This window comes from Peribacillus simplex (assembly GCF_900156045.1).
Taxonomy (GTDB): Bacteria; Bacillota; Bacilli; order Bacillales; family DSM-1321; genus Peribacillus; species Peribacillus simplex_D.
Genome location: NZ_FTMX01000002.1, coordinates 749,730 through 807,400, shown reverse-complemented (window position 1 = coordinate 807,400; position 57,671 = coordinate 749,730). Strand labels below are relative to the sequence as shown.

58 protein-coding genes and 2 pseudogenes (2 of these 60 cut by a window edge) are annotated in these 57,671 nt (G+C 38.8%); 33 read left to right on the top strand and 27 right to left on the bottom strand.

Going from position 1 to position 57,671, the window contains the following annotated elements; translation table 11 throughout:
• Nucleotides 1-558: the 3' portion of a pyrroline-5-carboxylate reductase gene (proC, locus tag BW986_RS10470; RefSeq protein ID WP_076367643.1), read on the top strand. 249 nt of this gene lie to the left of the window's left edge; the window shows 558 of its 807 coding nt (coding positions 250-807); the start codon falls outside the window, past its left edge; it ends in the stop codon at nucleotides 556-558.
• 83 nt (nucleotides 559-641) lie between these two features.
• The gene (locus BW986_RS10465; protein ID WP_076367641.1) at nucleotides 642-2,009 is read left to right on the top strand and encodes an FAD-binding oxidoreductase; all 1,368 of its coding nucleotides are present in this window, start codon (nucleotides 642-644) and stop codon (nucleotides 2,007-2,009) included.
• Nucleotides 2,010-2,135: 126 nt separating this feature from the next.
• Here BW986_RS10465 and ald read toward each other — a convergent pair whose 3' ends face one another.
• The 6 genes from ald to BW986_RS10435 all read right to left on the bottom strand — a co-directional run bounded on the left by ald (nucleotide 2,136) and on the right by BW986_RS10435 (nucleotide 8,569).
• On the bottom strand, nucleotides 2,136-3,269 hold the full coding sequence (ald, locus tag BW986_RS10460; protein WP_076367639.1) for an alanine dehydrogenase: 1,134 nt from the start codon (nucleotides 3,267-3,269) through the stop codon (nucleotides 2,136-2,138).
• Between the two features lie 177 nt (nucleotides 3,270-3,446).
• Nucleotides 3,447-4,262: an EcsC family protein gene (locus BW986_RS10455; protein ID WP_076368014.1), complete on the bottom strand. Its 816-nt coding sequence runs from the start codon at nucleotides 4,260-4,262 to the stop codon at nucleotides 3,447-3,449.
• Between the two features lie 49 nt (nucleotides 4,263-4,311).
• A complete protein-coding gene (locus BW986_RS10450; protein WP_076368012.1) occupies nucleotides 4,312-5,568 on the bottom strand; it encodes a PucR family transcriptional regulator in 1,257 nt (418 codons plus the stop codon).
• A 129-nt stretch (nucleotides 5,569-5,697) separates the two neighbouring features.
• Nucleotides 5,698-6,696: an inorganic phosphate transporter gene (locus BW986_RS10445; protein ID WP_076367637.1), complete on the bottom strand. Its 999-nt coding sequence runs from the start codon at nucleotides 6,694-6,696 to the stop codon at nucleotides 5,698-5,700.
• A 15-nt stretch (nucleotides 6,697-6,711) separates the two neighbouring features.
• Complete coding sequence (locus BW986_RS10440) at nucleotides 6,712-7,332, bottom strand: DUF47 domain-containing protein (protein ID WP_076367635.1); 621 nt, start codon at nucleotides 7,330-7,332, stop codon at nucleotides 6,712-6,714.
• A 238-nt stretch (nucleotides 7,333-7,570) separates the two neighbouring features.
• Nucleotides 7,571-8,569 carry an inorganic phosphate transporter gene (locus BW986_RS10435; RefSeq protein WP_076367633.1) on the bottom strand — a complete coding sequence of 333 codons (999 nt, stop codon included), beginning with the start codon at nucleotides 8,567-8,569 and terminating at the stop codon, nucleotides 7,571-7,573.
• A 394-nt stretch (nucleotides 8,570-8,963) separates the two neighbouring features.
• Between BW986_RS10435 and BW986_RS10430 the strand changes: the two genes are divergently transcribed.
• Nucleotides 8,964-9,794 carry an aldo/keto reductase gene (locus tag BW986_RS10430; RefSeq protein ID WP_076367631.1) on the top strand — a complete coding sequence of 277 codons (831 nt, stop codon included), beginning with the start codon at nucleotides 8,964-8,966 and terminating at the stop codon, nucleotides 9,792-9,794.
• A 471-nt stretch (nucleotides 9,795-10,265) separates the two neighbouring features.
• Complete coding sequence (locus tag BW986_RS10425; RefSeq protein ID WP_179086047.1) at nucleotides 10,266-10,520, top strand: GlsB/YeaQ/YmgE family stress response membrane protein; 255 nt, start codon at nucleotides 10,266-10,268, stop codon at nucleotides 10,518-10,520.
• A gap of 183 nt (nucleotides 10,521-10,703) precedes the next feature.
• On the opposite strand, the gene BW986_RS10420 is transcribed toward BW986_RS10425, so the two are convergent.
• Nucleotides 10,704-11,615, bottom strand: a complete 912-nt coding sequence (locus tag BW986_RS10420; protein WP_311316543.1) for an RluA family pseudouridine synthase — start codon at nucleotides 11,613-11,615, stop codon at nucleotides 10,704-10,706.
• Nucleotides 11,616-11,847: 232 nt separating this feature from the next.
• Between BW986_RS10420 and BW986_RS10415 the strand changes: the two genes are divergently transcribed.
• Complete coding sequence (locus tag BW986_RS10415) at nucleotides 11,848-12,267, top strand: DUF5365 family protein (RefSeq protein WP_076367627.1); 420 nt, start codon at nucleotides 11,848-11,850, stop codon at nucleotides 12,265-12,267.
• 68 nt (nucleotides 12,268-12,335) lie between these two features.
• Here the strand turns inward: BW986_RS10415 and BW986_RS10410 are convergent, their stop codons facing one another.
• On the bottom strand, nucleotides 12,336-12,806 hold the full coding sequence (locus BW986_RS10410; protein ID WP_076367625.1) for a thioredoxin family protein: 471 nt from the start codon (nucleotides 12,804-12,806) through the stop codon (nucleotides 12,336-12,338).
• Nucleotides 12,807-12,903: 97 nt separating this feature from the next.
• Complete coding sequence (locus BW986_RS10405; protein WP_260320812.1) at nucleotides 12,904-13,245, bottom strand: disulfide oxidoreductase; 342 nt, start codon at nucleotides 13,243-13,245, stop codon at nucleotides 12,904-12,906.
• 183 nt (nucleotides 13,246-13,428) lie between these two features.
• Here BW986_RS10405 and BW986_RS10400 point away from each other — a divergent pair, with 183 nt between their 5' ends.
• From BW986_RS10400 to BW986_RS10390, 3 genes are all read left to right on the top strand, one after another.
• Entirely contained in the window at nucleotides 13,429-14,976 is a 1,548-nt protein-coding gene (locus BW986_RS10400) for a carbon-nitrogen hydrolase family protein (RefSeq protein WP_076367623.1), read from the top strand.
• Between the two features lie 154 nt (nucleotides 14,977-15,130).
• Entirely contained in the window at nucleotides 15,131-16,861 is a 1,731-nt protein-coding gene (locus BW986_RS10395; protein ID WP_076367621.1) for a phospho-sugar mutase, read from the top strand.
• Between the two features lie 167 nt (nucleotides 16,862-17,028).
• The gene (locus BW986_RS10390) at nucleotides 17,029-17,556 is read left to right on the top strand and encodes an NADPH-dependent FMN reductase (protein WP_076367619.1); all 528 of its coding nucleotides are present in this window, start codon (nucleotides 17,029-17,031) and stop codon (nucleotides 17,554-17,556) included.
• A 131-nt stretch (nucleotides 17,557-17,687) separates the two neighbouring features.
• On the opposite strand, the gene BW986_RS10385 is transcribed toward BW986_RS10390, so the two are convergent.
• Nucleotides 17,688-17,930: a YhdB family protein gene (locus tag BW986_RS10385; RefSeq protein ID WP_076367617.1), complete on the bottom strand. Its 243-nt coding sequence runs from the start codon at nucleotides 17,928-17,930 to the stop codon at nucleotides 17,688-17,690.
• Between the two features lie 132 nt (nucleotides 17,931-18,062).
• On the opposite strand from BW986_RS10385, the gene BW986_RS10380 reads away from it, so the two are divergent.
• The 8 genes from BW986_RS10380 to BW986_RS10345 all read left to right on the top strand — a co-directional run bounded on the left by BW986_RS10380 (nucleotide 18,063) and on the right by BW986_RS10345 (nucleotide 25,685).
• Nucleotides 18,063-19,031: a M14 family zinc carboxypeptidase gene (locus tag BW986_RS10380; RefSeq protein WP_076367615.1), complete on the top strand. Its 969-nt coding sequence runs from the start codon at nucleotides 18,063-18,065 to the stop codon at nucleotides 19,029-19,031.
• Nucleotides 19,032-19,080: 49 nt separating this feature from the next.
• Nucleotides 19,081-19,401 (top strand): DUF3889 domain-containing protein, encoded by a 321-nt coding sequence (locus BW986_RS10375; RefSeq protein WP_076367613.1) that lies wholly within the window; start codon nucleotides 19,081-19,083, stop codon nucleotides 19,399-19,401.
• A 239-nt stretch (nucleotides 19,402-19,640) separates the two neighbouring features.
• On the top strand, nucleotides 19,641-20,522 hold the full coding sequence (locus BW986_RS10370) for a radical SAM/SPASM domain-containing protein (RefSeq protein WP_076367611.1): 882 nt from the start codon (nucleotides 19,641-19,643) through the stop codon (nucleotides 20,520-20,522).
• 160 nt (nucleotides 20,523-20,682) lie between these two features.
• The gene (locus tag BW986_RS10365; RefSeq protein WP_311316551.1) at nucleotides 20,683-21,570 is read left to right on the top strand and encodes a MurR/RpiR family transcriptional regulator; all 888 of its coding nucleotides are present in this window, start codon (nucleotides 20,683-20,685) and stop codon (nucleotides 21,568-21,570) included.
• 62 nt (nucleotides 21,571-21,632) lie between these two features.
• On the top strand, nucleotides 21,633-22,787 hold the full coding sequence (locus BW986_RS10360) for a M20 peptidase aminoacylase family protein (protein ID WP_179086046.1): 1,155 nt from the start codon (nucleotides 21,633-21,635) through the stop codon (nucleotides 22,785-22,787).
• The gene (locus tag BW986_RS10355; RefSeq protein WP_076367607.1) at nucleotides 22,780-23,574 is read left to right on the top strand and encodes a GNAT family N-acetyltransferase; all 795 of its coding nucleotides are present in this window, start codon (nucleotides 22,780-22,782) and stop codon (nucleotides 23,572-23,574) included. Before BW986_RS10360 ends, BW986_RS10355 begins: the two co-directional genes overlap by 8 nt.
• Nucleotides 23,575-23,587: 13 nt before the next feature.
• Nucleotides 23,588-24,109: a hypothetical protein gene (locus tag BW986_RS10350; RefSeq protein ID WP_179086045.1), complete on the top strand. Its 522-nt coding sequence runs from the start codon at nucleotides 23,588-23,590 to the stop codon at nucleotides 24,107-24,109.
• A gap of 160 nt (nucleotides 24,110-24,269) precedes the next feature.
• Nucleotides 24,270-25,685: a SpoVR family protein gene (locus tag BW986_RS10345; protein WP_076367605.1), complete on the top strand. Its 1,416-nt coding sequence runs from the start codon at nucleotides 24,270-24,272 to the stop codon at nucleotides 25,683-25,685.
• Between the two features lie 114 nt (nucleotides 25,686-25,799).
• Here BW986_RS10345 and BW986_RS10340 read toward each other — a convergent pair whose 3' ends face one another.
• Nucleotides 25,800-26,894 (bottom strand): NADH:flavin oxidoreductase, encoded by a 1,095-nt coding sequence (locus BW986_RS10340; protein WP_076367603.1) that lies wholly within the window; start codon nucleotides 26,892-26,894, stop codon nucleotides 25,800-25,802.
• A 155-nt stretch (nucleotides 26,895-27,049) separates the two neighbouring features.
• Between BW986_RS10340 and BW986_RS10335 the strand changes: the two genes are divergently transcribed.
• From BW986_RS10335 to arsC, 3 genes and pseudogenes are all read left to right on the top strand, one after another.
• A complete protein-coding gene (locus BW986_RS10335; protein ID WP_076367601.1) occupies nucleotides 27,050-27,901 on the top strand; it encodes a LysR family transcriptional regulator in 852 nt (283 codons plus the stop codon).
• 389 nt (nucleotides 27,902-28,290) lie between these two features.
• Entirely contained in the window at nucleotides 28,291-29,589 is a 1,299-nt protein-coding gene (locus BW986_RS10330) for an arsenic transporter (RefSeq protein ID WP_076367599.1), read from the top strand.
• Nucleotides 29,590-29,629: 40 nt separating this feature from the next.
• A pseudogene (gene arsC, locus BW986_RS10325) lies at nucleotides 29,630-30,023 on the top strand (arsenate reductase (thioredoxin)); the annotation flags it as partial.
• Nucleotides 30,024-30,110: 87 nt separating this feature from the next.
• Here arsC and BW986_RS10320 read toward each other — a convergent pair.
• Nucleotides 30,111-30,887 (bottom strand): SurA N-terminal domain-containing protein, encoded by a 777-nt coding sequence (locus tag BW986_RS10320; protein WP_076367597.1) that lies wholly within the window; start codon nucleotides 30,885-30,887, stop codon nucleotides 30,111-30,113.
• Between the two features lie 528 nt (nucleotides 30,888-31,415).
• On the opposite strand from BW986_RS10320, the gene BW986_RS10315 reads away from it, so the two are divergent.
• Nucleotides 31,416-32,219 carry an HD-GYP domain-containing protein gene (locus BW986_RS10315; RefSeq protein WP_311316550.1) on the top strand — a complete coding sequence of 268 codons (804 nt, stop codon included), beginning with the start codon at nucleotides 31,416-31,418 and terminating at the stop codon, nucleotides 32,217-32,219.
• 337 nt (nucleotides 32,220-32,556) lie between these two features.
• Here the strand turns inward: BW986_RS10315 and BW986_RS10310 are convergent, their stop codons facing one another.
• Genes BW986_RS10310 through BW986_RS10300 form a run of 3 tightly spaced genes read right to left on the bottom strand, consistent with a single transcriptional unit; the run spans nucleotide 32,557 to nucleotide 35,090 of the window.
• Nucleotides 32,557-33,108, bottom strand: a complete 552-nt coding sequence (locus tag BW986_RS10310; RefSeq protein WP_076367593.1) for a TVP38/TMEM64 family protein — start codon at nucleotides 33,106-33,108, stop codon at nucleotides 32,557-32,559.
• A 1-nt stretch (nucleotide 33,109) separates the two neighbouring features.
• Nucleotides 33,110-33,787 (bottom strand): response regulator transcription factor, encoded by a 678-nt coding sequence (locus BW986_RS10305; RefSeq protein ID WP_076367591.1) that lies wholly within the window; start codon nucleotides 33,785-33,787, stop codon nucleotides 33,110-33,112.
• Nucleotides 33,765-35,090, bottom strand: coding sequence for a HAMP domain-containing sensor histidine kinase (locus BW986_RS10300; RefSeq protein WP_260320811.1), 1,326 nt, complete (start codon nucleotides 35,088-35,090; stop codon nucleotides 33,765-33,767). The genes BW986_RS10305 and BW986_RS10300 overlap by 23 nt, the downstream gene beginning before the upstream one ends.
• Before the next feature lie 458 nt (nucleotides 35,091-35,548).
• Here BW986_RS10300 and BW986_RS30650 point away from each other — a divergent pair, with 458 nt between their 5' ends.
• Both BW986_RS30650 and BW986_RS10295 read left to right on the top strand, forming a co-directional pair.
• Nucleotides 35,549-35,671, top strand: a complete 123-nt coding sequence (locus BW986_RS30650; RefSeq protein ID WP_260284425.1) for a hypothetical protein — start codon at nucleotides 35,549-35,551, stop codon at nucleotides 35,669-35,671.
• Between the two features lie 416 nt (nucleotides 35,672-36,087).
• Nucleotides 36,088-36,564: a chromate efflux transcriptional regulator ChrS gene (locus BW986_RS10295; RefSeq protein ID WP_034315019.1), complete on the top strand. Its 477-nt coding sequence runs from the start codon at nucleotides 36,088-36,090 to the stop codon at nucleotides 36,562-36,564.
• A 37-nt stretch (nucleotides 36,565-36,601) separates the two neighbouring features.
• Here the strand turns inward: BW986_RS10295 and BW986_RS10290 are convergent, their stop codons facing one another.
• From BW986_RS10290 to BW986_RS10265, 6 genes and pseudogenes are all read right to left on the bottom strand, one after another.
• Nucleotides 36,602-37,153, bottom strand: coding sequence for a chromate efflux transporter ChrA (locus tag BW986_RS10290; protein ID WP_076367587.1), 552 nt, complete (start codon nucleotides 37,151-37,153; stop codon nucleotides 36,602-36,604).
• Nucleotides 37,153-37,740 carry a chromate efflux transporter ChrB gene (locus BW986_RS10285; RefSeq protein ID WP_076367585.1) on the bottom strand — a complete coding sequence of 196 codons (588 nt, stop codon included), beginning with the start codon at nucleotides 37,738-37,740 and terminating at the stop codon, nucleotides 37,153-37,155. Before BW986_RS10285 ends, BW986_RS10290 begins: the two co-directional genes overlap by 1 nt.
• A gap of 543 nt (nucleotides 37,741-38,283) precedes the next feature.
• Nucleotides 38,284-38,421 (bottom strand): annotated as a pseudogene (locus tag BW986_RS10275) (EamA family transporter); the annotation flags it as partial.
• 303 nt (nucleotides 38,422-38,724) lie between these two features.
• Complete coding sequence (locus tag BW986_RS10270) at nucleotides 38,725-38,937, bottom strand: hypothetical protein (protein WP_061461893.1); 213 nt, start codon at nucleotides 38,935-38,937, stop codon at nucleotides 38,725-38,727.
• Nucleotides 38,938-39,391: 454 nt separating this feature from the next.
• Entirely contained in the window at nucleotides 39,392-39,550 is a 159-nt protein-coding gene (locus BW986_RS30160) for a hypothetical protein (protein ID WP_179086044.1), read from the bottom strand.
• A complete protein-coding gene (locus tag BW986_RS10265) occupies nucleotides 39,547-40,293 on the bottom strand; it encodes an ABC transporter ATP-binding protein (protein WP_311316542.1) in 747 nt (248 codons plus the stop codon). The genes BW986_RS30160 and BW986_RS10265 overlap by 4 nt, the downstream gene beginning before the upstream one ends.
• Before the next feature lie 356 nt (nucleotides 40,294-40,649).
• On the opposite strand from BW986_RS10265, the gene BW986_RS10260 reads away from it, so the two are divergent.
• A complete protein-coding gene (locus BW986_RS10260; RefSeq protein ID WP_076367579.1) occupies nucleotides 40,650-41,012 on the top strand; it encodes a group I truncated hemoglobin in 363 nt (120 codons plus the stop codon).
• 424 nt (nucleotides 41,013-41,436) lie between these two features.
• On the opposite strand, the gene BW986_RS30155 is transcribed toward BW986_RS10260, so the two are convergent.
• Nucleotides 41,437-41,595, bottom strand: coding sequence for a hypothetical protein (locus BW986_RS30155; protein WP_179086043.1), 159 nt, complete (start codon nucleotides 41,593-41,595; stop codon nucleotides 41,437-41,439).
• A 352-nt stretch (nucleotides 41,596-41,947) separates the two neighbouring features.
• On the opposite strand from BW986_RS30155, the gene BW986_RS10255 reads away from it, so the two are divergent.
• From BW986_RS10255 to BW986_RS10240, 3 genes are all read left to right on the top strand, one after another.
• The gene (locus BW986_RS10255; protein WP_076367577.1) at nucleotides 41,948-43,171 is read left to right on the top strand and encodes an MFS transporter; all 1,224 of its coding nucleotides are present in this window, start codon (nucleotides 41,948-41,950) and stop codon (nucleotides 43,169-43,171) included.
• 516 nt (nucleotides 43,172-43,687) lie between these two features.
• On the top strand, nucleotides 43,688-44,170 hold the full coding sequence (locus tag BW986_RS10245) for a DinB family protein (protein WP_076367573.1): 483 nt from the start codon (nucleotides 43,688-43,690) through the stop codon (nucleotides 44,168-44,170).
• A 441-nt stretch (nucleotides 44,171-44,611) separates the two neighbouring features.
• Nucleotides 44,612-45,157 (top strand): hypothetical protein, encoded by a 546-nt coding sequence (locus BW986_RS10240; RefSeq protein WP_076367572.1) that lies wholly within the window; start codon nucleotides 44,612-44,614, stop codon nucleotides 45,155-45,157.
• A 764-nt stretch (nucleotides 45,158-45,921) separates the two neighbouring features.
• Here BW986_RS10240 and BW986_RS10235 read toward each other — a convergent pair.
• Nucleotides 45,922-46,797 (bottom strand): DMT family transporter, encoded by an 876-nt coding sequence (locus BW986_RS10235; protein WP_260320833.1) that lies wholly within the window; start codon nucleotides 46,795-46,797, stop codon nucleotides 45,922-45,924.
• A gap of 355 nt (nucleotides 46,798-47,152) precedes the next feature.
• Between BW986_RS10235 and BW986_RS10230 the strand changes: the two genes are divergently transcribed.
• Entirely contained in the window at nucleotides 47,153-48,055 is a 903-nt protein-coding gene (locus BW986_RS10230; RefSeq protein ID WP_076367568.1) for a LysR family transcriptional regulator, read from the top strand.
• Nucleotides 48,056-48,596: 541 nt separating this feature from the next.
• Here the strand turns inward: BW986_RS10230 and pcp are convergent.
• The 3 genes from pcp to BW986_RS10215 are packed head-to-tail and all read right to left on the bottom strand — an operon-like array spanning nucleotide 48,597 to nucleotide 50,928.
• A complete protein-coding gene (gene pcp / locus BW986_RS10225) occupies nucleotides 48,597-49,244 on the bottom strand; it encodes a pyroglutamyl-peptidase I (RefSeq protein ID WP_076367566.1) in 648 nt (215 codons plus the stop codon).
• An 11-nt stretch (nucleotides 49,245-49,255) separates the two neighbouring features.
• Nucleotides 49,256-50,218: a DUF979 domain-containing protein gene (locus tag BW986_RS10220; protein ID WP_076367564.1), complete on the bottom strand. Its 963-nt coding sequence runs from the start codon at nucleotides 50,216-50,218 to the stop codon at nucleotides 49,256-49,258.
• Between the two features lie 32 nt (nucleotides 50,219-50,250).
• Nucleotides 50,251-50,928: a DUF969 domain-containing protein gene (locus BW986_RS10215; protein WP_076367562.1), complete on the bottom strand. Its 678-nt coding sequence runs from the start codon at nucleotides 50,926-50,928 to the stop codon at nucleotides 50,251-50,253.
• A gap of 374 nt (nucleotides 50,929-51,302) precedes the next feature.
• On the opposite strand from BW986_RS10215, the gene BW986_RS10210 reads away from it, so the two are divergent.
• Complete coding sequence (locus BW986_RS10210) at nucleotides 51,303-51,818, top strand: VOC family protein (protein ID WP_311316541.1); 516 nt, start codon at nucleotides 51,303-51,305, stop codon at nucleotides 51,816-51,818.
• 104 nt (nucleotides 51,819-51,922) lie between these two features.
• Nucleotides 51,923-52,270: a VOC family protein gene (locus tag BW986_RS10205; protein WP_076367560.1), complete on the top strand. Its 348-nt coding sequence runs from the start codon at nucleotides 51,923-51,925 to the stop codon at nucleotides 52,268-52,270.
• 381 nt (nucleotides 52,271-52,651) lie between these two features.
• Here BW986_RS10205 and BW986_RS10200 read toward each other — a convergent pair whose 3' ends face one another.
• Complete coding sequence (locus BW986_RS10200; protein WP_076367558.1) at nucleotides 52,652-52,849, bottom strand: IDEAL domain-containing protein; 198 nt, start codon at nucleotides 52,847-52,849, stop codon at nucleotides 52,652-52,654.
• Nucleotides 52,850-53,762: 913 nt separating this feature from the next.
• On the opposite strand from BW986_RS10200, the gene BW986_RS10195 reads away from it, so the two are divergent.
• The 4 genes from BW986_RS10195 to BW986_RS10180 all read left to right on the top strand — a co-directional run.
• Complete coding sequence (locus BW986_RS10195) at nucleotides 53,763-55,016, top strand: cytochrome P450 family protein (RefSeq protein ID WP_076367556.1); 1,254 nt, start codon at nucleotides 53,763-53,765, stop codon at nucleotides 55,014-55,016.
• 340 nt (nucleotides 55,017-55,356) lie between these two features.
• Nucleotides 55,357-55,557 carry a cyclase gene (locus tag BW986_RS10190; protein ID WP_076367554.1) on the top strand — a complete coding sequence of 67 codons (201 nt, stop codon included), beginning with the start codon at nucleotides 55,357-55,359 and terminating at the stop codon, nucleotides 55,555-55,557.
• A gap of 252 nt (nucleotides 55,558-55,809) precedes the next feature.
• Nucleotides 55,810-56,544: a polysaccharide deacetylase family protein gene (locus BW986_RS10185; protein ID WP_076367552.1), complete on the top strand. Its 735-nt coding sequence runs from the start codon at nucleotides 55,810-55,812 to the stop codon at nucleotides 56,542-56,544.
• 432 nt (nucleotides 56,545-56,976) lie between these two features.
• Nucleotides 56,977-57,671: the beginning of a GMC family oxidoreductase gene (locus BW986_RS10180; RefSeq protein WP_076367550.1), read on the top strand. It continues 1,069 nt past the right edge of the window; the window shows 695 of its 1,764 coding nt (coding positions 1-695); its start codon is at nucleotides 56,977-56,979; its stop codon lies beyond the right edge, outside the window.

Below are 57,671 nucleotides of genomic sequence, written 5' to 3'. Positions count from 1 at the left end.
AAGAATCATGTGAAAGAAGACGCTGTGATTATCACTATGGCAGCGGGGATCACTATATCTTTAGTTGAGAGCAGCTTCGGAAAAAAAGTGAAGGTTGTCCGGACGATGCCAAACACTCCTTCGCTTGTCGGTGAAGGCATGACGGCCATGAGCATCAATGATCAAATTACCGATGCTGATATAGAGGAAGTGACTGCACTGCTGGATAGTTTCGGTAAAACGGAAATCCTGCATGAAGATTTGATGGACGCAGTACCGGCCATCAGCGGTTCGTCGCCTGCTTATGTATACATGTTCATCGAGGCTTTGGCCGATGGAGGGGTCCGTGATGGCATTCCAAGAAAACAAGCATACCGAATGGCAGCACAAGCTGTAATGGGTGCTGCTAAAATGGTGCTCGAAACGGAAAGACATCCTGCTGCTTTAAAGGATGATGTCTGCACACCTGGCGGTTCAACGATAGCTGCGGTAGCGTCTTTAGAAGAGAATCAGCTAAGATCCAGCATTCTGCAGGCAATGAAGGCCTGCACGGATAAAACGAAAGGTTTCAGTAAGTGAAGCAAGATGGATTGCCTATTAGCGGGCAATCTCATTATGTGTGATATTTTCAGAATGTTTGGTAAAAAAGAGGAGGCAGCATAATGAATGGTTATATAGAAGAATTAAAGAAGATTCTGACGGAAGAACAAGTAACGGTGAATGGAACATTATTGGAACAGCACAGCCATGATGAATCATATCATACTCCGCATTTACCGGATATGGTCATTTATCCAAGGGATACTGCGGAAGTCAGTGCAGTCATGCGGTATGCGAATAAGCATGAAATACCAGTCATTCCTTTTGGATTAGGATCAAGTTTGGAGGGGCATGTCGTTCCAGTCAAAGGGGGCATTTCCCTGGATTTGTCCTTGATGAATCAAATATTGGACATCAGGGAAAATGATTTCCTTGTGAAGGTCCAACCAGGTGTGACAAGGACGCAACTCAATAAAGAATTAAAAAAATACGGTTTGTTCTTTTCCGTCGATCCTGGCGCCGATGCTACATTGGGAGGGATGGCAGCTACGAATGCAAGTGGGACGACCTCGGTCAAATATGGGATAATGCGCGATCAAGTCAGGGATTTGGAAGTGGTTTTAGCAAATGGTGAAGTAATTCATTCCGGAAGTTTAGCGACAAAATCATCTTCAGGCATTCACTTGAATGGCTTGTTTGTCGGCTCTGAAGGTACGCTAGGTGTATTTACTGAACTGACTTTAAAGGTATATGGCATTCCTGAAGTCACCATGGCTGGGAGAGCTTCATTTCCAACCGTCGAACAGGCAGTATCTGCGGTTAATGGGATCATGCTTGCTGGAATCCCGATTGCACGAATCGAATTGGTCGATGCCGAGTCCATAAAAAAAGTTAATCATTTCATGGACAAATCCTATGATGTCCAGCCAACTTTATTCCTCGAATTTCATGGGAATTTTGCCGGACTGGAACAGGACGTCAAATTTGCCAAGGAAATCGTAAGTGATTTTGGCTGTGGCGATATTCAGTTTGAAACCGATTCAAAAGCACGGAATGCCTTATGGGAAGCGCGCCATAACCTCGCATACGCATTCATTCACAGCGCACCTGGAAAGAAGCTGATGGTGACCGACGTAAGTGTGCCCCTTCATGAATTATCGAATGCCATACTGGATACAAGGAAGAAAGTCGAACAATCCAAAGTGGAGGGTGCGATTGTAGGACATGTAGGTGACGGGAATTATCACGTATTGTTCATGATTGATCTGAAAAATCCTGAAGAAGTTAAAGAAGCGAAGAGGTTAAATGAAGAAATCGTCGAATATGCATTAACAAAAGGCGGTACATGTACGGGTGAACATGGGGTAGGACTTGGAAAATCGAAGTATCAGCGAAGGGAGCATGGAGGAGCTTACGAAGTGATGAAAACGATCAAACAGGCATTGGATCCGAAAGGGATAATGAATCCTGGAAAGATCTTCATAGATTAAGAGGAATATTCTATTTGTAGATTAGTAATAACATCAAACAGACTTGACCCCATATACAGCTTCAATGAGATTCTCGTCCAAAAAATAAGACTCCAGACAAGATTATGTCTGGAGTCTTATTTTTTATTAAGCGTTAATGTTATTTGAGTTTAATGCATTTTCAACACTTACATAGTTGTAACCAAGGTCTGTGGCAACTGCTTCGAACGTGATTTCACCGTTCGCTACATTGACGCCTTTTGCTAGTGCATCATTTTCAAGGATCGCTTTGATGGCACCTTTGTTTGCAATTTGAAGTGCAAAAGGTACTGTTACGTTAGTTAATGCAACTGTAGAAGTTTGAGGCACTGCTCCTGGCATATTCGCCACTGCATAATGCACTACTCCATGTTTAACATAAGTAGGGTTATCATGTGTCGTTATGTGGTCGACCGTTTCAAAGATACCGCCTTGGTCGATTGCGACATCGACAATGACTGAACCAGGAGACATCGATTTAACCATTTCTTCAGTAACGAGCTTAGGAGCTTTAGCACCTGGAATCAATACAGCACCGATCACTAAATCGGCATCTTTGACTGCTTCCGCAATATTATAAGGGTTGGAGATAAGTGTAGTCAGTTCATTTCCGAAAATATCATCAAGTTGACGAAGGCGGTCAGGGCTTAAGTCAAGAATGGTAACATCTGCGCCTAATCCAATAGCGATTTTAGCAGCATTCGTTCCAACCATACCTCCGCCGACAACAGCGACTTTACCACGTTTAACTCCAGGAACTCCGCTTAAGAGTATTCCTTTGCCGCCGTTATTTTTTTCAAGGAACTGAGCACCGATTTGTGCAGCCATACGTCCTGCAACTTCACTCATTGGTGTCAATAAAGGAAGTGTGCGGTTTACTGCAACCGTTTCATAAGCAATGGCCAAGACACCGCTTTCTTTTAGGGCCTGAGCTAGTGCCGGTTCAGCCGCAAGATGTAAATATGTGAAAAGGATTAAATCCTTTCGGAAATATTTATATTCAGATGAGATAGGTTCTTTTACCTTCATGATCATTTCTGTGCTTGACCAAACGCTAGCAGCGTCCTCGACTATAACAGCACCAGCTTCTTGATATGATTCATTTGTAAAACTGCTTCCTAGACCTGCGTTCATTTCGATTAATACTTCGTGACCTGCATTGACTAATGCTACAACCCCAGCTGGAGTGATAGCTACACGGTTTTCATTGTTTTTAATCTCTTTTGGAATTCCTATTCTCATCTTAATCCCTCCAATAATATGTTTTACTATTTGTATCACAAGTATAGTTGGAAAAAGAAATAGTTAGTATGTGGAAATCAGAAAATTAAAAAAGGTGTATTTGTGGAATTCCACAAACGCAGTGTCAAAAAATATGGGCTCGCCAGGAACAAGACCTTTTTAAAGCTGAATTCAATTCTATGCAATAGGTTCTTGAATGCGCTCTAAAATCCTTCTTTTCTTATATAGCATGATTCCCGTATCGGCTATATCGGCAATCATTGAACGATTTGTAAGGGCGCCAAAGATTATTCCGGCAACAGGAACCATTTGCAAAAGCTTTTTCCAGCCAAACTGATCACGGTATGTATAAACGACTTCCCGCCAACCTTGCAGTTCGGAGGCTATTTCCCTTTTTGATTGGGAATCGGTCTGGTTCATCTTCGACAATTCATTTAATAGAGCCTTTTTGCCGACAACATCCGATGTTGTGAATTGCAGGCATTTGACGATGAAAATACGTTCTTGGCGGTCTCTAGGATTGAAGCCATATGTGATGGCGATATCCTGAAGGGTTTTGATTGACATGCCGAGAAGAAGGGGGATGTCGATGGCCAAGGTGAAGATTCCGCCAATCCCTGTAGTGGCGCCTTGAACCGTTGCCAATTTGCTGCCTGAATTTTTAATATCCTGACTCACGTTATCCATGATATGGAGGGGGATGCTTGAAACGTCTTCCAGGGCTGTAATATCCAACTCGGGAACTTGGGCTTGCAGCTGACTTAGAATATGAGCTTCTTTCGTCAAATATTTTCCGCCATTCTGAATGTAGCTGCCGATTTCATCAAGCATGACACCCAATTTTTTCTGAATGAAATCCGGTGTCAATTTATCCAATAGCTTGAAGGGGATCCGCCCGAGCCGTTCCCAAAACCATAGTCCTTTCTGATCTTTCTCCCATTTTTCAATGATTGTTAATTCCTTTTCAAGCTCTTCTTTTGTTTCAAGTTTCATATGATCAACCTTTCCACACATCTAGTATCCCATATCAGGGAATATATCATTAATTTTTCTTGTGAAATTCATCATATTGATTAAGTTTAATGTTAAGAAAGAGGGACATTTTTTGAATCGGGTCTTTTAGCCGAATATTTCCCACTTCAGAGATTCTTTTTAATCGGTAATTCAATGTATTCACATGGATATGAAGATTACTTGAAGCTTCATTTGGGTTGCAGTCTTTTTCTAGATATACAGTGAGTGTTTGCAGCAATTCCGTCTGGTTTTTCATGTCGTATGCTTTTAGCTTAAGGATGGAAGGATGAACACGACGCTGTGTGTTGCTTGCGAGTGTTTCAATCATTTGAAACATGCCAAGTTCTTCATAATGTAAAATGAGTTTCATGTCATCCGGGAAAATATTCTTCATCTTAAGGGTGTATTGAGCTTCTTCATAACTTGATTTAACATCCATTAAGTTTTTATACATATTGCCAGCCGTTCCAAGGATGTGCTCAACTCCGAAACGCCGTTTCATCTCCAGAATGAAAAAAGGAATGAACTCATAAATCGATGCAGTGAAAGAAGGGCTGTTTTCCTGATTGCCTCCCGCGAAAAGAATGAGCTTGTTATGGTCAATGGCAAATAAGGAACTGTTTATCTTTTGAGTGGTCGTTAACATGTATGAAATGTAGCGCTCCACTTCGCGATTGATCTCTTTAGGAAATTCGAATACCAATATGGAAAAAACCACTGGGACGTGGATGGAAAATTTCTTGTAATTTTCAATTATTTCCGATTCTTCTTGGTAATGCCCGGTCAACATGCGCCAAAGGAACTCTTGATGACCTGCTTCTTTCCTTTTCTTTTTCAATTGCAATTGCTGTAACTGGTTCTTCGCCTCCTTGGCAGCGAATTGCAGAAATTTCATATCTTCTTCGGAGAAAGGTTCATTTACTTCCAAAGCCCAAATGAATCCAAGTACTTCATTATTTTTCCGGATGGAAACCGCAACCCTGTTACCGAGACCGACATCATTGATGGCCCCGATTTTGATGGGGGCATCTCCTTTCAATAACGCAGGGATGAAGCCATCTTTCCATAAACTGTTGATGACCTTTTCAGGGACACGCCTTCCGATTATGGTCATGATACGAGCCTGATCCGTAGTATCATCGTGCGTGCTATAAGCAAGTAAGCGATGGTTACCGTCCTCGATCGTAATGGGACAACCCAAAACAGAACTGATTCTATCGGCAAACTCCATCATATCTCCATAAAGGTCTTTAAAAATATCTCTATTTTTTTCGAATTCCTTCATTTTTATTTTGCCCCTCGCTAAAAAAATTCCTTCTCCTTGAATTTTAAACGATTTCCTATTAATAAGCATAGATAAATCCTTTATTAAAACAGAAAATCCCTACCGATGGAAACCGGAAGGGATTTTATTTTAGAATAAGAAGTTAATTAAAAGATAAAGCAAACCAGCTAATGTTGCCGAGATGGGAATGGTAATGAACCAAGTGATGATCATTCTTTTTGCCGTTCCCCATTTTACGCCCTTTACACGATGCGCAGATCCAACACCAAGGATTGAAGACGAAATAACATGGGTTGTACTGACTGGCATGTGTATTACTGTCGCGCCGAAAATGATGAAAGCCCCGGTTAAATCCGCTGCAACACCATTGACCGGACGGATTTTCATGATTTTGCCGCCAACGGTTTTAATGATTTTCCATCCGCCGACGGAAGTTCCAAGTCCCATTGCTAACGCACAGGAGAATTGAACCCAGAAGGGGATATCGGTACTTGTTGCATAACCATTTGCAATAAGGGCCATCGTGATGATACCCATCGCTTTTTGAGCGTCGTTCGTTCCGTGGGTATACGATTGAAGTGCTGCAGTAGCAATCTGTATAGTACGGAATTTTTGGTTTGTTTTTGTCAGGTTATTGTTTTTAAAGACCACTTTAAAAATGCTGTATACGATAAACCCGATTGCAAAAGCAATTAGCGGGGAGAAGATCAAAGCTTGAAGAATTTTCATGAACCCTTCCCATTTAATGCCAGCGAAGCCTGCTGCAGCAATGGCGGCCCCTGCAATCGAACCAATCAATGCATGGGAGGAACTGCTTGGTATTCCGTAATACCATGTAAGAAGGTTCCATATGATAGCGGCAAGAAGAGCAGCCAGAATTACATATGAACCATTCGGAAGCGTGAACGGGTCCACAATATCCTTCGTTATGGTCTTCGCCACTCCAGTAAACGTCATGGCTCCGACGAAATTCATGACGGCTGCCATGATGATGGCATGCCTAGGCTTCATGGCCTTAGTTGAAACAGCAGTCGCTATTGCATTGGCTGTATCATGAAAACCATTGATGAAGTCAAATGCTAAAGCAAAGAAAACGATCAATATTGTTAAAATTAATAAAGTATCCATTTATTGGGGTACTCCTTAGGCGTTTTTCATTATGATTGTTTCAAGTGTATTGGCCACCGCTTGACAGTGATCTGCGATATCTTCAAGGCTTTCGTAAATTTCTTTATATTGAATGATCCTGATTGGATCTTTTTCAACTGTAAACAAGTTTTTGATTGATTGACGTTGGATTCCGTCACAAACGGATTCAAGATCTTTAATTTTGATTGCATTTTCACGGATCATTGGCAATTTTTTAGTGGATAGTGTATCGACAGCATTTTCAATCTCATACGTACACTGTTTGATTGCATCCACAAACTTAAGCATATACTCATCTGCATTGACAATTGAGTACATTTCGAATAATGCCGCACAGTGTTCCAAACCGTCAATGACATCATCCATTCTCATGGTCAATTCAAGGATATCCTCCCGTTCGATAGGAGTGATGAAGGCATTGTTCAGCTCTTTGATCACATTATGGACCATTGAATCGCCTTTATGTTCATAGTCTTTCATCGTATCTGAAAATACTTTTAGATCGGAGATGTTTTTGAGTTTATAATCCGCGAAATAGTCAGCACCTTCTTTAAGGTTTTGAGCGATGTTAAAAAGCATTACCGCGAATTTGTCTTTTTTTGATTTAAAAGCCATGTTAAAGCCTCCCAATTAGTCATGCAAATTTACGCACTTTAGTCGTACGCTTAGTATTAACAAATTGATTGTAACGAATTCACGTAGTATCCGGGAAGGTTTTTCGACGAAAATTTACAAAATCTTAATAAAACTTTATATAAAATCACAAGCAAAATTAAAAAATGGGAAAAACCCTGCAATCATAAGGGGGAATCTGTAAAAAAAAAGCCTTTCCAATCTGGAAAGGCAAGAGTTTCTATAAAAATAAAGCAATTAAATAGTAAATGATTCCAGCTAAGGAAGCGGAAATTGGCAATGTAATGAACCAAGTGATCAACATGTTTTTTGCTGTTCCCCACTTTACCCCTTTGATGCGGTGTGCAGAACCGACCCCAAGTATTGAAGAAGAAATGACATGTGTCGTGCTGACCGGCATATGCAGGAAGGTTGCACCGAAAATGATGGCTGCCCCAGTCATATCGGCAGCCACACCGTTAACCGGGCGGATTTTCATGATTTTACCGCCAACAGTTTTGATGATCTTCCAACCCCCGATTGATGTACCAAGCGCCATGGCTATTGCGCAGGATAGTTGTACCCAGAAAGGAACTTCAGAGGTAGAGGCATATCCGTTAGCGATCAAAGCCATCGTGATGATACCCATGGATTTTTGAGCATCATTCGTTCCATGTGTATAAGATTGGATGGCCGCCGTGAGAATTTGTATTCTCCTGAATCGCTTATTGGTTTTTCCTAAATTATTATTTTTGAATACCACCTTGAAGAAACTGTATACAATGAATCCAAGCGTGAAGGCAAGGATAGGGGATAGAATCAATGCTTGTACAATTTTAGTGAATCCACTCCATTTAATCGCATCGAATCCACTAGCCACGATGGCAGCTCCCGCTATTGAACCAATGATCGCATGGGAGGAACTGCTTGGAATGCCAAAATACCAAGTGATTAAATTCCATATAATTGCCGAAAGCAAGGCGGCAAGGATTACATAAGAACCATTGTTCAATGTGAAAGGATCAACGATATCCTTCGTAATGGTATGCGCTACACCGGTAAAGGTCAGTGCTCCTAATAAATTCATGACCGCAGCCATGATGATTGCATGACGTGGTTTAAGCGCCTTGGTTGATACTGCTGTAGCGATGGCGTTAGCCGTATCATGGAAACCATTGATAAAGTCAAAGACCAAAGCAAAAATAATAATTAGCGCGGTTAAGATGAGTATGCTATTCATACATGGAGGACTCCCTTAATTTCAAGTATGTAAAGTGTATATGGATTGTCGCCAATGAATGGGCAGGACAGTTTGCAACTCCTCAATATTTAGAATGGGAGTTTTACTTTTGATTATTCTTAAAATTTGGCACCTTCTTTTTTACTTGGTTTTAAGTCGGACTATTCAATTGTAACGAATTTCATACCTATAAGGATAGATGTTTCGTCATTTTTTTACAAAATATTTATCTTAGTGAATGATTAAAAAGATAAAATGTTCCCTTTAATATATTTAAAAGGTATTTAAGGGTGTGTTTTCGATTAAGGGGCTCTATAAATCCCGAGGCTTATGGTTAGAAATAGAAGGTAGAGAGATGTATAATTGGTAAATAAAAGTAAGGGGGAATGAGGGAATGATTTCAAATATTGGGGAAACGATCACCTTACATAATGGAGTTAAAATGCCACAGTTGGGTTTCGGTGTATTTAAAGTGAAAAACGGCAATGAAACGGTTGAGTCCGTCAAGAAAGCGATCGAAGTTGGTTATCGTGCGATTGATACGGCGGCCATTTATGAAAATGAAGAAGGTGTTGGTCAGGCGATTCGGGAATGCGGTGTGTCTCGTGAAGAATTGTTCATTACATCTAAAGTGTGGAATACAGAGCAAGGATACGAAACGACGCTCCAAGCATTTGATGATAGTTTAAATCGCCTTGGTTTGGAATACTTGGATTTATACCTGATCCATTGGCCGGGAAAAGATAAATATCTGGAAACCTGGAGGGCATTGGAAAAGCTTTATAAGGATGGAAAGGTGAAATCAATCGGTGTAAGTAATTTCCATGTTCATCATTTGGAGAATCTGCTTGCAAACAGTGAAGTGAAACCGGTCGTCAATCAAATTGAATTGCATCCACTTTTGACTCAAGTCGAAATTCGTGATTACTGTGCAAAACATGAAATAAAGGTAGAATCTTGGAGCCCGCTAGGCAGAGGGAACCTATTGGAAGAGCCGACAATCAATCATATAGCGAAGAAGCACGGGAAAAGTTCAGCACAAGTGTTGATTAGATGGCATCTACAACATGATCTAGTTGTAATACCTAAATCGATTACGCCGTCCCGTATCGAGGAAAATGCTGACGTATTTGACTTTTCATTAAGCCTGAATGAAATGAATCAAATAGATGCCTTGAACAAAAATGAACGGTTCGGCAGCAATCCCGATGAACTTTTGTTCTAAAAAGAATAATGCAAATGATAGTAGGGTGTCCTGAATGGGGCATCCTTTTTCTTTTTCTTCATGAACATAATTGAGACAGTTATTGCTTATACTAACTATGTGACAAAGTTAAGCCTATGGTATACCCGTTTAATATGTCTAATAATCCTGTTTTCGTTGCCAAATATTTTAAAAAAAAATTAGGTTTTAGATTTATTAAACGGGGAAAATAATGAGTACAGCGGCAAACAAAAAGAAAAAATTCACTAACATGAGATTGTCCAATCAGTTACTCAGGGGCTATAGCTAGCTAACTCTACCCAATAACTAAAACATTCACATTCATTAGTTATTGTGCGTAATCGGCATCATACCATTTGAATGTAAAAGGTTAAAATAACTGAAAAAGGCATGACAATATGGAAGTGATTTGATTTCTTGGAGTCTGCTGCAGGATTGAAAAAATAACTAATTTTAAGGAGGAAATATATTATGGGATTTTTATGGTCATTAATTATCGGAGGTATCATTGGTTGGTTAGCAGGTATGATCGTTGGACGTGACGTACCATTTGGAATTATCGGTAACATTATCGCTGGTTTTGTTGGTGCATGGTTAGGTTCATTGATTCTTGGGAACTGGGGACCTTCAGTAGCAGATTTCGCTATAATTCCAGCATTGATTGGTGCTATCGTATTTGTCTTCGTCTTAAGCCTTATCTTAAAAGGCATGAGAAAAGCTTCATAAATGCAAAAATTAAGCTGGCCCAAGTGGCCAGCTATTTTTTATGCCAATATGAACGGATTTCGTTCCAACATGCTTTTAAACCAATTAAATCCAAATACAGAAAATCCTTCCGATGGTCAATAATTTCATATTAATGGAAGAAATGAATACACCGTTCCCGAAATGGGACGGTGTTTATTCAGTTTAATTGGTGACATCGAATATTTCAGGTTTATCAATGAAAGGAGCTTCAATGCTCATTTTTTTTTCTGAAATGGGGTGGACGAATTCGATTTTCCTTGCATGCAGGGCTTGCCGTGGAAATGTCTTTTTTCCGCCATACAAGGTATCTCCGGCCAAGGGGTGATTCAAATGACTGAAATGCACCCTGATTTGATGGGTTCGGCCGCTTTCCAGTGTACAGCTGATGAGCGTCAAGTTTTTCTTGGGATCATGATTAATTACCTGATAATGGGTGACTGCCGTCTGGCCTGTAGGGGAAACCCTTCGTCTCGTGGCATGGTGTCGGTCGCGGCCAATTTTTTCTTTGATTTCGCCTTTATTCTTTTTAATGTTTCCTTCGACTAAAGCTAGATATGTCCGTTTGATTTCCCTTTCTTCCAACATTCTATCCAGCATGGAGCCAATGAGGCGGTTTTTGGCAAAAAGGACCGCCCCGGTGGTATCTTTATCAAGTCTATGAATATGCTTGATCATACAGGACTGGCCGGTTTTTTGAAGATGGTGCGCCACTCCGTTGATGAGGGATTGTGCTTCACCCGGTTGAGAAGGGTGAGTATCCATTCCAGCCGGTTTATTGGCTATCAACAACACATCATCTTCATATATGATGGAAATTCCTAAGTCTGCCGCTTTAACTGTTTCATTTTCAGAGTGATCCAATAAAGGGATGCCGATCGAATCTCCTTCATTAAGAATAGTTGACCATGTGACGGAATTCCCGTTCACTGTCACTTCTTTACTCATCCTCCATTCATGGACTAATTTTTTGGGGGCCATCCACCGCTCCCTAAAAAGCTTTTCCAATGTTAATCCATTCCAACTTTGGAGAACATTAATTATTAAATGTTGGTTGTTTATTTTAAAATTATCCAATTAAACTCCTACTTTCGACTACTTTGGTTTTAATTAAATGAAAAAAATATATAATAATTAAAGATGATTCATGAAAAAAGTAACCTTAGACCTATTGCTGAAATTCCCGTGGTGGAAATTACCACATATTTTTTACAAAATTTATGTTATTCTATTGGGAAAGAAATCGCTTGTCCTAGAATATACATATAATAGATAGGTCTAACGGATCTGAAAAAAGGTGGTTTTTTTAGTGAAGACGGTCTTTTCTTCAACTGAAGAACAAGAGCAAGAAATAGCGAGTCTCGTTTCTCGTTTCTACGAATCTGTATTTCCAAAATACTTTACGGAAAGTGAAATCCTTCATTTTCGCGAGATTGGCGTTTTAAAGCCCAATCAAAGTTCTGTTACTTACTTGGCAACATTAAGAGACGCATTTCAAGTAATGACATGTCTTCAAGTCCTTTTGTCGATATTAGACAAACAGAAGAGAGAAGATTTTATAATGATGGAATCTAAATCTGAAGAACTGTTCCAACATAACATCACTCTATTGAATGAATGCGGAATATTCTTCCCCTTTTATTATGACCATTTTTCAAGTATTAACCATGAAGCGAATAATGATATGCAGATGATGGACATTCAAGTGGCGAATCAATATTTAGTATAAGGCAAAAAAAATGAGCCGGCTATAACGGGAGAAGCATTTCCGTTAGGGCCGGCTCATTTTTTCCATCCTTAATTAATATCGTGGTCCTCGAACCATTTCTCGAACGTTACTTCATCTTTAAAGCCGACAATTCGTTCTTGTTCTTCACCATTTTTATAGTGGACGATGGTCGGGGTCTTTTTGATGCCATAGTCGCTCCATCCTTGTTCAAACTCCAAAAGATTGAATTGAACAAGATCAATACCCAATTTCTCTGCCAAAGGTGCCACGACTGGTGTGGTTTTTTTACTGATTGAATTCGTAGGACTATAGAAATAAACGGTCACGTCTTTACTATCTTGGAGGTCCTGCTCCAACTCTACGGGAAGGATCAAATTTTGATAATTGGGGTCATCCAGCTGATCGACAGTGGCAGGTTTAAGCTTATCCTTGCCGTATGGATTTCCTTTTGATTTTTCTTCTTTTTTCATGTTTGTAAAAACGCCCATCAGGACAAAAAGGGCGACGATTATCACTAAAAATATAGCCATTTTTTTCATTAAGCTGCAACCTCCTTGGATCTTGTCCATACGATGTAAAAAATAATGACGAATGCAGTCAAGGCTAGAACGTGATGGTGATGAAACCAATACGTTTTTATATTGTCCTGTACATGGAACCCTTCCTCATGCAAGGGTGTGGTTGGGAAAGAATGAAACCTTTGCTAAATAATGATATGGAAATGTATGCACCGATGGCTGTTACTATCATGGTATAAAAGCAAATCCAATGATCTTTTCGAATGATTGCAATTCCTAAAATGATTGTAAAAGGATACGTGGTGATCCGCTGATACCAACAGAGCGCAAACAGTTCATTTTGCTTAATTCCAGAGAAATGAAAGCTTCCAAACATAGCAATGGTGGAGCAGCCAAGGCCACAGTAAATAAGTTTTCCCCATTGCAAATAGTCTTGTTCATGGTTCCTCTTCCCCATCACTTTTTGCTCTCATGAAAAGTATAGTATGTATGGACGGGGTCTGTAAAATATATATTCTTTTTAACGGTCATTAAGAATGTATTTATCAATGCAATTTTTGAAATCCATGGGTAGGTTCAGTTGTTTTAATTTTTGAATAAGGGGTATAATTCTTATGGAAGAGATTAAAGGAGTCTGAGGAAAATGCCTAATTTGGACCTGCATAAATATGAAAAAATAATGGAAATACGTAATATGAGGCTAGGAGACATAGATGAAATAATTGCTTTGCAGTCGAGTTGCTTTCCTGGAATGGTTCCCTGGAAGCGAGATCAGCTTGAGAGCCATCTGGCCATTTTTCCGGAAGGACAGTTTGTGGCTGAATATGATGGAAAAGTGATTGGATCATGTTCCAGCCTCATTATTAATTTTGACGAATATGATGACCGGCATACATGGGATGATGTAACAGATAATGGATACATCACGAATCATAATCCGGACGGTTATAACTTATATGGGATCGAGGTCATGGTCCATCCTAAATTCCGCAGGATGAAAATTGGTCAAAGACTATATGATTCAAGGAAAGAACTTGTTGCTCATTTGAATTTAAAAAGCATCATTATCGGCGGCAGGATCCCCAATTACCATAAACATGCGGATGAACTGTTACCAAGGGAATATGTGAAAGAAGTGCAATTGCATAAAATATATGATCCGGTTCTTTCGTTCCAGCTTTTAAATGGGTTCACGCTTATGAGGATCAATCCGAATTATTTGCCGGATGATCTGCAATCGAATAAGTATGCTACGCTCATGGAGTGGAATAACGTCGATTATCAACCGAAAACAAAACGTTATTATAAAACATCAGAACCGGTAAGGATCTGCGTCGTGCAATACATGCTGCGTAAAATCGATTCATTCGAAGATTTCGCTAACCAAGTCGAGTATTTCACCGACGTTGCTTCGGATGCTAATGCGGATTTCGCCGTGTTCCCGGAATTATTCACCACCCAGCTGATGTCTTTCTTGAATGAAAGATCACCAAGCTTGGCTGTACGGAAACTGTCGGATTTCACGGAGCAGTACATTGAATTGTTTACCACTTTAGCTGTAAGGTATAACATCAATATCATCGGCGGTTCCCATTTCGTAAAAGAAGATGATGACAATATCTATAATATCGCTTATTTATTCCGTCGCGATGGGACGATTGAAAAGCAATATAAAATTCATATCACACCAAATGAAAGAAAATGGTGGGGCATTAACGCAGGTGACCGTGTTCGAGTCTTTGATACGGACTGTGGAAAAATCGCCATACAAATTTGTTATGATATTGAGTTTCCGGAACTCGCCCGGATCGCTACCGACATGGGAGCCAAAATCATATTCACTCCATTTTGTACGGAAGACAGGCAAGGGTACCTGCGCGTTCGTTACTGTGCCCAGGCCCGTGCCGTGGAAAACCAAATTTATACCGTCATTTCCGGAACGGTCGGTAATCTTCCGCAAACGGAAAATATGGATATTCAGTATGCCCAATCGGGAATCTTCGCTCCATCGGATTTCGAATTTGCGCGTGACGGCATAGTCGGGGAAACCAGCCCGAACCTTGAGATGGTCCTGATTGGCGATGTTGATTTGGAGATCTTAAGGCGGGAGCGTCAGTCTGGTACTGTAAGGCAATTGAAAGATCGACGCCATGATGTTTACAATCTACATTACAAAGATGGCGAAAAATAAAGAGGTAAAAGAGCTCGTGATGTGAAGAACGCAAGATTTGGTTCTTTTCATTACGAGCCTTTACTTCATTTATTGGAATAAATATGATAATTTTGTATATGTAAGGCAGATACATAATAATTACTAATAAGGCGTTTGGGAGGAGATGTTGGAGATGAACTGGAAATCTTTATACACCACTTGGGCAGGGTACCAGAATTTAAATGGGGAATTACGTGTCCTCCTTGAGGAAATGCAGCGGGATGAAGCAAAACTCGAAGATGCCTTTTATAAAAATTTAGAATTTGGAACTGGCGGAATGCGTGGGGAAATCGGAGCGGGAACGAACCGGATGAATCTTTACACTGTAAGGAAGGCTACGGTTGGGTTGGCTCAATATATCTCTTCGTTTGGGGAAGAAGCTAAAGGAAGAGGCGCTGTGATCGCTTATGATTCGAGACATAAGTCCCCGGAATTTGCACTCGAAGCAGCTAAGACCTTGGCTACATTTGGGGTGAAGGCTTATTTATTCGATGAACTGCGTCCGACTCCGGAATTGTCATTTGCGGTTCGCGAGCTGAATGCTTTTGCTGGAATCGTCATCACGGCAAGCCACAATCCGCCTGAATATAATGGATACAAGGTTTATGGACCGGATGGGGCACAATTGCCACCTGAAGCGGCCGATCAAGTGATCAGCTACGTGAATGCCATTGAAAATGAGCTTGAAATTCAGATTGAAGAAGCTGAAGTCCTTAAAGCGAAGGGCCTCATCGAAATGGTCGGGGAGAAATTGGATGCGGCATATAATCGTGAGTTGCTCACAGTTCCCGAGAATCCGCAGCTTGCCGAGGAAATAGATGTGTCAATCGTTTTTACACCGCTTCATGGAACGGCCAATAAATCCGTCAGACGGGCACTGCAAAGCTTAGGGTATCAAAATTTGCATATCGTTAAGGAGCAGGAATTGCCAGATCCGGATTTTTCGACAGTTAAGTCACCAAATCCGGAGGAACCAGCTGCATTTGAAATGGCGATCGAACTTGGAAACAAAGTGGAAGCGGACTTATTGATTGCAACGGACCCAGATGCCGATCGGCTTGGAATTGCCGTGAAAAACGAGGTAGGTCAATATGTTGTCCTGACAGGAAATCAAACAGGTGCACTTTTCCTGGACTATTTACTGTCCCAGAAAAAAGAAAAAGGGAAGATTCCTCAAAATGGAGTCGTCTTAAAAACCATCGTCACTTCGGAAATCGGGCGGGCGATTGCCGAGTCATATAGCTTGAAGACGGTTGATGTACTTACCGGGTTTAAGTTCATCGCCGAGAAAATAAATCAGTATCATCAAAGCGGGGAAAATAGCTTTTTGTTCGGATATGAAGAAAGCTATGGTTACCTGATTAAAGACTTTGCACGTGATAAGGATGCCATTCAAGCAGCAGTGCTGGCTGTTGAAGTCTGTGCTCATTATAAAAAGCAGGGATTGACACTATATGAAGGGTTACTGAATGTGTTTGAAAAATACGGTTTTTACTTGGAAGGATTGCGTTCATTGACTTTAAAGGGCATTGAGGGAGCGAAACAGATATCTGGAATATTGAATCAATTCCGTCAAAATCCTCCTTCCCGAATAGCTGGCATTCCGGTCGTTGCTGAAGAAGATTATCAACGCAGCAAAAAGCGTACATTACTTTCAAATAATGAAGAATTGATCGAGCTTCCGAAGTCAAATGTATTGAAGTATTTCCTTGAAGATGGTACATGGGTTTGCCTCCGTCCTTCTGGTACTGAACCGAAAATTAAATTTTATTTCGGTGTTCAAGGTAAATCAATGCCAGAAGCTGAATCCAAGTTATCGGAAGTCATGGAAGATTTCATGAGCAAGATTGAGGCGTTAGTTTAAATGCATGAAAGCTAAACGAAAGACCTTCTTCGGTCTTTCGTTTTTTTATGATTGCAAATTTTTAGCAGCATGAATAATCAAAATTCTAGGAAATTCCGTTTCCGTTTTGGTATACTGTATTGGCGACTGATCTCGGAAAACATCGGGAATAATGGAGGTATAAATTCATGAAATTAGTAATCATTAATGGTTCACCACGTAAACAAGGACGTACGGGGATAGCCTCACGCTACATATCCAAGAAATACGGAGCGGAACTTATCGACTTAAGCAATAGTGAAATCCCTTTATATTCAGGTGAAGGTGAGCAATATCAATTGGATGTGATTCAAGGTCTTCGGAAAAGCATCGAGGAAGCTGATGGCGTAATTCTGACCACTCCGGAATATCATGGTTCCATGAGCGGAGCCTTGAAAAATGCCTTGGATTTTCTAAGCAGTGAGCAATTCACGCATAAACCAGTTGCACTATTGGCTGTTTCCGGCGGAGGTAAAGGCGGAATCAATGCCTTGAATTCCATGAGGACAGTGGGCCGAAGCCTTTATGCAAATGTGATCGCAAAACAATTGGTTCTGGATCCACATTGCTTTGATTACGAAAATGATGGTTTATTTGAAGAGTCTGCCGTACTTGTAGAGGGTATGATTGAAGAGCTTAAAATGTATGCAACTGCATATACTGCAATGAAAAAATAATGAAATGGGGGTCAGGTATTTAAATACCTGACCCTTCCTTGTTAATATAGGGTTTCACCAGCCAAAGTTATATCCCCGATAATTAATCCTCTTGTATAAATTTTCCCATTTTGCAAAAACTATAGTTGATTTTAGCTTGGAAGTTCACTTAAATAATCACTTGTTTGTTCTGCCGCATGATCCAGATAGCGAAGCAGTGCATACAGTTGGGATTGAACGATTTGATAATCATGCTCAAACCTGTAAGCGTGCAAAAAATGTTCTATTTTTTTCGAAAGAAAGTGATCTTTCGTTCGAACCATCAATACTAACAAGCTGTCCCAATCAGAACGGTGTGTGTGAAACAATGCCTGATCATAATCCGCAATCCTCATGTTCTTCTCCCCCTTAATAAGGAGCTATTTGTATTTTGTTCAGATATGACAGAACATTTCCTTACAATAAGTGGCGATGTATTTGGACCGCGGTTGTTGCTTTTTTCCTGAATAAAAATAAAAGGTGAGTACATGAGAAAAATAATGGTAATTGGAATATTGGTGCTGCTTTTTTTCCCTGAACCAGCTCTGGCGGCAGACGTGTATTCCCCTGAACAGATGGAAATGGATCTGCAAGGAATCCAAAAGCAGTATGAATTGGACGTTAAAATAATCGGGCAAACTGAAAAAGGGAAAAATATAAAGGCAGTCAAATTAGGAAAAGGAAAAAGATCGATTTTGCTGGTGGGATCACATCATGGACGGGAATGGCTCAGTTCCATACTCTTAATGCGCATGCTTGAAGAGTATGCCGCCGCCTATCGAGCGGGCAAACCTGTTGGAGAATACCGGACGGAATCATTGGATGAAGTGAGCATCTGGTTCATCCCGATGCTGAATCCAGATGGAGTTAGCATCCAGCAAGGAGATCTCTCCAACTTAAATGTTTTTGAAAAGGCTGCAGTTTGGAAAATGAACCGATTTAGCAGGGATTGGTCCCGGTGGAAAGCCAACGCCAAAGGCATTGATTTGAATAGGCAGTATCCGGCTGGATGGAAAGAAGTCATGAGTGATGAAACAGAACCAACGTATCAATTTTATAAAGGCCGAAAACCATTAGAAGCAGCTGAAGTAAAAGCGCTTACGGATTTCACGAAGGATATCGATCCCCTTATTGCTGTTTCCTACCATACGTCAGGAAGGGAAATCTTTTGGCATTACAAAAATAAACGGAAAAATATGGCGAGGGATTATGGGATTGCCAAAAAGACTGCCGAATTGACTGGATATGAAATTACCTTTCCGGAAAGAGAAGCGGTAGGAAGCGGATTTACGGATTGGTTCATAACTGAATTCCGCCGCCCGGGAATGACGATCGAACTTAGTTATTTAGTGGATGAAACAAATCCGCCGTTGACTGTGTTTCCTGAGGAATGGGAGAGGAATCGATTGGTTGGAATCATGCTTGTAAAAGAAGCGAACCAGCTGCATAACAACTGAACAATTTTACATAATAATACTAAGCGGAAAGTATGAGGAGGAAAAGATTTTGAAAAAAGTCATCGTGATGCTAATGGGGATTTTTTTGATCATACAAGCAGGGGCCATTTCAGCACAGGCACAAAAACCCGATTACGAAAAATACGGAAAGATTGCGATATCAGTTGTACAGGCAGATTATCCTGAATTAAAGATTAACGATTACGAATATAAGGGAAGAAAAACTGTATCGAAAAATCTCGTCGAAGACGATTTCAGATTTTTGGTCGATGATAAAGGTCAGCAGTTCAATGTCATCGTGACCGTACAACATGATTTGAAAAATGAAAAATTACTTAGTTTGAAGGTCACGGAGCAAAAAGGAAAGTGAGCTCAGAACAAGCGGGAAATTAAGGTATGCATCTTACCGGACATCTTCACCTCGAGAAGATGTTTTTTTCTGATTTCTTTTAGGTTGTCCGGAAAATGGTGGATACCGGTTTGGTTGCCAATGGAAAGTGATTCACATCCGTTCAGTTGCCATGAAGTTTTCATTGCATTTATGAGCAGCTAACCAGTATAGTTAGTATCAGATTGAAACAATAAGCTTGATTGTAGGGGTATTAGAAAATGAGAAAGTTTAAGAAAGTTTATGTGGAAATTACGAATATATGTAATTTGAAGTGTAATTTTTGTCCAAGTTCCAGCTTGCAAAGGACCCTGAAATTCATGGATCCTGAAGGATTTACGGATGTAATCAAGAAAATCAAACCACACACCGATCATATTTATTTTCATCTGATGGGTGAACCATTTTTAAATAAAAATTTGGGTACATTCCTGGATATCAGTGCTGAAAATGACCTGAAGGTTAATATTACAACGAACGGAACTTTGATTCAAAAGGTCAAAGACAAGCTCCTCTCCAAAAAAGCCCTTCGGCAGGTGAATATTTCACTTCATAGCTTTGAGGCAAACGATACGAGCAATAGTCTTGATTCTTATGTCAGTAATATTGCCGATTTCATAAATGAAGCAAATGAAAAAAGTGAAGTGATTTGTGCCATCCGTTTATGGAATATGGATACGGCTGAATTAAAAGCGAGTAATGGCCTGAACGACGATATTCTTAGCATGCTGGAGGAGAAGCTTTCATTGGACATCCGCTTAAGTGAAGCTCTTCAGCAAAAGAATAATATTAAGCTGAAGGACCGCGTTTATATAAACATGGCCGAAAAATTCGAGTGGCCGGAATTGGACCGTGACATTATCGATGAAAATATTTTCTGCTATGCACTTAGAGATCAGTTAGGCATCTTGGTGGATGGTACAGTAGTCCCTTGTTGCTTGGATAGTGAAGGGAAAATACCGCTTGGAAATATATTCGAAACATCACTTGAAGACATTTTAAATGGTGAACGGGCGAAAAATATGTACGATGGTTTTTCAAGAAGATGTGCAGTTGAAGAATTATGTAAACGCTGTGGCTATGCAAAGCGTCATAAAAAATAAGATTAAGAAAAACCACGGAGTCCATCTTCGTGGTTTTTTTTGCGTGATGAATGATTTTGCCTCTTCTTTTTTATCAAAAATTCAGAATATTATTGTTTTATTAAAAGTACCGTGATAAATACTCTCTATTATTGATGAAGTTAAAACTTCATATTTTCATATAAAAAGTATTGGATTCATATCTTGCTTCAGAGGGGATGTTTTATGGGATTTACAGCAAAAAGTTAAAGAAGTATTCCCTGGTTTATCCACTGGTCAAAAAAAGGTAGCAAAATACTTGTTAGTGCATTCACATACATTTGCAGTCACTTCAGCTCAAAAGCTCGGAAAAGAAATAGGAGTGAGTGAAACGACCATCATCCGCTTTTGTTATTCATTGGGGTTAAGTGGATATGCGGAACTTCAAAAACTTATTCGCAATCAGTTGATATACGAGAGCAGCAGTCTGAATGAATATCATTCTTCAAAACTTGAAGCCGCGAATCAGCCAAACTTCATGGCTCAGGTGATGGGGCAAGATATCATCAGCATTGAAAAGACAATGAATAATTTATCAAATGAAGATTTCTCCAGAACAGTTGATAAATTGGCGGCAGCTGACAATGTTTTGATATCCGGACACCGGTTATCATTTTCGGCAGCACATTGGTTAACCTTTACGCTAAGGCTTGTTAGGGAAGAGTTCCATTTATATAGGCCTGATACAGGTGATATTTTCTTACTATTGAATAAAATGACTGAAAATTCCGTTTTTGTAGCCATTTCTTTTCACCGCTATGTTAAAGAGACAGTGAAAATCACGGAAATGGCCAAAAAAGCGGGTGCATTTGTAATTGGTGTTACGGATTCTGAACTGGCTCCTATTGCTGAATATGCTGACATATTATTGCCCATTTCAACACCAAGGACTTCCACTATCGATACGGCACCGGTGTTATTCTCATTATTGAATAGTTTAGTAGCTGGTGTATCGATTAAGGACGAACAGGGTTTCAAAGAAAGAAAAGCTATATATGATGCGTTCAATCAAGATGAATTTTTCTTTTGAGATTAAATTTCCATCAGTTCGGTGAACAAGCCGATTAACCGGGATACAAGGGGGAGACAGAAATGGATATCACACAAACTATCGAAAAATTAAGGCCTCGTATACTCGATATCTTTGACCATTTACACGCACATCCTGAAACGAGTTGGAATGAAGTGAATACGACAGCTTTCATTTCGAATATTTTAACGGAAAATCAGTGTACGGTGAAAACATTCAAGGACTGTACAGGAGTGATTGGGGAAATCGGGGATGGGAATTTCACGGTAGGGTTACGATCGGATATCGATGCACTTTGGCAGGAGGTACATGGGACGTTTCAAGCCAACCATTCCTGTGGACACGATGGGCATATGACCTTGGCACTTGGAGTATTCCTGGTATTGAAAGAAATGGACTTCCGCCCAAGAGGCAAACTTAAATTCATTTTTCAGCCTGCTGAAGAAAAAGGTACGGGCGCCTTGAAGATGATTGAAGAAAAAGTATTGGATGATGTCGATTTCCTTTATGGGGTTCACTTAAGACCGGTTGAGGAAGTGAAGAATGGGCAAGCGGCACCAGCCATTGTCCATGGTGCCGCCCAGTTCATTAAAGGAGAAATAGCGGGGACTGATGCACATGGAGCCAGACCGCATCAAGGACAAAATGCCATCGAGATAGGAGCGGCATTCATCACTTTGTTAAATGGTATCCATCTCAATCCATCCATCCCTTATTCGGCAAAAATGACGCAGTTTTTTGCTGGCGGCGAAAGCTCCAATATTATCCCTGGGAGAGCCACTTTCACATTGGATTTACGGGCACAGGATAATGCAATGATGGAGGAGCTCACCAAAAAGGTGGAAAAGGTTGCAGAATCTTTGGCCATTGTCCATGGAGTCGAAGTGAAGCTCGAACCGGGAACCAATGTTGCTGCAGCAACCGTGAACGATCAAGCCCAGCAAATAATGTCTGAAGCGATAGTAGATACACTCGGGGAAGAAAATCTGGTGGCGCCTGTCATTACGACAGGAGGAGAGGATTTTCATTTTTATACGTTGAAAAGACCTGAACTCAAAGCGACAATGCTTGGATTGGGCTGTGATTTGGCACCAGGGCTCCATCATCCGGACATGACGTTCAACAAAGATGCTTTGTTATCGGGGATTGAAATCCTGACCAAAGCCATCATACTGACTTTCGAGAAATCTGGGGAGGGGGGACATTTACATGACTGATGAATTAATCATTAAATCCCTATCAACACTTGAGGATTTACAAGAAGTACAGCGACTGGAAGTTCTTGTATGGGGCATGGATTGCGTTCCCATCCATCAGACGATTACGGCTGTCAAAAACGGCGGGCTTGTTTTAGGCGGATACATCAATGGTCAGTTAGTCGGGTTTCAATACAGTTTCCCGGGATTTAAGGATGGAAGGGCATACCTTTGTTCACATATGTTAGCAATCCATCCTTCCCATCAAAAGAAGGGCTACGGCAGATTACTTAAACTTGCACAAAAAGAAGAAGCACTCAAAAAAGGTTACGACTTGATCACATGGACGTATGATCCATTGGAAAGCGTGAATGCAAACTTGAATATCGGTAAGCTAAAAGCTGTTTGCTCTACATATATGGATGATTGTTATGGAAATATGAAGGATACCCTCAATGAAGGATTGTCCACTGATCGATTCATGGTGGAATGGAATATACGGCAGGAAGCAAAGGAAGAGACTCCGCTTCCAGATAAAGCCATACACATCGTAACGACAGGAATGAATGACCAAGGCTTTCCTTACATCAAGGATTATCACTTTGAAACCAATGCAGAGGTGATCGCCATACCCATTCCGACGGATATTCAACAAATCAAAAAACCTGATCTCCGCCTTGCTATTGATTGGCGGTTAAAAACCGGAGAATTATTCAAAACGCTTTTTGCCAAAGGATATGTTGCAGCCGGGATTGAACGGGAACAAGGTGAAAATATTCAAAACTATTTATTAAAAAAACAAGAATAAGAGGGGAATCGGGATGAAAATAACAGAAATGCATAATATGACTGCCGGAATTGCCATGCTAGCCGTAATGGGAGGGACCTTCAAGAATAAGAAAGAGGCTGGTATGGGAGGAATTCTAGGCGGTATCGGATTGGGGATCTTGCTATTCTTGATCAATTTGGGGATGATGTCCGACTTGAAGGGCATAGAAGGCTCAGGTATGCCTACCCTTCAATTAGCGAATCAGATTTCTCCATGGTTGGGATATATCCTATCAATCATCCTTTTAGGAATGATTTATAATACTTCTGTCGGGATGCTGTATGCATTCACAGCCAGGTTGGTTCCTGCCGAAACGAAACGTTTTAAAATATCCGTGATTATGGTCGGGATCCTCGCTTTCCTTGCAAGTTTCGTTGGCTTTATTAAATTGGTTGGTACGGTATACCCAGTCACAGGATACTTAGGTTTTGTAATCATTGGAGCGCTCATCATTTCCTGGATCCGTTCAAAAATGAAAAAAGAGGCTGTGAATACGGAATTAGTGAAATTTTAATATCAATAGGATTGTGTGTGAACTCCATGAACCTTTGGTATGACATCTTCTTCTTGGAGGTGTTTTTTTCTGTTAGCGAGGACCTTTACTCATGATCACGGCATTTTTCCTCCTTTTTTTCATACATTAGTTTAAAGGCGGAAGACAAGGGGGATATCCGATGAATGAAGCGGAGCAAAAGGCTCTGGAATATGCCATTAGTGAAATTACAGAAATAGCAACTGGGTTCGGGTTGGATTTTTACCCGATGCGTTATGAAATTTGCCCTTCAGAAATCATTTATACATTTGGTGCCTATGGGATGCCGACACGTTTTTCTCATTGGAGCTTTGGGAAGCAATTTCATAAAATGAAGCTGCAGTACGACTTTGGTTTAAGTAAGATCTATGAACTGGTCATTAACTCTGATCCTTGTTACGCTTTTCTGCTGGACTCCAATTCACTTGTGCAAAATAAATTGATTGTTGCCCACGTTTTGGCGCATTGTGATTTCTTTAAGAATAATATCCGTTTCAATAATACGAAGAGAGATATGGTAGAAAGTATGTCGGCAACGGCAGAAAGAATCCGTGAATATGAAATCCTGCATGGCAAAAAGGAAGTGGAAACCTTCCTTGATGCACTTTTAGCCATTGAAGAACATATCGATCCGTCGCTGATGAGACCGAAACTTGCCTGGACGATGGAAGATGAGGAAGAAGAAGAGGAAATAAAACCGGCAGCCACACAATACGATGATTTATGGAACCTTGATAATAAGGATAAACCGAAGAAATCCAACATTAAAAAAAGAAAAAAATTCCCGCCAAGGCCTGAAAAGGATATTATGCTTTTCATAGAACAGTACAGCAGGGATTTAACCGATTGGCAACGGGATATCATGACGATGATCAGGGAAGAGATGCTGTATTTCTGGCCGCAGCTGGAAACGAAAATCATGAACGAAGGCTGGGCATCCTACTGGCATCAGCGCATAATCCGTGAATTGGATCTATCCTCAGGGGAAGCCATTGAATTCGCAAAACTGAACGCAGGTGTCGTTCAGCCATCACGCACCAGCATCAATCCATATTATCTTGGATTGAAAGTGCTTGAAGATATTGAAGAACGCTATGATAATCCAACCGAAGAAATGATCAGGATGGGCGTCAAGCCCGGATCTGGCCGGGAAAAGATGTTCGAAGTAAGGGAAATAGAATCGGATATTTCCTTTCTCCGTAATTATTTGACGAAAGATCTGGTCATGCGGGAGGATATGTATTTATTCCAAAAGCAGGGCAAGGATTATAAAATCGTCGATAAGGCATGGGAAAATGTTCGTGATCAACTAGTGAGTATGAGAGTTAACGGCGGTTTCCCTTATATCACCGTAAATGATGGGGACTTCATGCGCAATGGGGAACTTTATCTAAAACATTGGTATGAAGATATTGAATTGGATCTGAAATATCTCGAAAAAGTCATGCCATATATCCATCAGCTCTGGGGCCGCTCCGTCCATATGGAATCAGTCATTGAAGGAAAAGAAGTCCTGTTTTCCTATGATGGAAAGGGCATTCACAGGAAATATTTATAATTCAGGAAAAACTGCCGATCACTCGGCAGTTTTCTTGTTTTTATATTGATGCTTTTTGGAGATGCAGAATTAAATTACTTTTGGATAGGAGTTGTTAAACATTTTATTCTTCATCTACAATTCGAAATCTTTAATAACAGCAGTTGGGTGTAAAACTTTTTCCGAATCGAACGCTTCCAAAGGTTCTTCATTTTGAACTTTCTTTACCCAGTCGTGATTAGCCAATGCTCCTTTACCTAGAGTTATAATATCAGCATGACCATTGTTAATCATTTCAGAAGCTCTTTCTGGCTTCTCCAAATGTCCATTTGCGATTATAGGTAATTGACTATACTCTTTGGCAAGTGCTGCAAGTGATGCTTTACCTGTTTCAAATGCTGGTCGCCACGCTTTATATTCTGTTACATGAATATAATCAAGACTTGTTTTTCCTAATGCTCCAAAGATAATCGCGGCGTCCTGCTCTTTGCCTGACCAATGATAGGAGTAATCATTAACTTTTGATTGTGAAATTCTAATACCGATAGTAAAGTCTTCTCCTACCGATTTTCTAACTTCATGAATTATTTCCACTAATAACCTAGCTCTGTTCTCTGTTGTGCCACCATATTCATCAGTACGCTGGTTTGTATATTCCGTTAGGAACGCATCTAATAAATAACCATTTGCTCCATGTAGTTCTATCCCATCAAAGCCAACAGATTTAGCTCGTTTTGCAGCTTCAACAAAACTGTTTTTAACATCAGCTATTTCTTCTTTTGTTATTTCCCTAGGTAATTGAAATGGTCCTTCACCTAAATAAAATTTTAGCTGTTCTCCTTTTGGTTGAACAGAAGAAGGAGCGACTGTTTCATCAGTGAAACGATTTCCCTGCGATAATGGCCCAGTGTGTTGTAACTGCATAAAGATTGCTGATCCTGCTGAATGAACAGCATTAACAACTTTTTTCCACTCTTGTGCTTGCTCATCAAAAGCAATGCCTGGCTGAAAATCGTACGTTTGACTATACTTATCATCAATATAAGTTCCTTCAGTAATAATAAGTCCAAACCCGCCTTCAGCAAAGGAACTATAATACTTAATCATCTTATCTGTGACAAAACCTTTTTCAGTAGCACTAATACGCGTCATTGGCGCTACGCCTACTCGGTTGTTTAACGTAATTGTTCCTATATTGAATGCTTCGAATAATGAATTTGTATCCCACATGATGTTTGTCTCCTTTTTTTACAAAAATATATTCTGATTACTGTTTGATTTAACAACTGCTTGATATTAGTTTAAATCTGCTATTTGATTTAGTAAAATAGATATATTCGATAATTTAGTTCAAAAAAATTGAACAAAAGGAGATTTAATTATAAATGGAGCTCCGTCAACTGATTACTTTTAAAACGATAGTAGAAAAAGGTGGATTCAATAAGGCGGCAGAACATCTTGGTTATGCACAATCCTCCATTACTACTCACATCAAAGAACTGGAGAAAGAATTAGGTAGGCCAGTATTTGATCGCTTAGGAAAGAAAGTTATGCTAACTCACTATGGAAATGAATTTTTGTCTTATGCCATCAAAATCATTGAACTATACAATCAGTCATTAAATATTGACAAAGAGCCACAAGGGGCTTTAACTTTAGGGATTTCCGAATCTTTAACGATTTGTCGAATTCCGCCGCTTCTTCTCGAATATAAATCGAAATATCCAAAAGTGAAGCTTACATTGAAATCACTTGAAAATTATGATGTTACAAAAAGTCTTCAAAATGGGGAAATTGACATAGCTTTACTATTAGAGAAAGATGGTTGGAGACAAGAAGATCTATACTCCGAAAAACTAATAAGAGAAAGAATGGTTTTAATTAGCCCTCTGGATGTAAAAGATTTATCTCAAACAGCACTATACTCGGAATCTAGATGCAGTTATAAATCAGTTTTTGATGATTATATCCGCCATCAGAATATGAACGTAACAGAAAGTTTAGAATTTCAAAGTATAGAAGCAATAAAACAATGCGTTAAAAGTGGTTTAGGTATATCACTAGTTCCTTATTTTTCGGTCAAAGAAGAATTGGAAAGCAAGAAACTAAAAGGAGAAATTATTCCACAATACCATTCCTCCATATCAACATATTTGACTTATCATAAGGATAAATGGCTTTCTCCTTCTATGGTTCGTATGATTGAACTCATACAAAACCAGGCTGAAAATTGGTGATTTTTCATTAGAGATGCTGACTAATAAGCGTCTCTTTATTTTTTACTACCCCCTTATTCAATAAAGAAAATCAACAACACCCTTAAACAGAGTCTATGGATAAGATTTCACCACACTTGTCGAGGGGGAGTGCAGACTAAAATTTAAAGCTTGATTTATATAAGAATATGCTTATTTATTTTGGCCAGGAGGGATGAAATGCAAACGAATGAAGCATTGGGTTTGCAAGGGGGGGACAATGTTTTTTTTACTCGTTAAACCCGTCTTCTTCCCATTACTCATTTATTCAGACGGTCATCAAGGACTTACCAAGTCAAAACTATAAATTAGAAGAATTAACAGCACAAGGAAAACGGATTTGTTGTGACTAACTAGGAGGTACAGCTTCAGTGGGATCGGTTATTTTGGCAGTTATCATCTTTTTATTAACACTCATTCTCGTCATCTGGCAGCCAAAGGGATTGTCGATTGGATGGTCAGCTTGCGGCGGTGCGGTTTTGGCCTTACTTGTTGGCGTCGTGGATTTTTCTGATGTCATGGACGTGACATCGATAGTATGGAACGCGACACTTACCTTCATCGCCATCATCATCATCTCGCTTATTTTGGATGAGATAGGATTTTTTGAATGGGCAGCACTTCATATGGCGAGAGCAGCCAAGGGAAATGGAGTAAGGATGTTTGTATATGTAAGCATCCTCGGTGCTCTTGTGGCTGCTTTTTTTGCAAACGACGGAGCTGCTCTCATCCTTACACCAATAGTACTGGCAATGGTTAGAGCCTTGAAATTCAGTGATAAAATGATTTTTCCGTTTATCATCGCCAGTGGGTTCATTGCTGATACAACCTCACTTCCTTTGGTGGTGAGTAACCTTGTAAACATTGTATCTGCAGACTTTTTCAATATCGGTTTTGCCGAGTTTGCTTCAAGAATGATTGTACCGGACATCTTTGCATTTGTAGCTAGCGTCTTGGTTTTATATTTATTTTTCCGTAAAAGCATACCGGAAAATTACGATGTATCACAGCTTAAAAAACCAGCGGAAGTCATTCAAGACCTAAGAATGTTTAGGCTGTCCGGGATCGTATTAGGAATATTGCTGGTTGGTTATTTTACAAGTGAGTTTATCGGGGTTCCTGTATCCACCATTGCAGGCATTGTCGCCATTTTCTTCCTCTTGATGGCTAGAAGGAGTCCAGCGGTCAACACGAAAACTGTTATTAAAGGCGCACCATGGGCAATCGTCTTTTTCTCTATTGGTATGTATGTAGTGGTTTACAGCTTGAGAAATGTTGGATTGACGACTGTATTAACGGATTTGATCCAAGTTACCGCTGATCAAGGATTATTTGCCGCAACGATGGGAATGGGCTTCATCGCCGCCATTCTGTCATCACTTATGAATAACCTGCCAACCGTTATGATTGATGCTCTTGCCATATCTGACACCCATACAACAGGGGCAATCAGGGAGGCCCTTATTTATGCAAATGTCATCGGTTCGGACTTGGGACCGAAAATCACACCGATCGGTTCTTTGGCTACATTATTGTGGCTGCATGTCCTTTCTTTAAAAGGCGTGAAAATCTCATGGGGAACCTACTTCAAAACGGGAATCATCTTAACGATCCCAACATTGTTCATCACATTAGTCGGCCTATATATATGGTTACAAATCATGCATTAAACACTTCCTTTACTAACTAAGGAGAGAAACAGCATGTCTAAAAAAACTATACTTCTTATGTACCGATAACTCTTGCAGAAGCGTGGGGGAAGAAATATTTAGGTAACGAATGGCAAGTGCATAGTGCAGGAATCGAGGCCCATGGGTTAAATCCAAAAGCCGTAAAAGCAATGAATGAAGTTGGATTGGACATCTCCAATCAAACATCGGATATCATCGACCCTGACATATTGAATAATGCTGATTTTGTCGTTACATTATGTGGTGATGCGGCAGACAAATGTCCAATAACGCCACCGCATGTTGAACGTGAACATTTGGGCTTTGATGACCCGGCAAAAGCAGAAGGAACAGATGAAGAAAGATGGGCTAACTTTCAACGTGTTCGTGATGAAATAGGAGAAAGAATTTCACGTTTCTCTAAAACGGGGTAAATAAATAAACTTGAAAAGCGGTTAGTGTTAGTAGGCGGCCCAAAGACCATAAAGAAAGAGCTGCCAATTTTGGCAGCTCTTTTCTTCTTAAATCTTAATATCGACCTTAGCATTTTTCTGAAGTTCTTCCACATGCTTCACAAGCTTTTCTTGTTTCTTTTGCTGCTCTAATTGTTCCTTGATTTGCGGTTTCATTTCTTCGAGTTTCTGTACCTTCTGCCCGCTTGTTTTAGCTTGCTCAGCAACCTGGTCGTAATACTTTTGGATTTCTTCATCAGTTGCTTCTTCCACTTTAATCTCTTTTTCAACGTACTTCGTATACGGGATGTTCTCTGCAATCTGAGCATTCAGCGTTTCCGAATTCAGACCTGCTTGCTTCATCGCTTCCTTGAATTTCTCTTCACTCTCATATTGCTTTTTGATTTCGGCAAATTGCTTTTCTATTTCAGCCTTGGAAGCTTTGTAGCCCTTTTTATCTGCAGCTTGAAGCAGCAATGTCTGCCCCACTAAAGAGTTGAGCGTTTGTTCTTTAATTTGTTTGGCTCCCTCCTTGGTTGTTGGGTCTTGTCCGAATTGCTGCATTTGCACTTGTGTGGTAGACAACACGGTATTATATTCCGCACCTGAGATTTTTTCGTCATTGACGATGGCCACCGTTTTCTTTTCATCCACCTTTTGCTTGTCTAGTTTCTTCTGCATTTCTTCCATCTGTTTTTGCTGTTCCTCAGTTGCTTTAGCCGTTTCCTTCTCAGTTGTTTTAGTCTCTTTCTCGTCATTTTTCTTATCAGCTTCATCGTTCGAACCACAAGCCGTTAGAACAACTGCCAATAATCCAATGATGATTGGGTACAATAGTTTCTTCATATTTCAGTCTCCTCTCGTATTCAATGCTAAAAAATCATCTAATGCGCATTATAAAGGAATTTCCCATTAAAACACAATATTTTCATTCTTTTTTCCAGAAAACAGGAAGATAGTATAGGCATTATCTCATTATATAAGTGTAACATTCGCGGAAATGAACCGATTTACCCTTCGTCATGAAATAAGCTTTAAAAGGAATGGAAGGCTGATACTTGGTGCAGACAGAAGCTGTAGTCTATCAATTACACACAAAACATTGCTTAGTAACTATTGTATATAAAACTTGTATGGTATTATATACTTTATCATCCGAATGTAGTTCATTTAGCCTATATGTTGATAATTTTAATCATGATTGGAGTGAGCCGTGAAAATTAGAAAAGTGAAACAAAGAGACAGGATTGGAAATCCAGCTATTGGAGGTATGGATTTTGAAAGGAAAATCAAGGCTGCCATCTGAATTGGCAGGGTATTTAAAGCTGGGGGATGCCGTCATCATTACGGATCAAGATCATCGCATAACTTGATATTAATGCATATTATGAAAGGACGACAGGGTATTCAAGGAACAGTATCATTGGGTTCAAAGCTGGATTCCTAAAGTCAGGGTTAACACCTTTGTGTACATACAAATCCCTGAAAAACGAGTTAAGGAAGGGCAGTCCATGGTCAGGGGTCTTCACCAATCGAAAGAAATCGGGTGACATTTGGCACTCGTCTATTACGATTACTCCTATTAATCTAGGGGATCAGTGGTATTTTGTCGGGATTTTCCGTGAACTGGAACAATTGAAAGAAGGGATTTACCTTTCGGAAAAGAAAAGGGCAGAGACTCAAAGGGAATTGTTAAAGGTCCTCGCCATTTCATGCGAAATCCGTGACCCAGGCATTGAAGAGCATTTATTGAGAGTTCAAAACCTAACCGAGCAGCTGGTTATGGTTCATAATCGAAGATGCCAGTTGGAACTATCTAAAAGCTATATGAATCATATCGTTCATTCTAGTATTCTACATGATATCGGGAAAGCGGAGATTCCTGAGGGGATATTATACAAACCTGGCCCGTTATCTCCATATGAACGAAAAATCATCGAGATGCATCCATTGATGGGATCCGATATTTTGAATAAGATTTCAAGGGAAATAAACAATGATGTGATCAGCAGCCTGGAAGTGGCTGAAAAAATCATTCTCCATCATCATGAAAAATGGGATGGAACTGGATATCCACATCGTTTGAAAGGTGAGGACATCCCATTGGAAGCTAGAATAGTTGCCATTGTGGATGTGTTCGATGCATTGACCAGCAGAAGGCCGTATAAAGATTCCTAGTCAGTGGAGCGGGCATTATCTTTCATAAACGAACAAAAAGGAAAGCATTTCGACCCATCCATCGTGGTGTCATTCTTTTGTTATTTTAATGAAAAGGCGGCGCAGAAAAAAGGTTTCGAAACCGTTCGCAGCACAGGGATATATTAAACAGCGAACTCATCGAATATCTTCTCCCGATATAATGGGGTAATGCCTTCATGGAAAGAAAAGGTAGCATCCGTCATCTGGATCTGGTCGTTCCCCCTTGGAGACCAAAGAGGAACGGCTCCTTATCAATTGTAGGGTTAAGAAGAAAAAATCCCTACCAATTTATCCTAAAAGTAGAGAAGCCTTTTTACTACATTCCTTTTTTCTTATTTCTATTAAAGTAATAAACGACTGTGATTACCAGAATCAGCAGTACCAAAACAATCCTTACATCGTCGGAGGCCTTCAATACTTGTGTTACCGAATACGCTTCGACAAGGAGGGCAGGCAGTTTTCCGATGGATGTCGCGAGAAAGAAAATCATCATCCCCGTTCTGCTTAATGCTGCTGTAAGGTTGATCACGCCGGATGGAATAAAAGGAAGGAGCCTAAGCATCAGGATCATCCAAAATGCATGAATTCCTTGTGACTTTTGCAGCTTTATGACCCACCGGTTCTTCATGAACTTGGGTTTGAATGTTTGAAAGCCCTTTCGATATAACCAAAAGCTGACCACTGCTCCGGCAATTTCCCCCATGTAAGAAAGGATCAATCCCTTTTCAAATCCAAATACGGTGATATTGGCAGCCGTGATGAATACGCTTGGAATAAAACCAAGCACGCTAATCAATATATTGAATGCTAAACTTACAGCAATGGAAAAAGGCCCGCTGGATAGTAATGCTTCAGAAATGAAATTCATATCAATCCACAGAACTCCATTTATATCCGAGTCCCCAGACCGTTTTCAAATGTTGATCTGCTGGAAAACCGGCATGACGCAATTTCTCTCTAATATTTCGAATATGGGAATCGATTGTTCGATCTTCCGTATCCGTTTTAAATCCCCATATGGTCGAAAGGAGGTGGTCTCTGGAATACACTTGATCTGGGGATTTCAAAAACAAGCACAACAGTGAGAACTCTTTTGGTGTTAATGGGATCGTTTTGGTATCATAATGTGCTTCATAAGCGGATTCATTTAATTGTAGCCCCCTAAAGATCACATGATCATCCTGTTTAGGCACTCGCCGCGTGACCGCTTCGATTCTGGCAAGTAAAACATCTTCATTAAAGGGTTTCGTAATATAATCGTCTGCGCCCTTTTTCAACCCTTTCACCATTTCTTGTGCAGCATCCCGGGCTGTGAGCATGATTATGGGAATATTGGAAAACGCACGGATCCTTTCGCACGTTTCCCACCCATCCATTTCAGGCATCATTATATCAAGAAGTACTATGTCCGCATGTTTATGCCTTAAGAACTGTATGGCTTCATATCCAGATTTAATCTTCATGCATGTATATCCATGAGGTTTCATGTATAGCTCTAATAGATCAAGCATTCTCTGTTCATCATCAACCAGAACTACTGTCTTCATTTGTTATCTCCTTAAATGTGATAGCGAAGGACGTTCCTTGCTTCAAGTTGCTTTTAACCGAAATGGTTCCTCCTTGTATCTCCACTAATTGCTTGACGATTGAGAGCCCCAATCCGAATCCACCGGTATCTCTGGCGCGTGATTTCTCGACACGATATAAACGATCAAAGATATGGGGGAAATCTTCAGGGGGAATGCCAACCCCTTGATCGATTATGGAGATGGAAATCCTGCCAAGGCATTCAGTGGCTTTGATGGTGGTGACTGAATATTCTTTCGAGTACTTCAGCGCATTATCCAGCAGGTTAAGAATGACTTGCTCAAACCGTGAGGGATCTATATCTATAAATAAATCATCCTTACATTCCAGATTCAATTGAATTCTTTCATTTGTAAAAGCCGGTAAAACTTTTTCGTGAATGTTTCGCAGGAATGAAGAGAGCTGGACGGTTTCTTTTGATATGGTGAATGTATTTAGATCCATTCTAGCCATATTGAATAGTTCGTCCAATAATCTGTTTAATCGTTCGGATTCATCATGGATGATCTCTAAGTATCGTGATCGTTCTGATTCATCCAAATCTTTTCGTCGGGCAACATCAGAATATCCCTTTATATAAGTTAGCGGCGTGCGCAGTTCATGAGAAATACTTGCCAAAAATTCATTGCGTTCCTTCTTTAAATAGTTCAATTCATCAGCCAAGCTTTGAATGGATTGGGCAAGCTCCCCAAGTTCATCATGAGATCGTACTGGCACAGCCACTGAAAAATTACCTTTGCTGAGCTTGGTTGTCGCTTCCTTCATCGATATCAGTGGCCTGGTTAAAGCCTTTGATAGAAAATAAATGATGACAAGCATGAAGAAAAGGAGCAAAGCAGTCGCAAGAAGGAAATGCTTATTCAATTGTGCGATTAAATCCTTTACTTCTCTTGTATCTTTGAACATATAAACATAGCCTTTGTTTTCTTCATCGCTGATAAATGGCGTAACGGTGGCTATATATCTTTCATCCTTCCAACCGGATTGGATGATCAGACCTTTTCGGGGTACCTGCGGGAGGTTTTTAGCTAAGATTTTTTTCATTCCCCCATTTACCTTTTCGGAAGATATCAGAATATCTCCTCTTGTATCCGTAATCACTACATCTGTATCGGTATGCGATTCCATCAGGCCGATATGCTGAAGGGTTGAGCCGGAATATGTAATTTCCAACACATCACGATGACTATTGCCACGGGCCTTCAGTGACTCCAATTCCTGATTGACACGGGAATGTATCACCTTATTATGTAAGTAAACCATGGAAAAGGTTTCCATCAAAAAAATGCAAACAAATATAGATAGTCCGAGTTTAAATGAGATTTTCAGGAGCATCACCTTCTTATAGAATAAAGTCAGTTTAGCGAAAAAATATGAAGAAAGTATGCAGTTTTTTCAATTTCTGCCCATCTTCTTAAACAATAATACGGTTTTCAAACGGAACAAGCCAATAAATTGGCAAGGTCATCAGTTTCATGCTGGAGGGAGGGGTTACGTGTTAACCACTTCAAGATGTTTCGGATTGCATCGCGTTGTTATTTAAAAAATAGATGCTTATTCATTACTTGAATTTAAATATACTGGTCTTATATTAATCACCTATATCAATATGAAATTACCAGGAATTGGGCAGTTTTTTTAGTTTAGTTCATTCGAAATATTTTGTATTAAGGAAACATTTTGTCGCAAGCGAATACTATGTAAAAAAGGAGTTGAACCATATGAATTGTACAAACCGTACACAGAAAAAAATAATCGCTTATTCCGCATTATTCAAAAAAATGGGCATTCTCAATGATGAGGAATACAAAAACATCGCAAAGACTTTTCAAACAAAGGATTGAGGAAGTGGCCATCTATTCATAAACTTTCATCCTGCATTAAACGGTCTGTAAAACCCCCTCCTAACAATTTCTCGAATGCGGAGGGGGAATGCAGTCTGGCAGGAACTCATTTGCTCCCATATTTACGGAGGATGATGATGTTTCCCTTACTGTCTCTCCTAAGGGGTGTCGCCGATGCCGTCAATTTGTCCCGCTCTGATTCCTATGGGATTTCATCTGTTTAAAGGCTTCATTTTTGGCCATATAACTGGCGAAATGATGTATCCTAAGTTGAAAACTACATAAATGATGGACCTTGGTTATCGCTTAATTTCTGCCGTTTTAATGGAGGTTAAAAGGTGAAAAGGAAGATTGTTGTGATCCGATGGTGTTCTCTGCGATAATGGAATAAAGAAATAGAAAAGGAGTTACGTAGGATGGCAGAGGACTTTAAGATTCCCAGCTTGAAAGTTGATGAGATCGATAAGAAAATCATATCGGTTTTACATGAAGATGCGCGAATTTCGTATACCGACTTAGCGAAGAAAGTGGAGCTCTCCAGGGTTGCGGTTCAGATGAGAATCAATCATCTTGTTGAAAACGGTGTGATCGAGAGGTTCACTGCAGTCATAAATCCAGCTAAGGTCGGCATCCATGTTTCGGCATTCTTTAACGTTGAGGTTGAGCCTAAATATCTGGAATCGGTTGCGCAGCAATTGGAAAGTGAACCGGCTGTAACGAGTTTATATCATATGACCGGCCCGAGTAAACTCCATATGCACGGAATCTTTACTGATAACCAGGAAATGGAACGTTTTCTCAATGAGAAGCTGTATGCGGTCGTCGGTGTTGTCAGCGTTGATTGCCAAATTCTCATTAAACGTTATAAAAGCCGGATGGGCATGAAGCTTTAAATGAAAAAATCCCCCTATTAAGGTGGATTTTTTATTATTATGTGAGCGGGATGATAAAGCCGCCGTACGCAAAGGCAAGAATGATTACGAAGGCGGGGTGGATCTTGAATTTACCTAGGGCCAAAAAGGCCAATCCAGCGATGACGATTGAATGGATGTAGCCGATGGAACCGAAGGCATCCTTGGCCATATTCCAGGTGAGCAATAACATCATGATCGCAATCACGGGCTGTACTAGCAGGGACATGCCTTTTACGATAAGCGATTGCTTGTATTTTTGCAGGATTTTTAATAAATATATCAATGCCACGGCTGAAGGGATGACCGTGCCTGCCAATGCGGCTAGAAATCCTGGCCAGCCATATACATCATATCCGACATATGCAGCTATTTTGGTGGCGATCGGTCCTGGGAGTGAATTTCCTAACGCAAGCATTTGTGAGAACTCGGTATTATCAAGCCAGCCATAACGGGTGACGATTTGATCATACATAAGTGGAATCGAAGCTGGACCTCCGCCGTAACCAAGAATATTGGCGATGAAAAACGCTAGAAAAACAGCAACTCCTATTGGGATAATAAAACCCATTAAGCGGATTCCTCCTTCCTGCTAACCTTTTTATTTTTCAATCTTTCCTTTAATTTAAAATGGAACGCCCCATATAAAAGGAAAATCATAATGACGATACCCGGATGCAGGGAAATGACCTGAAGAAGCAAAAATGAAATCCCAAAAAAGGTGATTCCGAGCACCTTTCCTAACCCTTTTACCGCCTTTTCGCCAAACTCATAAGCCATTTGACCAAGCATGACAGCAACAACCGGCATTACAGCAGCGATCATATTACTGATCATTGCCGAATTACTTAAAACATTAATGAATGCAATCAAGAAAACCATCGCCATGCATGAAGGTAAAACGTGAGCGGCCACGCTGACGATGGCTCCAGGCCAGCCTTTTAATTTATAACCAAGATATGCTGCCATCTTAGTGGCAATAGGTCCTGGGAGTGTATTGGCAATCGCCAAAGTGTCACCGAATTCATCATCGTCGAGCCAGTGATAACGGGAAACTGCTTCGTGGCGGATGAGCGGGATGACAGATGGCCCGCCGCCGAAACCTAAAATCCCCGTTCTCATCATCCCAATCGTCAATTCCGAATATGGATTTTTCAAGAACGATTCCTCCTTGGTTTTAAAATTTAGAATTCTTTTCCATGAATATGAATTAATGATAACAAAAATACTTTCGAAATGTACATGAAATTATAATGATAATTACGTAATGAATGTATAAAAGGTATTTTTCAATGAAATAGGTTGAAGGAAATGAAAATATACATCTTTTTGTCTATTCAAATAAAAATTGGATTGCTTTAGAAAAACAAGGCTCTTTGCGTAAAGATTGTTGTTTTTTAAAACGAAACGATTTAAGGTTGATTGGAGCGCAAGTGCGAGACTCCTGCGGGAGCAGCGGGACAGGTGAGACCCCACAAGCGTTTACGCCGAGGAGGCTCACCGCCCGCCCCGCGGAAAGCGAGCATCTGGAGGGGAAATCAACTACACCGCATCACTTGGTAAATAGCAACAAAGTATGCGAAAATAGCCAAAAACAAAGAAGTAAAACCACAAAAAGTACCCTATAGGCAGACCTTTTTAAAGTGACTGCTTTATAGGGTACTTTTTAAAATATAACTTTAACAAACATTTTAATGTGGGTTATTCTTCCCGAATGACTAATAACACACCAATAAAAATTAATATTGTACCTATCCAAAAAGACAAGCCGATTTGTTCACCTAGTATTAACCAACCTAAAAAAGTACCCACTATAGGCTGTAAAAAGAAAAATACACCAGTCGCTAGTAGGAAAAGGTGGGGTTTTGTCAGGTGTTTTAAAGCTTTAGATACTGTCTTGATTGACGAATGATCTTTGCCTTTATTTTAGATAAGATTGAAAAATGGATTCTAGTTGGAATGAAAAGAGGAATTTATAGGGTAGGGAAGCAAATGGTGCAGTAATGGTGTTAGTCAAATTGCGGCAGCGGTAATGATGTAAGAAAGAAAAAACGTGGATTAGGATTAAAAGGCTCCCTTGAAGAGTTTAATTCTAATCCACCATTAAGTTGAAATTTTTAGTGCATGACCTTTCCGGAAGCATCACAATCGGTTATATTTTCGTTCGATTTTCCTGAACTCATCTGATAGTTCAAATAAGGTGTGTAATACTGCGGTTTGAATATATAGATTCATATAATTATCATTGCTCTTCTTTTGAAAGGATAAATCATGTTTTTCATTAATTTTCCGAGTTATACATTCATTAATTTCGCTCCACATTTCTTTTGTTCCTTCTTTAATTTTAGTCTCCATAATCTCCCACTCCTTTTTTATTAGTTTATCCAATCTATTACATTCTTATACTTATTTTTTGGACAAGCGGGTAACTTTTTTATCTTAAAATTAATATCTCCTGTTTCCGTAGAAAAGGAGAGAGATGCGACAATAGGGTTAGTCCACAATTATTTTTTTGTAGAAATGAATATTCTCCAATGGATGATGACTTCTCCTTATTTTTCGAGTTTGTTCTCAAACAGCAGGATACCCCAAGGGAGATGTATCGCATCTCTTCTCTAAAATTTCTTTAATTGGACCCATATTCTGGAGTGATGTATTGTACAAATGACAGGAGTTTGGAATAATTAGCATAATGATATTAAAGAACATTTAAACCTTTATCGATGCAGTCCATGAATAGGAGATTGTTATGTTTAAAATTATGATAATTGAAGATGATGAAAAAATTAGGAAAATAGTGGCCGATACCCTAACGAAGTGGAGATATGAAGTTGTGGAGGTTATGGAGTTTGACCAGTGATGAGGTGGTGAAATGGATCATGACACCTGTAATCATGGCGAACAGATAAATCGTATAAACACGGAAATTACGCTGAACGTTCCGCAACGTTATATTCAGTAAGTTCACCTTTGATTACCTCCCATGGCACTCTGGATGTGAAGGATTCGATCGAAAAAGTCGCTTTGACTTTGGTCACCTTTATAAAGCTCGTTTACGATTCCCCCATCACGCAAGAAGATAACCCTTTTATAAAAGCTTGCTGCATAGGAGTCGTGTGTAATCATGAGAATGGTCGTTTGAAACGTTTCATTTAAGCTCGCTAACTGTTCCAATAATTGTGTTGCTGATCTGGAATCAAGAGCGCCTGTAGGTTCATCTGCAAAGACAATCGCAGGATTTGTAATAATGGCACGCGCAGATGATGCCCGTTGTTTCTGACCACCAGAAACTTCTGTGGGGTATTTATCCTGAATTTCTTCAATATTCAATGCCTGGATGACTGGTCTTAAACGTCTTTCCATCTCATCCGCAGAAAATTTCCTTAATGAAAGGGGCAGAAGAATATTCTCTTTAATCGTTAAAGTATCAAGCAAGTTGTAATCTTGAAAGATGAAACCCATTCGTTCTTGGCGGAATGTGCGCAATGCTTTTTTGTTTAAATCCAACAGAGCCTGTTCTTCAAGCCAGACTTCCCCGCCGGAAAATTTATCAATCGTCGATAGCACATTCATCAGTGTTGTTTTTCCTGAACCGGAAGGCCCCATAATCGCCGTAAATTCACCCGAGGTTATGGTCAAATCAATATTCTTTAAAACCTGTGTCTTTCCATAGGATTTAGATAAGTTTTTAGTTTGTAATACTTTTTTCAACGTAAATCTCCTCCTCATGTTACATACTATAAAATTCATCCCTTTCACCACCATAGATGTAACAGGAAGTAAGATTACAATTTTGTCACATTACAATTTAAATAGGTAAAATAAAAGTGAATAGTGAAAGTAATAATGGAATTCACTAAATCAATTATGCATTTTCAGCAACTTAGTGGCAACAAGTTGAATATAACCGAATTCTTCTTCAGGGAAAGGGCCAGAGTGGTTGCATAAGATCATAAGGTGCTTGAGCGGCTTATTATCAATTAAAGGAATTTGATAAAAGATAAGGAATAAAAACGAAATAATCTACAGAAAATACTTCTATTAACTACAAAAATAGGAGTGTATATATGGAACAAACACTTTATGAAAAAGTTGGCGGAGAAGAAGCGATAGCAAAAATTGTGGACTATTTTTACTCCGAGTTGGTTCTTAAGGATGATACAGTCAATCATTTTTTTGAAAAGACGGATATGGAAAAACAACGCCGTCATCAGACGAAATTTATTAGTTTTGCATTAGGTGGTCCAAAACAATATTCTGGACAATCCATGGCAAAAGCTCACCATGGATTGAATCTGCAACCAGCCCATTTTGATGCCATTGTAAAACATCTAAACGATGCACTTGCTCACTTTGGAGTGAATGAAGCCGACATAGATACAGCTTTAACTAAAGTTGCTTCATTAAGAGATGATATCTTGTATAAATAAACGATATTTAGCTAAAAGGTACTTTCCTTCAGGAGCTGACTGGCAGCTCCTTTTCTTATGGAAGAAAAGGGAGTTCCATAGGGGGATTATTATCATAAAATGAAGAACTACGTGAACCAAGGGTACTAAAGCAAATAATAGATAATTAATTAAAAGAGAAGGTACATCAATTAGTATTTATAATGAACAACTAGTAAATAATTCTTATTAAGCTAACAGGTTCTTTACCTCATTACCAGGAGCTGATCAGCAGCTTTATGCAAATAAAGGGGCTGGATTGTTGAAAAAGGTATTTATTGTTCAGATAGAGAATAGTATCCGGTATGGGCTGATTTTTAAGGATTAAACAAACTTAATATCAGGAGGGAAAAATGGTTGATTATAGTCATGAGAAACAACATCTGAAAAAACTCAGGACTTTTATTTATCTCACTATAGCATTAATTTTTTCAATGATATTTATATTTATTAGCTTTTTTCTTTTGTATTTTTCTATGTCAAGCATTTTAGACGTTGTGTATTTTCCACCTAAACTAGCGATTTTTTCATTCATGATTTCTATTGTATTCTCTGTTTTAGCCATAAAAAATCTCTTTGGAAAGATATTGTTGGTGTTAAACATATTTCTAATGCTATTAATGATTTTTTATGGAACATAAATATCTACAAAAAGACTAACTTAGGATGTAATAGTGTGGCTGTTGTTTAGACAGCCTTTTTCTTTATGCAAATAAAGGGGCAGGTTAGTTGAAGAAGAAATGATAATAGTGAGGGTGTTATTGGTTGAATTTATAGAATTGTATAAAGAAATTTCATTGCATCTTTACTGTTATCAAAGAATATTATTTAGTTATAGATAATGTGTAACATTCTACCAATAACGAGAGTGTTCAGATGCAAATTGAAGGTAATTATATAAGAAATAAGGTGAGTGAATGACCAGTTGGAAGAATCCTATTCTTTTAATATCAGGAATAGGGGTTTCATATTTAGGGAATTGGATTTACTTAATTGCACTTAATATTTCGATATTAAACTTAACTGGCTCTGCAACAGCAGTTGCGGGGCTCTATATAATAAGGCCTATTGCCGTATTAATTACTAATACGTGGTCTGGGAGTGTGATTGATCGTGTTAATAAACGAAGATTAATGATATCTATTGATATTATAAGAGGGGTCTTAGTATTTGTAATTCCTTTCATATCATCATTATGGACTATATATACAGTCCTTTTATTGATTAATATTGCAGGCTCATTCTTTGGTCCAAGCTCATCCGTTTACATAACAAAGCTGGTACCTCTTGTAAATCGAAAAAGATTTAATTCGATTATGAGTTTGGCCAGCTCCGGTGCATTTTTATTAGGTCCAGCTATTTCAGGGATCCTTATTATGTATGCAGGGACAAAATTATGCATTGTTATTAATGCGATTACTTTTATAATTTGTGCATTTTTCATCTATCTTCTTCCTGACGTTGATGAAGATTTAGATAATATAAGAGAACCAGTTCAGTGGAAAACTATCATAAACGACTGGAAAGCAGTTAGGGAATTTACTAAGGTTGCAAAGTTCTTTGTATCCGTTTACTTATTGTTTCAATGTGCAATGCTAATTGGCTTTGCACTAGATTCACAAGAGGTTACTTTTATTAAACAGCACTTGGAGTTGTCTGATAGTGATTATGGCTTAATTGTAAGTATTACTGGTATTGGGGCGTTGGGAGGAGCTACTGTCGCCGCCGTTGTATCTAAGAAGTTGCAACTAAGGTTATTTATAGGTGCCGGAATGTTACTGACATCAATAGGATATGTTTTGTTTTATGCATCTTTTGACTTTTTAACCGCAACATTGTCTTTTATATTTTTAGGCTTCTTTATGGCATTTGCGAATGCAGGATATGCTACCTTTTTTCAAAGTAATGTACCAGTAGCAATTATGGGAAGGTTCGGAAGTATTGCAGATATGGTGCAAGGTATGATTCAAATTGGATTGACACTGCTCTTAGGGTTAACAATAGAATGGTTTTCATTACAAGTTGTTTGTATTATTTTTTCTATTGTCGGAGCAATTTTTGCAACCTTACTTTTCATTACTGTATTTATTCCTTCAAAGGCTGGTTATTTTGAAGAAAGTAAAAAATTTATTTCTGGTTAAAGAGACAATACTTAAAATATCTTAAAGAACTAACAGGTGCTTTAACTGAACGTAGAGTTAAACCTCTTATGTATGCACAATTAACTGTATTTGTTGGTGTAGTATTTGCTTGGTTTTTAGTGAGGAATAATATTGATAACTATTGGAGCTATTCTGCAATTATGTACCTTATGCTTGGAACAGGAGTCCTATTAATTGGCATAGAAAATTTTATAGTTAGAGAAAAAAAGCGAAAGGACTACTTAATTTGGTTTATTAGTGCATTACTCTTTTATTGGATAGCTATTGACTATTTTTTCTTCTACTAACAGGTGCGTTATCTGAAGATCAGAGCTGTCTTTAAGGCAGCTTTTTCTTATGGAACTATCGGGGCAGGTTAGTTGAAGAAGAAAAAGGTTTTTGTGGTGGTTGTCTTGAAACTAAATTGAGTAGGAAAATCATTTTAACATCAGGGAGGATGGCTGTTGTACTTAATTTAGGAATCCATATTCTAATTAGAATTGAGGAGCGAATAGAATGACCAACGTAAAAGATATTATTTCTGACCAGTTCTTAGCGAATGCTAATGACCCTAGTTGGTACAAACCATTTTCAGAATCAGTTGAAAATTTGACGGAAGAACAGGCTTTATGGAAGCCAAGCAAAGATAGTAACAGTATAGCTGAAATTGTACAACATCTGATTTATTGGAATCAAACTTGGCAAACCAGGTACGAAAAATCCAACGTAGACGCTGTATCTTCAATCGGAGATAATAATCGGAGCTTTTTAAGTCCTGAATATATGTCCTTTATCGATTTGAAAAAAATCTTATTAGAAGTCCTTTTAAAGTGGGAAGGGTTATTAACTAATGAAAAAATAGAAAGTGATGTTATAGGTTTTCCTGAAAAAGTTAAGTGGTGGCAAATTCTTGGAAATGCAACTACCCATAATGCATATCATATCGGTCAAATTATTTATATTAGGAAACTGCAAAACAGTTGGAAGGCGAATGCATGAGAAGTTGACTTAGCTGCTAATTGGAACTTTTCGCTAGAATGGATTGCTGCGGCAATCCTTTTTTCTTATTCAAGTAACGGGGCAGGTTAGTTGAACAATGACTTGAAGAGAATTATGATAAAAAAATCATTGATGATTAATGTAGATTTAAAATAAAGTTCGACCGTTTAAAACAAAGTTTAACCGTTAAATATAGCATTAAGTCTGATGGAGGAGTATTACTTAAAGTTATTGAGAAAGGGAAAGGACGAGTTTTTTCTATAGACTATCATACACTACCAAAGGTAGCTTATTTGAAAAAATGGGAAATAAAACCAGTAAGCAATATGGAAAAGGAATTTGGCATTATCATTATAAATCAGGGGTGCATTACATTATAGCTGAATTTATACCAACTAATGTCTATATAAAAACATCAGCAAATTATAAGGTGGTATGGTAATGGAAATATCATTAAATGATTTTTTAGTTGGAGACGGTTTTTCATATATTTTTAAATCTGGGAAGAGAGGGATGATTAATTTTTATTTTTTTATTGATTCAGTTGAAGAGGATTTAACTACGGGTTATAGCCAAAGCTTAAAAGAATTTTTTAAAAAATTAAATAAGTATCCGATTTATTTACATGGAATTAGTGGTTCGAAGGAAATTAATATATCGAAAGGAGCAAAAACATCGAAAGTTGCGCCTAGAAATTATCATCATTTAGTAGAAATAAATAATATTGAAGAGCTAGTCAATTATTTTCCTAAAGCCTATTTGGACGCTTTTAACAATGATAGTATTTTGTTTTCTACTGAGGAAACAATAGAAATGGATTTAACGAGTGACATTGGTTTAGCGAGATTTATTTTGGATTATACAAAAACGACATCAAAAGATAGATATTATCTTTGGGGAGGCCATGACGGAATAGGTTTTGATTTCGTTTCGAATTTTTCTGATTATCCGTACAATAAAGTTCCGATTACAAGTGATGAGGATTAAACGAAAACGTATCAATTTATCATGTTTACCAAAGATTTTGACTTAATATTAAAAGATGATTATGAAAAATATAAAATATTTATAGAACTTGTTATAGAATCAATCGAAGCATGGAGAAAAGGACGTAACTACGATTCATTTCCAACACCTCCAACACCTTTTTTAACGTTTATTCAAAGAAACAACAATTGACAAAAAGTTCTATAGTAAAGCCCGACCATTCGTTCAAAATGGTCGGGCTTTTTAATGAGGTACAGTTGATTAAATTCGATTATTCAAGATACGTAAACCATTTAAAATAACAAGAATGGTACTACTTGTAATCATACGTGCTTATTGGAAGTTAATTCATTTAAAAGAATCCGTGTATTTATAATCAATCTTTTTTATAAAAATCTCTATAACCTAAAAATCAAATCCATACATTTTGATCAATCTTTGTTCAAAATGTGTGGGTTTCTTCTATTATAAATTCAGCTTTTGCAGCACACTTTTGATCAAACTTTATTTTAACCCTACAACATACAAATATAATTCCTTATAGAATTAACGGGTGCTTTAGTTCATTAAGAAAAAGTAAAAAGAAGTCGATTCATTAACGTAGAGGGGATCGACTACCATTAAAAGAGTTAAATTATCGGAATAAGATAATTGAATTAGTCGTTTTTTGAAATATGATCACCATTAGAATCAATACCAATATTCGTGGGACTATATTGGTTACGTTAGGTAGTGTAGGGGATTACCCAATAGGGTCTTTCCGTCTATAGTCCTTTATTCATAACATTTGATTCGACCTTACGATTTTCGTGAGTACGCTTACTATTTACAATCCATATTCCTACCAGTACAAGTAATATCCCTACTAATGTAGCTATTTTTAAGTTTTCATCCAAAAATATGAATCCAGAAATGACACCCACAATTGGTACAAGTAGTAAAGAAATTGATGCTTTGCTAGCTTCTGTACGTTTCAAGATATGACTCCACAATACAAAAGCCAAGGCCGAGGCAACAACCCCAGAAAACAGAATATAAACAGCCGGCATGAAACCCCAATTCGATTCACCGTGTTCAAATGAAAGAGTATATACCAATAACCCCACCGCTCCAATCGTCATTTGCCAAGTGGTAAATTGAATGGTATCACAATGATTTAATTTTAGTTTAAAAAGCAAGTTAGCTATAGCCCAAGAAATAGCAGAGCTTAGTGCCAGTAACACAGTCCAAATGGATCCTCCTAAATGGATATTCATAGCAAGAAATAAACCCACTATTCCTATTATGATTCCAAACGTCTTCCTTGCTGTCAACCGTTCACCAGGAATCCATCTATGTGCCATTATTGATAGAAAAAGCGGCATACTGTAGGTCAAAACAGATGTAAGTCCTGCACTAATGTAGTTAAGCGATATTTGAATAGCGACATTAAAATAAGTTGTTTGGAGCAGCCCGCTTAGAACCAGCCACTTGAAATCCGATTTATTTGGTAGTGGTATTTTTTTCATCAAACACACACCTAGGAGTACGAAGGAACCGGTTAAAAATCGCAATGCAGCAAACTCCCCAGGAGGAAAAACACCATTTCCTAATTTCATGATAACAAAATTAAATCCCCATATCAGACATAAAATGGCCATCGAAGCATTCATACGAATAATCCTCTCCCTTAAATAAACATTTTTAGAATTATGAAGAACATTTAACAAACGATTGAGTTCACAATCTCATTTAGAGTGTGCTAGAAACATATGGTCCAGTCCAATTAAATTTCTCGGACTTTAGGTGTGTCGGTTCTCCACCTGTTAGCAAGTTTCATTGATAGCTAACAATTGAAGATCAGCATATAGATTTTGACTAAACATAGTCCATTTGTTTTCATCATTACATCTTCATTCCTTTATAAAAAACTTTACAACGAGAATTAACTAGTGTCTAATATATAAAAATCATATTTTTAAGTCGTAAAACGACTTAATCGGAAGGAGTAATACCGTGGAGCTGCGTCAGCTTAAATATTTTACTGTTGTGGCAGAAGAGTTGCATTTTGGTCGTGCTGCAATGCGTTTACAGATGACACAACCACCTTTAAGTCAACAGATTTTACAACTTGAAAGTGAACTTGGCGTAAAGCTGTTTGAGAGAACAAAAAGACATGTAGAGCTGACAAATGCGGGAAAGATTTTCTTGCAAGAAGTTCGCCAGGTCCTTACCAAATTAGAGGGGGCTAAGGCTTCAGCTCTTAGGGCACAAAATGGATTGGTTGGACAATTAGTGGTGGGGTTTGTAGGTTCTGCAACATTTGATATTCTTCCTATCATTGTTCGGGGGTTTCAGGAACAGTTTCCATACGTAGATTTGATTCTTCACGAGATGCCTACACCAATGCAAATTGAGGCATTTCATAATAAGGAAATTGACATTGGTTTTGTAAGACCTCCTATTTTTGATCCGCTTTTATCACTCTTGTCAGTTTATCAAGAGACATGTATCGCTGTTGTACCGAAGTTGCATCCATTTGCGCAACGAGCTTCAATATCGTTGGGTGATCTGAGCACCGAACAATTTATTTTGGTGGAGAGGGAAATTTGGCCGAGTTGGTACGACGATATCATCTCTAAATGTCATGATGCTGGCTTCAGCCCAGTCATACGTCAAGGTGTGAAAGAAATACAGACAGTTATAGGGTTGGTTGCATCAGGTCTGGGTATTAGTATCGTACCAAGATCAACATCGAATTTTCATATGCGGGATGTCAGGTATGTAAACATAGAGCAAGAAGCCCCACGTGTAGAAATGAGTCTTGCTTGGCGGACGGATGAAGATTCAATTTTGGTTAAACAATTTCTTGATACAGCAACACAACTCATTGAATGCGGCAAGCAAAGCAACGGTTAAAATCACATCATGTTAAACCAGCATCAACATAAATATACAGGTTTTATTTGAAAGTCTTATTTGCATATCTCAAGGCTGTCTGAAATTTAAATTTCATGGATGCGTTATGTTGCTGGCATGGGATTAGAACATGGTTATATAGAAGACATAATTGTTCATCTGATTATTAAAAAATGGGAATTGGTGTGGAGTTAGTAAGAGAATTATTAAGCAAATCTGAACGGTATGGTTTAGAAATTGTTATCTTAACGTTTGATCCGCAACATAAAAACTTTTATGAAACTTGTGGCTTTACCCCCTGTTCAGGTGGGTTATGGAAAAAACAGAAATGAACTTGGTGCTTTACCTCATTATCAGCAGCTCCTTTATTATGGGGATTATTGTAATGAACGAAAATGGGATTTGAGCACAAAAAGACTCTTGATATGATGAAAGTGTCCCAAGCTCGCAAGCGAAAAGGACACTTTCATCATAAACATGAGGCCAATCATGAATTATAACCAAAACAGTAAATCGGTCAAATTTTAAAAAAACCGTACAATTAATGGGTCGTCCCGCCGACTGTATGAATATCCGATTCATATTTAGCAGCTGTGACAGCAGCTATTTTTATGCCCTTAACAATTGTCTCAAGGCTTAAGCTAGGCGCTTCTTTATTAATGGTTTGCTCCGGAATGAAAGGAATATGGATAAATCCACCCCGGATGCTTGATGAGTTTAGGTTGATATAGTCCATTAATCCATAGAAGATATGGTTGCATACAAATGTTCCGGCGGTATGGGATACCGATGCAGGAATGTTGCTTTCCTTCATGTTTTCGACAATTCTTTTGATGGGGATCGTAGACCAATAGGCTACTGGTCCTTTGTCTGCAATCGGCTTATCAATAGGCTGGTTTCCTTGATTGTCTGGGATTCTAGCATCATCTATATTGATTGCCACCCGTTCAGGTGTGATGTGAAGTCGTCCCCCGGCTTGTCCTACACAGATAACGATGTCAGGATTATGCTGCTGGATATGGTGCTCCATTACTGCAATTGATTTCCCGAATACCGTTGGGATTTGTTCAGCAACTAGAGTCACATCATCTATAACTTCTCCATGTAACTGTTTTACGGCTTCCCAGGAAGGGTTTACTCTTTCTCCGCCAAAGGGCTCAAACCCGGTTAATAACACTTTTTGCATCATGAAGATCCCTCCTATACTCCTATTGAAACAAGTAAGTACATAAGTACGATATTGAAAGCTAATACTGCCAAAGCTGTTGGAACTTGAACTTTTATGACATGATTTTTATCTTTCAAGTCCAGCAATGCTGCCGGCACAATATTAAAGTTGGCAGCCATTGGCGTCATTAGTGTTCCACAATAACCCGCAAACATAGATATGGCAGCTATATGATTTGGATTAGCGTCAAATTGGTTAATCAGAAAAGGAATGGCGATACCTGCAGCCATAACTGGGAAGGCAGCAAAGGCGTTCCCCATGATCATAGTGAATATAGCCATGCCGAGACAGAAAATGACCACAATCCAAAATAGCGAACCTTCGGGAATGATTGCTGTCACAGCTTTGGAAACGACTGTACCAACCCCTGCATTTGTGTAAATGGTTCCAAATGTTGCAAGTAGCTGTGGCAGCAATACAGCCCACCCAATAGATTCTAGCAGGCGACGTGATTCTTTCACAGCTCCTGTAGGTGTTCCGCGTGTCATCACCATCGCAAAAATAATGGCAGTCAAACACGCCAGACCTAAAGCAACCATCGTTACATTAGATGGATCCAGCAAAGCCTTTCCGCCAATTTTAACACCGTCTAGCAGCTTAGAACCAGCTAAGGTTAGAATAGGAATCAAGATGGCGGGTAGGAAAAGCCGACCGCCAAGCCGTTTCCTTCTCTCTTCTTTTACAGTAATGCTTTCTTCAACATGTTCGCTTTTCTTTAACCCGCCACTTGCAATGATTAAAACCATAATAATAACCATAAGCCCAATGTAAAATGGCGGAATAATTTGGCCGAACAATAATGTAATTGAATAAATCAAGTAAAAGCTTCCCGTAGTCAATCGGCGGCTGTTCGTCCGATCGGTGAAAATATATAGGGAGCAGCCTAGAACAATGATGCCCATCAATACGTAAATCATTTCAACTGAGAATATCATAATAGATGCTCACTTTCTCTTTGGAGTGTTTATCATTTCTTGCCACGATTACCTAAACGTTTATCCAGCTTTTTATCAAACATACGGAGGCGAATGGCGTGTACGATAAAAGCAAAGATGGCAGTAGGAATTCCCCATAACGCCATTGATATTGGGTCAGCAGGGATATTGTTTTGTTCAAAAAATCCGTTCATCAATAGAATTGCACCAACCGCCACGAAAATATCTTCGCCGAAGAACAAGCCGATATTATCGGTAGCGGCAGCATGTGCACGGATTTCCTGCTGCTCTTTCTCAGGCAGCTTACCATATTTTGATAGAGCAGCTCCTTCTGCCATTGGGGCAATCAGCGGGCGTACAGTCTGCGGATGACCACCAAGGCTGTTTAAACCAAGAGCAGCTCCGATTTCCCTAATTAATAAATACATAGTCAATACCCGGCCAACAGTGATGGCTTTAATTTTTGATACCACCTTTGAAGCTTGTTGCTGGAGACCATTTTTTTCAAGCAGCCCAATAACGGGAAGCGTGACTATTAGAATAGACATGTACCTGTTAGTTGTAAATGCTTCGCCAAATTGGGTAATAATACTGGTGATGGGAATACCGGCAATCATCCCCGTTACGATTGCTGAAACCGTTACCACAACTGCTGAATTGAATCTAAGTAAGAATCCAATCATGATTAAAAGAACACCAATTAGAACCATATATATCCCCTCTCTTATTATTAAAACTATTCTGAAAAAATATAAACTAAGTGTTATTGTATAGTAAAGTGAGAATTTTTGAAATAGATTATTTATTAATCAATTGAATTTATTATGTGGAAATCGAAGTTTTTTTAATGAAAGAATAGATAAAATGCATCAAAAATACTTATTTACAACAGTAGAAAAACTAAAAAATAGGAAACGCCTATTCGGTGGAAGAAGAAGCATTAAAGAGATTCAAGAATAATATCACCACAAATAGGATTGTTATATAGTCTATTTAACTAACCGGGTGCGAAGATCTAAGCTGACTTTAAGTTAGCCTTTTCTTTATAACATCTATCGAGCGCAGTTTAGTTGAAGAAGGATTATTGATTCTAGTTGCCGAATTGTTTAAATTAACCGATCAAGATTCAGATGCGGTGCGAGGGGGGCATCTTAGCCACAAAACGACTAAGGTAAAAAATAAATTAGTTAAAAAGAAAGAAGTGAAGGTTTTGATTAAATATAAATGCCTCCATCATGTAAGTCTTACCGTTACAGATTTGGAAAGAGCAAAAGAATTCTATGGTAAAACTTTATGTTTAAAAGAAATAGAGCGTCCTAATTTTGATTTTCCAGGCGCCTGGTATGAAATAGAGGGACATCAACTTCACTTGATAGTCGATCCCACTTCACAGACGATTCGTAAGGATAAAAGATTATCCAGCAGAGAAGGTCACTTTGCCCTTAGAGTCGAGAACTACCATGACACTCTTAAATGGTTAAAACAGAAGGCAGTTGAAATCCTTGAAAAACCATACGGGAAAAGTGGATTCGCACAAATTTTCTGTGCCGACCCTGATGGTAATTTGATTGAACTAAATGTTAATCAACAAAATCTATAAGTAGCAAAGATAAGGGCTTCCTTTACTGGCTCTTTTCTTATTGAAGTGACGGGGCAATGTAATCGGATAGCTAAAAATTTGATCACAGACAGGAGTTGCATACGATGATAAAAGGTTTTGGAGGAATATTTTGGAGAACTAAGAATCTTGAAGTTGTAAAAAAATGGTACAGTGAAGTGTTGCAGATTGAAATAGAAAATTGGAATGGGGCTGTGATAAAACCCCAATTAGGAAGTGAGACTATCTTTTCTTTCTTTACCGAGAATGACAGTTATTTTCCAACAGAACAACAAGTGATGTTAAATTTCCAAGTACATAATCTGAACGAGACTATTAAACATCTTGAACATATTGGTGTACCTCTTGCAAAGAAAAAAGAGATTAGTGAATTTGGAAAGTTTATTTGGATTGAAGATCCTGAAGGTCGACTGATCGAGCTTTGGGAGAAATAACGAGTTGTAATTCAATTGCTATTGAGCTAACGGGAGCGTTAGCTGAAGATCGGAGCTGTCTTTAAGGCAGCTTTTTCCTTATGCAACTAAAGGGGCAGGTTAGTTGAAGAGTTATGTTTTTGATCAATGAAAATTCCGATAACTTTATTATATAACTTCTCTATCCTTCTACCTAAAGGGATTGATATATTTTAGTCATATAAATGGAAGGAGTTGGATGTGCAAAATACCACGAGTTTTGGAACAAATAATAACTTATTTATAATATCGTGCTTAATCGATAAAAATCAAATAAACGCCAATCCCTTATAGATATAGGATTGGCGTTTTGGCGTACTTCTTAAGTTACAAATATGTTAAGTTCATTTTATAAACAACATTTTAAGAAATGTTTTTCAATTCCTCTGTTAATCGTAGGAATTCTTCTTTGTTTTGATCCTCTAATGACTGGTCAATCTCTTTTCGGATTTGCTCTTTTCGGAAATTAAGAAGGGCTTTGTTTAACACCATTTCAGCAAATTCAGAATCCATAACATTTATTTCAGGTTGTGGTGGTGTATTAGCCAAATTCTTTTCCATAGGAAACCAACTCCTTGACCTTTTTTCTATTATAACAATAGTTTTCAGACTATTCAAATATTTTTCTAAGTAGTTCCAATAAAATTTGCTCAATGAAAAAAGAATCAATGAAAAACATAAGTGAAAAAACAGGTGTAACAAGAATGACGAGTTTTGGAACAAAAATAGCGTTTATGGAACCTTCTTTATAGAACTAAAGGGGCAGGTTAGTTGAATAAAGACAATGGTTTTTTGTGGTAAAATTAATAGGAAAAGGATAATGAGGGGGATGACTATGGAAGGGTTGGAAATATACGAAATGCAAACCGAATTACATTCTGCACAAAATAAAAAATACGTCATACATGTGGAAGAAATATTTTGATACCTTTAGATGAACGATTCTTTATACTTAAAGTAGTTCTTATTGTAATTGCTGTATTGGTTGCCATTCCTTCCAAATGGATTCGTAAATGGTTCTGGAAGGACTAAAAATTTTTCGCATCAGTTTATTGCATATAACATATGACATGTTTTAAAGATTGTTGTCGAACGTAGTGAAGACAATGGCGAAGCCATAGGTAATGTAATACCTAGTTAAATAAACATAAGTCTGCCCTGGTAGGTCAGATGCGGTTTATATAGATGCAATTTCATATTCCGAACGGATCAGTACCGACAAGCCCCTGTTTACAGTTAATTCTGTATTTTTAAAGAAGCCAGTAAGAATTTAAGAGGCAAATCAACAATCTAAAATATGTATAAAATTATCCTAGTTGTAAACTAAGGAGGAAATTAGATGTTATTTAAAACTTAAAGATTATCATTCTGGTGGTTTTTTGAAAGGTATTTTAGGTCAATAGATAATTCCTTGGACAATATATAAAAAAACAGATGACTCCCGTAAAGGGCACAATGAGAAAGGAAGGTTGTCATGAATAATTCAGATCAAAACTTACCTGAGAAATCCCTATTGGACGTGTTTAGTGGTGAAAGTGGTGAAAGCCCATTTCCGATATTCGCACAGATGCGGACAATGGGTGCCGTTATTCCTATCCCGTCTCCGATTAGTGGGATGGATGGCCAAGCATGGATGGTTACTCGTATGGAAGAAGCAATGCAGGTGTTAAAAGATCATGCCCGCTTCACTGTAGACGGGGGCTCGATCAATAGTAATAGTGATATCAGGCAAAAAAATGCTGATCCAACTGCTCCCCCTACCTTCCTTAACGCAAAATCCATGCTTTCTGTCGACGAACCCGATCATAAACGGTTGCGCAGGTTGGTGTCAAAAGCCTTTACGCCCAAATATATGGAAAGCTTACGCCCTCGCGTCCAGGAAATTGCTGACGAATTACTTGACCAGGTACAAGATAAAGGCGAGATGGACCTAGTCAAGGACTATGCCTATCCCTTGCCAATCAACGTCATTTCTCACATGCTTGGGGTGCCTCAAGAAGACAAGGAACGGATTAGGGGCTGGTCTGAGGTCATCGCGCACGGTCTGGGCCTAGGAAGGCAAGATCCAGGGGTCGCAGAGCAGATACGAGCTTTCGGGGAATACATCGTGCAGCTTGTTGCCCACAAACGCCAGCATCCTGCTGATGACTTGATTAGTCAGTTGGTTGCCATCGAAGAGGAGGGAGATCGACTCGACGAAGCAGAACTGATCTCGATGATCTCGCTATTGATCTTTGCCGGCCATGAGACAACTTCGAATCTCATTGCCACCGGCACTTTGATGTTGCTGGATCATCCAGAGCAACTGGATATGGCAAAAGCCGACCTCAGTCTCGTTCCTGCAGCTGTGGAAGAACTGCTGCGCTTCAATGGGCCTTCCACAATCGCGGGACCGCGTTTTGCCACAGAAGATATCGAGCTAGCTGGGCAGCAAATCAAAAAGGGCGAAATGGTTATTCCCGTATTGAAATCAACGAATCGGGATGAGCTCCAGTTTACGGACCCAGAGGGGCTAGATATTACGCGCACAATCAAACGTCATCTCGCCTTTGGACATGGCATCCATATGTGTTTGGGAGCGCCATTAGCCCGTGTCGAAGGAGACGTTGCGTTTTCCACCCTGTTGAGACGCATGCCCAACCTGCAGCTCAGCGTCCCTCGGGAGAACGTCAAATGGCACTTCATGCTGAGTTCACAGGGGTTAACATCCCTGCCCGTCGTTTTTTAGTTGAGAGAAAGAACTCCCTACTTGACGGGGGAAGTCCAGAAGCCAACCTTTCATATGTTCACTGAACACCCAAACTAAAATACTGTTTATGAGCTGCTCAAATGATGGGCGGCTTTTTTTAAAATAATGAACAGTTTGTTATCTTGATTAAGAAGATTTTGTTAATTGTCTAGTTATTGGTGGGTGAAGAAACTGAGAAGAGAGAAGGTGAGCTAACGCTTAGAATCAATGGCTTTGAGATTGATCTTTATGCCACTATCGGGGCAGGATGCTCAAGAAGGTTATTGTTTCATTCAACTGGAATATATATAACTCAAAACAACTATAAGGTGTATTTAAAATGGACAAAAGAGTTCAATTCGACTATGAAATCGAGTTTACTAATGGCGGTGGATTACAGGGACAGGATTTTCGTCTTGATATTGATGGAGATGACATTACTGATGAAGAGTTAGCGAAGTATATCGTAGAGGATATGAGGTTGCTAATGGTTGGGGAAGTTAGGATACTCAACAAAAAAATAATTAATGAAAAGCATTAACGAAAAACTGTTGATTAGAAGTTTGAATAATATAAAAAACTAAACAAATTAAGCTGTAAAATATGTGGTATTTGTTAAAATAACGGATGCGTTCGCTTAAGATCGGAGCTGTCTTCAAGGCAACATTAAACAATGGTGCATTATTTAAAAAAAGTATAGGTTATTCAGAAAATGAACCGTATGGGAAAAATCATAATAGAACTATGCTTTTGAGGCACAATAAATTGAAAAGAATAAAAAGCGAGGAGTTTTATGAAAAAGGTTGCAATGTTTTTCCTATGTCTTCTTATCTTAAATCTTTCATCACAAGTTTTTGCTCAACGAAAAGTGCCTATTTTAATTTACCATTCGATTGACGAGTTTACTGGGCAGGGTTCTAAGGAGCTATATGTAACCCCCAAGAATTTCGAGGAACAAATGATTTATTTAAGAGACCATGGCTACACATTATTAACTTTTGATCGGTGGCATGACATTAATAAAGTAAACAAACCCATTTTCATTACCTTTGATGACGGATACAAAAACAATCTGAATGCATTTGCTATCTTTCAAAGACTTAAAAACGAACATTTTAAACCAAGTGGCACCATTTTTGTTATTTCTGACTTTATCGGCCGCTCAAACCGATTATCGAAATCGGATATAAAAATGATGGCTGATTCGGGTATGATCTCAATCCAGTCCCATACTGCTACACATCCTGATTTGACGAAAATAGAAAATTATGAATATGAACTGAAAGGGTCAAAAGATAACATTCAAAAAATAACAGGCAAACCAGTTAATGCTCTTGCGTATCCATACGGAAATTTCAATGACAAAGTCGTAACAGAAACGAAGAAATATTATTTGTTTGGACTTACGACAACTCCTGAACTATTTTCTGAGAAGGGCATTAAAGACGAACTTTATCTTTTACCACGAATTTATATCAAGTATTCAACTACTCTTGATGACTTTGCAAAGATAGTTGACAAAGAATGAAGGCGGTGCCTATATCAGGTAATCGCTTTTTCTTTTTAGAACCAAGGGAAAAGTGCTAAATAGTGCTTATAAGGGGAGAGTCAGGAAAATGCGCATTTACAACGATAAGCATTTTTGAAACAAGACTTAAGAGACATTAAAAAGCCTAAAATTAGAGGTACTTTGAATGCTTCTCAAAAGGTCCTACTCTATTGAGATTGTGAAGGTTTCTACTTAAACAGACGGCGCAGGATAGTTGAAGAGTGCTCTTTGACCTTTATTCAACAATTGGCCAGATTGTGGCATAGAACTTTATAGGAAAATCGTATTAAAATTGTATATCTTCTATTTTTTTAGTAATCCGGAAAAGCTACCTATACAAAAAAGAGTCTGTCTACATATCTTGATATATTAAGGAGGTCAATATTTAAAAAGAAAGTAGGTAGAAAATTAATGGGACATAAAAAGAAAGAGCACAAAAAAAACATTTTTGACTATATCGTGATTGGTGCCGGAACAGCAGGAGGAATTATAGCAAAAAAACTAACAGACAATCGTCACACTAGTGTACTAGTGCTTGAAGCAGGAACAAACATGACGGAGGAATTAAGCAGTCCTAATCTTTTAATTTCCATTTTAAATGCTAGTGATAATAGACATTCATTTAATGTCGCTACTATAATTGAGCAAACGATTGGTCGTCAGTTGATAACAGCAAGTGGTCGTGCCATTGGTGGAAGTTCTGAACATAATCAAATGTTGGCCGTACGTGGCAGTCGTGATCTTTATGATGCATGGGCAAAATTAGTTGACAATAATGTATGGAATTACGATAGTATTCGCTCCTTATTTATTGAAAATGAAACCTATACAGGATTGACACAAAGCCCTCAAGAACGCGGGCGTAACGGCCCTATTTTTATTAGACAACAAAACATTCCTGATCAAGGATTAATCCAAACTTTAGCACAAGCCACTTCAGAAGTCTTTAATATCCCAATTGAGGAGGATTACAATACAGGGATAAGAGATGTCATAACCCTTAAAGGCCAATTTACTCAAAAGTTGGAAAATGGAAAATTGGTTCGCTCCTCGACAGCAACCGGGTATTTAAACGACCAAATTGTCACTCAAGGAAATGAATTCCA

Bases quoted from the DNA above. Each gene is read 5' to 3' on its own strand.
- BW986_RS10355 (WP_076367607.1), top strand. From the start codon at position 22,780: ATGACTGATGAATTAATCATTAAATCCCTATCAACACTTGAGGATTTA.
- BW986_RS10220 (WP_076367564.1), bottom strand. From the start codon at position 50,218: ATGATATTCTCAGTTGAAATGATTTACGTATTGATGGGCATCATTGTT.
- BW986_RS10360 (WP_179086046.1), top strand. From the start codon at position 21,633: ATGGATATCACACAAACTATCGAAAAATTAAGGCCTCGTATACTCGAT.
- BW986_RS10390 (WP_076367619.1), top strand. From the start codon at position 17,029: ATGAAATTAGTAATCATTAATGGTTCACCACGTAAACAAGGACGTACG.
- BW986_RS10435 (WP_076367633.1), bottom strand. From the start codon at position 8,569: ATGAATAGCATACTCATCTTAACCGCGCTAATTATTATTTTTGCTTTG.
- BW986_RS10350 (WP_179086045.1), top strand. From the start codon at position 23,588: ATGAAAATAACAGAAATGCATAATATGACTGCCGGAATTGCCATGCTA.
- BW986_RS10305 (WP_076367591.1), bottom strand. From the start codon at position 33,787: ATGAAGACAGTAGTTCTGGTTGATGATGAACAGAGAATGCTTGATCTA.
- BW986_RS10300 (WP_260320811.1), bottom strand. From the start codon at position 35,090: ATGGTTTACTTACATAATAAGGTGATACATTCCCGTGTCAATCAGGAA.
- BW986_RS10270 (WP_061461893.1), bottom strand. From the start codon at position 38,937: ATGGAGACTAAAATTAAAGAAGGAACAAAAGAAATGTGGAGCGAAATT.
- BW986_RS10370 (WP_076367611.1), top strand. From the start codon at position 19,641: ATGAGAAAGTTTAAGAAAGTTTATGTGGAAATTACGAATATATGTAAT.
- BW986_RS10200 (WP_076367558.1), bottom strand. From the start codon at position 52,849: ATGGAAAAGAATTTGGCTAATACACCACCACAACCTGAAATAAATGTT.
- BW986_RS30155 (WP_179086043.1), bottom strand. From the start codon at position 41,595: ATGGCTAAAACAGAGAATACAATAGAAATCATGAATGAAAAAATCGCT.
- BW986_RS10235 (WP_260320833.1), bottom strand. From the start codon at position 46,797: ATGGCCATTTTATGTCTGATATGGGGATTTAATTTTGTTATCATGAAA.
- BW986_RS30650 (WP_260284425.1), top strand. From the start codon at position 35,549: ATGAATTGTACAAACCGTACACAGAAAAAAATAATCGCTTATTCCGCA.
- BW986_RS10240 (WP_076367572.1), top strand. From the start codon at position 44,612: ATGGAAATATCATTAAATGATTTTTTAGTTGGAGACGGTTTTTCATAT.
- BW986_RS10430 (WP_076367631.1), top strand. From the start codon at position 8,964: ATGATTTCAAATATTGGGGAAACGATCACCTTACATAATGGAGTTAAA.
- BW986_RS10260 (WP_076367579.1), top strand. From the start codon at position 40,650: ATGGAACAAACACTTTATGAAAAAGTTGGCGGAGAAGAAGCGATAGCA.
- BW986_RS10320 (WP_076367597.1), bottom strand. From the start codon at position 30,887: ATGAAGAAACTATTGTACCCAATCATCATTGGATTATTGGCAGTTGTT.
- BW986_RS10445 (WP_076367637.1), bottom strand. From the start codon at position 6,696: ATGGATACTTTATTAATTTTAACAATATTGATCGTTTTCTTTGCTTTA.
- BW986_RS10400 (WP_076367623.1), top strand. From the start codon at position 13,429: ATGCCTAATTTGGACCTGCATAAATATGAAAAAATAATGGAAATACGT.
- BW986_RS10215 (WP_076367562.1), bottom strand. From the start codon at position 50,928: ATGGTTCTAATTGGTGTTCTTTTAATCATGATTGGATTCTTACTTAGA.
- BW986_RS10190 (WP_076367554.1), top strand. From the start codon at position 55,357: ATGGACAAAAGAGTTCAATTCGACTATGAAATCGAGTTTACTAATGGC.
- BW986_RS10255 (WP_076367577.1), top strand. From the start codon at position 41,948: ATGACCAGTTGGAAGAATCCTATTCTTTTAATATCAGGAATAGGGGTT.
- BW986_RS10385 (WP_076367617.1), bottom strand. From the start codon at position 17,930: ATGAGGATTGCGGATTATGATCAGGCATTGTTTCACACACACCGTTCT.
- BW986_RS10340 (WP_076367603.1), bottom strand. From the start codon at position 26,894: ATGTGGGATACAAATTCATTATTCGAAGCATTCAATATAGGAACAATT.
- BW986_RS10295 (WP_034315019.1), top strand. From the start codon at position 36,088: ATGGCAGAGGACTTTAAGATTCCCAGCTTGAAAGTTGATGAGATCGAT.
- BW986_RS10185 (WP_076367552.1), top strand. From the start codon at position 55,810: ATGAAAAAGGTTGCAATGTTTTTCCTATGTCTTCTTATCTTAAATCTT.
- BW986_RS10290 (WP_076367587.1), bottom strand. From the start codon at position 37,153: ATGGGTTTTATTATCCCAATAGGAGTTGCTGTTTTTCTAGCGTTTTTC.
- BW986_RS10450 (WP_076368012.1), bottom strand. From the start codon at position 5,568: ATGAAGGAATTCGAAAAAAATAGAGATATTTTTAAAGACCTTTATGGA.
- pcp (WP_076367566.1), bottom strand. From the start codon at position 49,244: ATGATGCAAAAAGTGTTATTAACCGGGTTTGAGCCCTTTGGCGGAGAA.
- BW986_RS10195 (WP_076367556.1), top strand. From the start codon at position 53,763: ATGAATAATTCAGATCAAAACTTACCTGAGAAATCCCTATTGGACGTG.
- BW986_RS10440 (WP_076367635.1), bottom strand. From the start codon at position 7,332: ATGGCTTTTAAATCAAAAAAAGACAAATTCGCGGTAATGCTTTTTAAC.
- BW986_RS10465 (WP_076367641.1), top strand. From the start codon at position 642: ATGAATGGTTATATAGAAGAATTAAAGAAGATTCTGACGGAAGAACAA.
- BW986_RS10310 (WP_076367593.1), bottom strand. From the start codon at position 33,108: ATGAATTTCATTTCTGAAGCATTACTATCCAGCGGGCCTTTTTCCATT.
- BW986_RS10395 (WP_076367621.1), top strand. From the start codon at position 15,131: ATGAACTGGAAATCTTTATACACCACTTGGGCAGGGTACCAGAATTTA.
- ald (WP_076367639.1), bottom strand. From the start codon at position 3,269: ATGAGAATAGGAATTCCAAAAGAGATTAAAAACAATGAAAACCGTGTA.
- BW986_RS10335 (WP_076367601.1), top strand. From the start codon at position 27,050: ATGGAGCTCCGTCAACTGATTACTTTTAAAACGATAGTAGAAAAAGGT.
- BW986_RS10410 (WP_076367625.1), bottom strand. From the start codon at position 12,806: ATGAAAAAAATGGCTATATTTTTAGTGATAATCGTCGCCCTTTTTGTC.
- BW986_RS10245 (WP_076367573.1), top strand. From the start codon at position 43,688: ATGACCAACGTAAAAGATATTATTTCTGACCAGTTCTTAGCGAATGCT.
- BW986_RS10455 (WP_076368014.1), bottom strand. From the start codon at position 4,262: ATGAAACTTGAAACAAAAGAAGAGCTTGAAAAGGAATTAACAATCATT.
- BW986_RS10425 (WP_179086047.1), top strand. From the start codon at position 10,266: ATGGGATTTTTATGGTCATTAATTATCGGAGGTATCATTGGTTGGTTA.
- BW986_RS10205 (WP_076367560.1), top strand. From the start codon at position 51,923: ATGATAAAAGGTTTTGGAGGAATATTTTGGAGAACTAAGAATCTTGAA.
- BW986_RS10380 (WP_076367615.1), top strand. From the start codon at position 18,063: ATGAGAAAAATAATGGTAATTGGAATATTGGTGCTGCTTTTTTTCCCT.
- BW986_RS10345 (WP_076367605.1), top strand. From the start codon at position 24,270: ATGAATGAAGCGGAGCAAAAGGCTCTGGAATATGCCATTAGTGAAATT.